Source organism: Streptomyces sp. NPDC031365 (genome assembly GCF_055569765.1).
Genome location: NZ_JBVIIM010000039.1, coordinates 1 through 57671 on the forward strand (window position 1 = coordinate 1; position 57671 = coordinate 57671).

A 57671-nucleotide genomic window follows, 5' to 3' on the forward strand; every position below is an offset into this window, starting at 1 on the left:
CGGGTGGCTGTCATGGGCTGTGTGGTGAACGGCCCCGGCGAGGCCCGCGAGGCCGACCTCGGTGTCGCCTCCGGCAACGGCAAGGGCCAGATCTTTGTGAAGGGCGAGGTCATCAAGACCGTCCCCGAGTCGAAGATCGTGGAGACGCTGATCGAGGAGGCGATGAAGATCGCCGAGGAGATGGAGAAGGCCGGCGTGACATCGGGCGAGCCGTCGGTGGCGGTGGCCGGCTGATCCCGTAGCGCCGACCGAGGACGGTCGGGCCGGGAGGACGCCTGGCGCTCTCCCGGCCGTCGTTCGACGCCACCCGCTCACCGCCGGCGGACCCTGCGCACCCGGCGAGCCGTCAGCGCCGCGGAGCAGGTGGTGAACAGCGAGGGCAACCGCCCCCATCGACGCCAACGGAGTGTCGGTCGTCGCCGTCCAGGCGCTGTACCGGATGGTGTGTGGCCTGCGGGACGAGGTGGGCGAGCTCAGAAAGCGCCTCGACGGCTGATCGCACCAGGTCGGCGGGCCCGCTGCCGGTCAGAGAACCGACGGGCGGGCGGCGCTGCTCAGCCACCGCGGGTACAGTGCGGACATCAGGCAGACCCCTTTGTGTGAGGCCCCCGCACTTGTTGACGCAGACCACTTCACGGGTCCTCGAACCGAGCGACCTGGATGCCGCACTCGCCGTACTCGACCGTGAGCCGGTCGCGAACGCCTTCGTGGCGGCCCGGGTCCGGATCGCCGGCCTGGACCCGTGGCGGCTCGGTGGCGAGATGTGGGGCTGGTACGAGGGGGGAGTCCTGACGTCCCTGTGCTACGCCGGCGCCAACCTGGTGCCCATATGTGCCACCCCACGGGCCGTCCGCGCCTTCGCCGACCGCGCCCGCCGGGCCGGACGCCGCTGCTCCTCCATCGTCGGCCCGGCCGGTCCCACCGCCGGACTGTGGCGGCTGCTCGAACCCCAGTGGGGCCCGGCCCGCGAGGTCCGCACCCACCAGCCGCTCATGGTCACCGACCGACTGCCCGCCGCCATCGCACCGGACCCGTACGTCCGCCGCGTCCGCAAGGACGAACTGGAGACGATCATGCCGGCGTGCGTGGCGATGTTCACCGAGGAGGTCGGCGTCTCACCGCTGGCCGGCGACGGCGGACTGCTCTATCAGTCCCGGGTCGCCGAACTCGTCGGCGCGGGTCGCTCCTTCGCCCGCTTCGACGCCGACGGCAAGGTCGTCTTCAAGGCCGAGATCGGCGCCGCGACCGACCGTGCCTGCCAGATCCAGGGCGTCTGGGTGGCCCCCGAGCACCGGGGCAGGGGCGTCGCCGCCCCCGGCATGGCAGCCGTCCTGCGCTACGCCCTCGCCGACATCGCCCCCGTGGCGAGCCTCTACGTCAACGACTTCAACACCCCCGCCCGCAGGACGTACGAGAGGGTCGGCTTCCGGGAGGCCGGCGCCTTCATGAGCGTGCTGTTCTGACGGGTCGGGGGGGTGTCGTCCTGATCCGGTCACCGGGCATCGGCGGTGCCGCGTCGACGCCGGTGAGCGGGGTCTGGCGCGGGCAGCCGCGAGGCGGGGACGGAGTCGACGCGACGCGGTACCTCCCTCGCGGGCGACGCCGGGCAGGTGGGGAGCCGGCGAGGGACGACACCGCGGCCCACGCCTCCCAGACATCGGGGGAGTGGGTGCGGGCCACGCGTCTGCGTCGCGATCCGAACGGCATCCACGGCCCTGTAGTCTCCCCGGCATGCTGAGCTTTCCCGGTCACGGCCGCTCCCAGCCCGACGACATCGTGATCGGCCCCCTCGACCTCCCCGGCCACGTCGACGAGGTGCTGGCGGTGCAGGCGGTGGCGTTCGGGCTCGGTCCCGACGAGGTGGCCGTCCGCCGGCAGATCGTGCTCCGTCATATGACCCTCCCAGGTGCCAGGGCCTTCGGCGCCACCGTCAACGGCCGCCTGACCGGCTTCGTCTACGGCATGCCCAACGACCGCACCCACTGGTGGTCCACCGTCGTCGAGCCCTATCTGCGTGCCCGGGGCCACGCCGACTGGCTCGAGGACTCCTTCGTCATCACCGAGCTGCATGTCCACCCCCGGCACCAGAAGCACGGCATCGGCCGCGCCCTGATCACCACGATCACCGACGGAGCCGAGCAGCCCCGCTCGATCCTCTCCGCGATCGACATCGAAAGCCCCGCCCGCCACCTGTACCGCTCCCTCGGCTACCAGGACCTCGCCCGGCAGGTCCACTTCCCCAGCGCCCCCATGCCGTACGCCGTCATGGGCGCCCCGCTGCCACTGCCTCGCGGGTAGCGGACGACCGCCGACGTCGGACAATCGATTTCCGCCGTCGCGTCCTGCCCGGCTAACCTCCTGTCATCACCCTCCCCCACTCTCGGCTGCGCTCGAGCGGGGGGACCCCCAGCAGCAGGAGTACGAGAGCCATGGCGAACGCACCGGTCCAGCGCATGTCCCAGTTGATGGCGAAGACGCTGCGCGACGACCCGGCGGACGCCGAGGTACTCAGCCACAAGCTGCTGGTCCGCGCGGGCTATGTGCGCCGTACCGCCGCCGGCATCTGGACGTGGCTGCCCCTCGGCAAGAAGGTCCTCGCCAACGTCGAGCGCATCGTCCGCGAGGAGATGGACGCCATGGGCGCCCAGGAGGTCCTGCTGCCCGCCCTGCTGCCGCGTGAGCCCTACGACGCCACGGGCCGCTGGGACGAGTACGGCCCCGAACTGTTCCGTCTCCAGGACCGCAAGGGCGGCGACTACCTCCTCGGTCCCACCCACGAGGAGATCTTCACGCTGATGGTGAAGGACCAGGCGTCCTCCTACAAGGACCTGCCGGTGATCCTCTACCAGATCCAGACCAAGTTCCGCGACGAGGCCCGCCCCCGCGCGGGCATCCTGCGCGGCCGCGAGTTCCTGATGAAGGACTCCTACTCCTTCGACCTGGAGGACGAGGGTCTCGCCCGGTCGTACGCCCTGCACCGCACGGCGTACCAGAAGATCTTCGAGCGCCTCGGCCTCGACTACCGCATCTGCGCGGCCACCGCGGGCGCCATGGGCGGTTCCAAGTCCGAGGAGTTCCTCGCCCCCGCCGAGGCCGGCGAGGACACCTTCGCGGACTGCCCCCAGTGCGACTTCGCCGCCAACACCGAGGCGATCGCCTACGAGCTGAAGCCGGTCGACGCCTCTGGCGTCCCGGCCGCCGAGGACATCCCCACCCCCGACACCCCGACCATCGAGACCCTCGCCGCGTCGCTCGGCGTGCCGGCCTCGGCGACGCTGAAGAACCTGCTGGTCAAGGTCGACGGCGAGATCGTCGCCGTGGGCGTGCCCGGCGACCGCGAGGTCGACATGGGCAAGGTCGAGGCGCACTTCGCCCCGGCCGCGGTGGAGATGGTCACCGAGGCCGACTTCATCGCCCGCCCCGACCTGGTGCGCGGCTATGTCGGCCCGCAGGGCCTGGACAAGGTGACGTACATCGCCGACCCGCGTGTCGCGCCCGGCACCGCCTGGATCACGGGCGCCAACAAGGCCGACACACACGCCAAGAACGTGGTCGCGGGCCGCGACTTCGAGGTCGACTCGTACGTGGACGTCGTGGTCGTACAGGAGGGCGACCCCTGCCCCGCGTGCGGCACGGGGCTGCGGCTGGACCGCGCCATCGAGATCGGCCACATCTTCCAGCTGGGCCGCAAGTACGCCGACGCCCTCAAGCTCGACGTGCTCGGCCAGAACGGCAAGCCCGTCCGCGTCACCATGGGCTCCTACGGTGTCGGTGTCTCCCGCGCGGTGGCCGCCCTCGCCGAGCAGACCGCCGACGACAAGGGCCTGTGCTGGCCCGTGGAGGTCGCCCCGGCCGACGTGCACGTGGTCGCCGCCGGCAAGGCGCTCCAGACGGAACTCGCCCTCGACGTCTCCGAGAAGCTGTCCGCCGCCGGCGTCCGTGTCCTGGTCGACGACCGCGCGGGTGTCTCCCCGGGCGTGAAGTTCACCGACTCGGAGCTGATCGGCGTCCCGCAGATCCTGGTCGCGGGCCGCCGCGCCGCCGAGGGCATCGTCGAACTCAAGGACCGCCGCACGGGCGAGCGCGAGGAACTGACCGTCGAAGAGGCAGTGACCCGCCTGACGGCCTGACGGCCTGACGGCCTGCCCAGGCAGTCTGCGGCGCCCGGCACAGCTGCGGGCAGTCGTGCTGCTGGGGCGGCACGGGTGGGCGCGGCGGCACCCCGCGAGCGCCGGGCTGCGCCACCCGTGCCGCCTCCACCTACGCCCTGCCGCCACCCCTGCCCCACGTCGGCAGGGGCCGGCCCTCCCGGACTGCGCGTCCGCGCTTCACCGCCGTACGGCGAGCACGTGGAACCGGCGGTCGACGAAACAACGGCCAGTGCCTGAGCGGCCCCGGGGCCCGAGTGCGCCCCGGACCAGTGCATTGGTCACCCGTGCCGCCCCAGCGGCACGGACTGCCGCAGCCGGGGAGACTGCCCGCGTCCCGGTGGCGTCCGCGCGCCTCACAGCCAGCCGGCGAACTCCAGCAGCAGTTCCGCGTCCCGCTCGCGCCCCACACGTCGGGCCCGTACGCCCGACTCCACCGCCCGGAACAGTGTCCAGCCCCGCAGCCGTTCCCGGTCGACCTCCAGCGACTCCGCGAGCCGCTTCACCCGCCGCCGCGTCGTCCCCGGGCCCGACGACTGGGCGATGAGGTCCTCCACGCGGTCGCGCACCAGCCGCGCCAGATCGAACGCGCATTCGCCGACCACCGGGTCGGGCCCCACCGCCAGCCACGGCATCCGCTCCCCGGCGAGCACCTTGCTCTGCCGGAACGTCCCGTGCAGCAGACGATGCTCGGGCGGCGCGGCCAGCAACTCCTCGCGGGCCGTCAGCGCCGCCTCCACCAGCGGGGCCACCTCCGGGTCGGCCGAAGCGCTCGCCCGCATCGCCCGCGCCTGCCGTCCCGTCCGCTCGGCCACCGTCTCGAAACCGTGTTCCTCCGGCGGGTCCACCCAGAGCCGGCGCAGTGTCCCCGCGGCCTCCAGCAGTGCCTTCGCCTCCGGCAGCGTCCGCACCGACACATCCGGTCGCAGCCGCTCCAGCAGCAGCGCCCCCTCGGTCCCGGACGACGAGGAGGACGGCTCCAGCAGCAGGACCGCTCCCAGCCCGTCCCAGTGCGCCAGCGCGGCGCGCTCGCTCTCCGGGCGTGCCCGGCGCGGCGCCAGCTTCAGTACGGCCGGCACGCCGCCGGCCGTACGCACCAGCACCACCAGGCTGCTGCGCCCGCCCGGCACCTGCACCCGTTCCACGGTCAACCCGCGCTGTGCGACGGACTCGTGCGCCACCTCCGGCAGCTTCTCCAGCCAGTCGTCGCCCTCGGGCGCGGTCTCACCGAGCGCCCTCACCAGACGCTGCGGCGGTTCGAAAACCATGCGCGAGCCGTTCCCTTCCTGCTGTACGCGGTGCCCGCCGCCCCGTCACGTCACGCGGTCGGCGCCGGTGTCACCGAAGCCGTACCACCCCGCTCGGCGAGCCCAGGGAAGGCTACGCTCCCCCCGCTCCAGCGCACCGACCGCACCGCCGCCTCCCGCATCGCCTCGGCGGCCCCACGGCGCCGCTCACCGGTGCTCGCACGCACCAGATCGGCGTACACCCCGGCCACCCGGTCCTCCAGTTCCGTCGCCAGCCGGACCGCCGCGGGTGCGTCCGGCACCGGGAACGGCAGGGCGTACCCCGCGGCGGCGGCGACGGGCGTGGCGCCCACGTCCTTCACCACCCGCACCAGAGCGTCCCTGCGCGCCCGGTGCGCGTCGTACGCCGTCCGTGCCTCGGCGCGCCGCTCCTCGCCGATCCGCCCGCCGACGATTCCGTAGCCGTACACCGCCGCGTGCTCCGCGGCCAGGGCCGCCTGGAGGGCCCGCAGTTCGTTGTCCTCCGCCTTGCGGTCCTCCGCCTTGCGGCCCTCCGCCTTGCGGCCCTCCGCCTTGCGGCCCTCCGCATCGCGCGCCTCGGTCACCGTCCGGCCTCCGTCAGCAGGTACACATGTGCCGCACCGGCCGCCGCCACCGAGGCCAGCAGCCGGGCCAGCTCGCCCGGCACGTTCAGCAGCGCCTTCGTCCGCCGGTCGGCGATCTCCCGCTCGGCGGCGGCGAGTCCGGCGAGGGCGTCCTTCTCCTTCGCGGGCACGGCAGGCGGGGAAGGCGCCGGGGACACCGTGGTGGAGCCGGACGGGGACGGTGACGCGGACGGCGGTGACGAGACCTTCGCCTCACCCCCGAGCGCCTCCGCGTGCCGGAGCACCTCCGCCCGCAGCGGACGCAGCCGCTCCGCCAGCTTCGGGTGCGCGGCGACGACCGCGTCGTACCGCTCCGCCAGCGCCGCACTGTCCCGGGCCGCACGCACGCGTGCCCGGTCGGCGGCCGAGGGACGGCTGCCGCCGCTGTCGGACGTGTCGGACTCGGCGGAACAGCCCGCCACCAGCAGGGTCGCCGGGGCGGCGGCGAGCAGGGTCCTTCGGCGCGGCCCCGAACGGGCCTGCGCAGACGAGGGGAACGGCACGGCAGACGTCCTCGGGGCTCGTACGAACGTGGCGGCGGAAGGGAGGCGGATCACTGGCCCGCGATCACGGTACCCGGGCGGCCACCCCGAGGCGGTCAGCGGCACCCCTCGTGACCGGGGTGGACGGCAACACCCCCCGCGACCGGATACCCTTTGACGCAGACACGCGCACCGTCCCACAACAGCACACGCGGCCGAGGAGTCACCCGGATGAGCACCACCCAGAGCGAGAGGCTTCGAGAACTTCTGGCACCGCTCGTCAGCTCCCAGGGCCTGGATCTCGAGGAGATCGCCGTGGACTCGGTCGGCCGCAAGCGTGTGCTGCGCGTCGTCGTCGACTCCGACACCGGTGCGGACCTCGACCGGATCGCCGATGTGAGCCGCGTGCTCTCGGCGAAGCTGGATGAGACGGACGCGATGGGCAGCGCGGAGTACACCCTCGAGGTCGGAACCCCGGGTGCGGAGCGCCTCCTCACCGAGCACCGGCACTACGTGCGCGCCACCGGCCGCCTCGTGCGGTTCCAGCCGGCCGAGGGCGGCGAACTGGTCGCCAGGATCATCGCGGTCGACGACGACGGCCTCGACCTCGAGGTGCCCGGAGTCAAGGGCCGCAAGCCCACCGCGCGCAGACTCGCCTTCGACGACATCGCCAGGGCACGCGTCCAGGTCGAGTTCAACCGCAAGGACGACGCGTCCGACAACAAGAACGACAAGAAGGAAGAGGAGGCGTAATCGTGGACATCGACATGAGTGCTCTTCGGCTGTTGGTACGGGAGAAGGAGATCTCTCTCGACCTGCTGGTCGAGGCGATCGAGTCGGCCCTCCTCATCGCCTACCACCGCACCGGGGGAAGCCGCCGGCACGCACGCGTGGAGCTCAGCCGGGAGACCGGACATGTGACCGTGTGGGCGAAGGAGGACCCGGAGGACCTCGAGGAGGGCCAGGAGGCCCGCGAGTTCGACGACACCCCGTCCGGCTTCGGCCGTATCGCCGCCACCACGGCCAAGCAGGTCATCCTGCAGCGCCTGCGCGACGCCGAGGACGACGCGACGCTCGGCGAGTACGCCGGCCGCGAGGGCGACATCGTCACCGGAGTGGTCCAGCAGGGCCGCGACCCCAAGAACGTGCTGGTCGACATCGGCAGGCTGGAGGCCATCCTGCCGGTGCAGGAGCAGGTCCCCGGCGAGACCTACCCGCACGGCCTGCGGCTGCGGTCGTACGTCGTCCGGGTGGCCAAGGGTGTGCGCGGCCCGTCCGTCACCCTTTCGCGCACACATCCCAATCTGGTGAAGAAGCTGTTCGCCCTGGAGGTGCCGGAGATCGCCGACGGCTCCGTGGAGATCGCCGCGATCGCCCGTGAGGCCGGTCACCGCACCAAGATCGCCGTCCGGTCCACCCGGTCGGGTCTGAACGCCAAGGGCGCCTGCATCGGCCCCATGGGCGGCCGGGTGCGCAGTGTCATGGGCGAGCTGAACGGCGAGAAGATCGACATCGTCGACTGGTCCGACGACCCGGCCGACATGGTGGCGAACGCGCTGTCGCCGGCCCGGGTCTCCAAGGTGGAGGTCGTCGACCTGGCCGCCCGGTCCGCACGGGTCACCGTGCCGGACTACCAACTGTCCCTGGCGATCGGCAAGGAGGGGCAGAACGCCCGTCTCGCCGCCCGTCTGACCGGCTGGCGGATCGACATCCGGCCGGACACGGAACAAGCCGGGGAGCGGTCCGGCGAATAGCCGGGGGAATGGATCCAAGCCGCGGTGCGCTGAGATCACGACAGCTTTTGCCGCGGCAGGCGTTCGATTCTTGCCCCAAAGGGGTGAGGTCGGTCCGGGGAGGTAGACTGAGGGATGTCTGGCCGGACACGTGCTGGCGTATGCCCTGAGCGCACCTGCGTGGGGTGCCGGGAGCGAGCGGTCAAGAGCGAGCTGCTGCGGATCGTGGTGATCGAGGACGCGTGCGTCCCGGATCCTCGCGGTACGCTGCCCGGCCGGGGTGCGTACGTGCATCCCGCCCCGGTCTGTCTCGACCAGGCAGTGCGCCGCAGGGCGTTTCCCAGGGCGCTGCGCGTCCCGGGACCGCTCGACGTAAAGGCGTTGCGCCACTACGTCGAGCAGGCACAAGGTTGCCGGTCAGCGGCTTCCACGCCGGCTGAACAGGCAACACGGTAAGAACATGCCGTACGGAGACCCCCGTGCGGTCTGGTACCTCGCGAGTCGAAAGCAGGTCGAGATTGCGATGAGCACTCGATGAGTACGCGATGAGTACGCCCATGAACTAGCGACGGTCCGGACGCAACCCGGACCTCAGAGGAGCGAAGTGGCTAAGGTCCGGGTCTACGAACTCGCCAAGGAGTTCGGTGTGGAGAGCAAGGTCGTCATGGCCAAGCTCCAGGAACTCGGTGAGTTCGTCCGTTCGGCGTCTTCGACCATCGAAGCGCCCGTAGTACGCAAGCTGACAGACGCCTTCCAGCAGGGCGGGGGCAACGGCAAGTCCGCCGCGAAGCCCGGCGCCCCCCGGAAGGCGGCTCCCAGGCCTCCCGCGCCGTCTCCGGCGCAGGGGGCCCGTCCGGCTGCGCCCAAGCCGCCGTCGGCGCCCAAGCCCGCCGCGGCCCAGCCGCCGGTGACCCCGTCGGCTCCCGAGCCGGCGGCCTCCGGTCCGCGCCCGACGCCGGGCCCGCGGCCCGCACCGCGTCCGGCTCCGGCGGCCCCGGAATTCCAGGCCCCGCCCGCGGCGGCGGCTCCGGCTCCGGCCCCGGCTCCGGCTTCGTCCGGTCCCAGGCCCGGCGGCGCGCGTCCCGGTGCCCCCAAGCCCGCCGGCCGTCCGGCCGGTCCGGGTCAGGGTCAGGGCGGCCAGGGCCGTCCGTCCGGCCAGGGGCAGCGTCCCGGTGGCGGCGCCCCGCGTCCGGGCGGTCGCCCGGCCGGTCCGCGTCCCGGTAACAACCCGTTCACCTCCGGTGGCTCCACCGGCATGGCCCGTCCGCAGGCGCCGCGCCCGCAGGGCCAGCGTCCCGGCGGTCCCGGTGCCCCCGGTGCGGGTCCCCGTCCCCAGGCCCCAGGTGGCCAGGGCGGCGGTCCCCGTCCGCAGGCTCCGGGCGGGCAGCGCCCGACTCCGGGTGGGATGCCGCGTCCGCAGGGCGGTCCCCGTCCCGGCGGCGGCCCCGGTGGTCCGCGTCCCAACCCCGGCATGATGCCGCAGCGTCCCGCTGCGGGTCCGCGTCCCGGTGGCGGCCCCGGTGGCCGCGGTCCGGGCGGTGCGGGCCGTCCCGGCGGTGGCGGTGGCGGTCGTCCCGGCGGCGGTGGCGGTTTCGCCGGTCGTCCCGGTGGCGGCGGCGGTGCCGGTCGTCCCGGCGGCGGTGGCGGTTTCGCCGGTCGTCCCGGTGGCGGCGGCTTCGGTGGCGGCGGTGGCCGTCCCGGCTTCGGTGGCCGTCCCGGCGGTCCCGGTGGCCGTGGTGGCACGCAGGGCGCCTTCGGCCGTCCCGGCGGTCCCGCGCGTCGTGGCCGCAAGTCGAAGCGGCAGAGGCGCCAGGAGTACGAGGCCATGCAGGCCCCGTCGGTCGGCGGTGTGATGCTGCCTCGCGGCAACGGCGAAGCCATTCGCCTGTCGCGCGGTGCCTCGCTCACCGACTTCGCGGAGAAGATCAACGCCAACCCGGCGTCGCTCGTCGCGGTCATGATGAACCTCGGCGAGATGGTCACCGCGACCCAGTCCGTCTCCGACGAGACGCTCCAGCTCCTCGCGGGCGAGATGAACTACACCGTTCAGATCGTCAGCCCGGAGGAGGAGGACCGCGAGCTGCTCGAGTCCTTCGACCTGGAGTTCGGCGAGGACGAGGGCGACGAGGAGGACCTGGTGGTCCGTCCGCCGGTCGTCACCGTCATGGGTCACGTCGACCACGGCAAGACCCGCCTCCTCGACGCCATCCGCAAGACGAACGTCATCGCGGGCGAGGCAGGCGGCATCACCCAGCACATCGGTGCCTACCAGGTGGCGACCGAGGTCAACGAGGAAGAGCGCAGGATCACCTTCATCGACACCCCGGGTCACGAGGCGTTCACCGCCATGCGTGCCCGTGGTGCGCGGTCGACGGACATCGCGATCCTGGTCGTCGCGGCCAACGACGGCGTCATGCCGCAGACGGTCGAGGCGCTCAACCACGCCAAGGCGGCCGAGGTCCCGATCGTCGTCGCGGTCAACAAGATCGACGTCGAGGGTGCCGACCCGACCAAGGTGCGCGGTCAGCTGACCGAGTACGGCCTGGTGGCCGAGGAGTTCGGCGGCGACACCATGTTCGTCGACATCTCCGCCAAGCAGGGCCTGCACATCGACAGCCTCCTGGAGGCCGTCATCCTCACCGCGGACGCCTCGCTCGACCTGCGGGCCAACCCCACGCAGGACGCGCAGGGCATCTCGATCGAGTCCCGGCTCGACCGCGGCCGTGGTGCCGTGGCAACGGTCCTCGTCCAGCGAGGCACGCTGCGGGTCGGCGACACGATGGTGGTGGGCGACGCCTACGGCCGTGTGCGCGCCATGCTCGACGACAACGGCAACAACGTCGCCGAGGCGGGCCCGTCGACGCCGGTCCAGGTCCTGGGCCTGACCAACGTCCCGGGTGCGGGCGACAACTTCATCGTCGTCGACGAGGACCGTACGGCCCGTCAGATCGCCGAGAAGCGCGCCGCCCGTGAGCGCAACGCCGCGTTCGCCAAGCGCACGCGCCGCGTGTCGCTGGAGGACCTGGACAAGGTGCTCAAGGCCGGCGAGGTCCAGCAGCTGAACCTGATCATCAAGGGTGACGCGTCCGGATCGGTCGAGGCCCTCGAGTCCTCGCTGCTCCAGCTGGACGTCGGCGAAGAGGTCGACATCCGCGTCCTGCACCGCGGCGTCGGTGCGGTCACGGAGTCCGACATCGACCTGGCGATGGGTTCCGACGCCATCGTGATCGGCTTCAACGTGCGCGCCGCCGGGCGTGCCGCGCAGATGGCCGAGCGCGAGGGTGTGGACGTCCGGTACTACTCGGTCATCTACCAGGCGATCGAGGAGATCGAGGCGGCCCTCAAGGGCATGCTCAAGCCGGAGTACGAGGAAGTCGAGCTCGGTACGGCGGAGATCCGCGAGATCTTCCGCTCCTCCAAGCTGGGCAACATCGCGGGTGTTCTCATCCGCTCCGGCGAGGTCAAGCGCAACACCAAGGCGCGCTTGCTCCGTGACGGCAAGGTCATCGCGGAGAACCTCAACATCGTGGGCCTGCGTCGCTTCAAGGACGACGTCACCGAGATCCGCGAAGGCTTCGAGGGCGGTATCAACCTCGGAAACTTCAACGACATCAAGGTCGACGACGTCATCGCGACGTACGAGATGCGCGAGAAGCCGCGGGTGTAACACCCCACGGTGAACACCGGCCGGCGGGACCACGGTCCCGCCGGCCGGCTCGTGTGTGCGGGGGCGGGCCTGCCAGGCGCTCCCGGGGGTGGTCCGGGCAGGTCCGGGGAACCCCGAGGGGCACCGGTGGGCGCAATATCCGTCGATCACCGTGCCCCCTTCGATGTACGGTTCTGAAGTCCCCGCCCACCACCGACGGCGGGGTCACCGATCCCGTACCGGCGGGTGAACCGGTTGCACACATGTATGTGGGGACGCTGTCCTTCGACCTCCTCCTCGGCGACGTACGGTCGCTGAAGGAGAAGCGCTCCGTCGTCCGCCCGATCGTCGCCGAGCTCCAGCGCAAGTACGCGGTGAGCGCGGCCGAGGTGGATCACATGGATCTCCATCGCAGGGTGGTCATCGGCCTGGCGATGGTGTCCGGCGACGCGGGGCACCTGAGTGACGTACTGGACCGGTGCGAGCGGCTGGTCGCCGGGCGCCCCGAGGTGGAGCTGCTGTCCGTCAGGCGGCGCTTCCACGGTGAAGACGACTGACGACCACAGCCCAGAGACACGCAGACAGGAAAGAACGGGAGACGGACCAGTGGCCGACAACGCGCGGGCGAAAAGGCTGGCGGACCTCATCCGAGAGGTGGTGGCCCAGAAGCTGCAGCGCGGGATCAAGGACCCGCGGCTCGGCTCGCACGTCACCATCACGGACACCCGGGTCACGGGTGACCTCAGGGAGGCGACCGTCTTCTACACCGTGTACGGGGACGACGAGGAGCGCAAGGCCGCCGCGGCGGGCCTGGAGAGCGCCAAGGGCATCCTGCGCTCCGAGGTGGGCCGGGCGGCCGGCGTGAAGTTCACGCCGACCCTGGCCTTCGTCATGGACGCCCTGCCGGACACGGCACGCAACATCGAGGACCTCCTCGACCGGGCGCGCCAGTCCGACGAGAAGGTGCGCGAGGCGTCCGCGGGCGCCGCGTACGCCGGCGACGCCGACCCGTACCGCAAGCCGGAAGACGACGAGACGGACGACACCGCCGAATGACCCAGAAGCACACCACGCCCGACGGCCTTGTCATCGTCGACAAGCCGTCGGGCTTCACTTCGCACGACGTGGTCGCCAAGATGCGCGGCATCGCCCGCACCCGGCGCGTCGGCCACGCCGGCACCCTCGACCCGATGGCGACGGGAGTCCTCGTCCTCGGGATCGAGCGGGCGACCAAGCTCCTCGGCCACCTGGCGCTGACCGAGAAGGAGTACGTGGGCACCGTCCGGCTCGGGCAGAACACACTCACCGACGACGCCGAGGGGGACATCACCTCCTCCACCGACGCCTCCGGGATCACCCGGGAGGCCGTCGACGCCGGTGTCGCCAAGCTGACCGGCGACATCATGCAGGTGCCGTCCAAGGTCAGCGCCATCAAGATCAACGGGGTGCGTTCCTACAAGCGCGCGCGGGAGGGCGAGGAGTTCGACATCCCCGCCCGTCCGGTCACCGTCTCCTCGTTCTCCGTGTACGACGTCCGGGACACCGTCGCCGAGGACGGCACCCCGGTGCTCGACCTGCTGGTCTCGGTCGTCTGCTCCTCCGGCACCTACATCCGCGCCCTCGCCCGGGACCTGGGCGCGGGCCTGGGCGTCGGCGGCCACCTCACCGCGCTGCGCCGCACCCGCGTCGGCCCGTACAAGCTGGACTCCGCCAAGACGCTGGAGCAGCTCCAGCAGGACCTGACGGTGATGCCGATCGCCGACGCCGCCACGGCCGCGTTCCCGCGCTGGGCGGTCGACGAGCGGCGGGCCCGGCTGCTCATCAACGGGGTGCGGCTGGACATGCCCGAGGAGTACGCCGGCTCCGGAACCGTGGCCGTCTTCGGTCCCGGGGACCGGTTCCTGGCGCTCGTCGAGGAACATCGGGGGAAGGCGAAGAGCCTCGCCGTCTTCGGCTGAGGGGCCGCCGGACCGAGGGCCCGCCCGTGGAGCGGCGTCACGGGGATGGACATGCCGCCGCCCCACGGTCCCCCTCGGTTCCCCCACCCCTAGGGTGTATCCATCCACGCCCGCCTGTTCACCCGTAAGTGCGGGCGCTCGGAGTGAACCGGGGGAGCGGAAGGGGGCGCTTTCGCCGACCGACGTGTCCAGCTGATCATTTCGGGCCTAATGTCGCAGAACAGGGCACGACATGCACGGCGGGAGGCTCGAGGATGCCGTCACGAAGCGGATCCCGCGAAGGGCGGGACGTCCAGGGTGTTCCCTCGGTTCCCACCGGGGCCCCCGGCACCTGCGGCTTCCCGCGCCCCCGGGACCGCGCGGACTCCTCCGGCGGAGAGGAGCACCCGGGGCGCGTGGAGCCGTCCGGGCGCCCCCGTCCCGCGTGGGCGTGGGAGCCGTCCGACGGTGAGCACCCGAGCCTCCGGTACGCCTCAGGGGCCTCCGCCTCTCCCCGCGGCCCGGACGCCCTCCCTCCCTGCCGCCCGGACATCCTTCCTCCCGACCGCCGGGATTCCCTCGAGGGTCCGGCAGGCCCTCGCCGGCTCCCCGTCGGCACCGTGCCGGACGCGCCCGACCAGCCCGTCGACGACGGCCTGGTCCGCCTGCACGATCTCGCCGGCCGTCCGCGCGGTACCGGGTTCGTCGCCGACCGTCGCGGCACCGTGATCACCAGTCACGAGGCGGTCGACGGTCTGCCCCGGCTCGTGCTGTACGCGGCCGGGAACCGCCACTGTGTGGTGACCGCCGACGCCGTCACCCCGCTGCCCTCGCTCGATCTCGCTCTCGTGCGCACCGAAGGGCTGGGTTTGGCCCCGCTTCCCGTCTCCGCGCGGAAGGGCGTCGAGAGCGGCACATACGTGCGGATCTTCGCCGGGGGCTGGCGCGAGGCGCGGGTACTGGGCACCACCGCCGTCACCTACACCGCCACCGACCGCCCGCACCCCGTCGCCGACGCCCTGGAACTGGCGGTGGGCACCGCCGGCCGGGACGCGCTGCGCCTCGGCGGCGGAGCCGCCGGCGGCCCGGTGCTCGACGCCCGCACCGGCACCGTGCTCGGGGTCCTCGGCACCGCCCTCCGCTCGGCCGACAGCGATGTGGGCTTCGCCGTACCGCTTCCGTCGACGGCTCCGGCCCTCGCCGGGCTGCTCGCCGAGAACGCGGCCACGGTGCCCGCCCACGGGGATGACCTCAACCTCGCCGGGCTGGTGGAACTGACGGCCGCGTGGACCGCACTCACCGCCGGCACGGGAGGGTTCACGGCCGGCGTGGTGGGCGGTGCGCCTGCGACAGCGGGATGGACGACGGCCCCGGTGGGGGACGCGGCCGTCCCGGCCGGGTTCACCGCCGCGCCCATGCGGCCCGGGGCCGCCGTGGGGGGCGGCACGGCCGGCGCGGTGGAGGCCGGCTCCCCGGCCGCGGCAGCGGAGTGCAGCGACCTCTCAGAGGGAGACGCGGTCACCCCGTCCGACTCCGCCGCGGTCGGGTGCACACCGCCCCCGGGGGAACTCGCGGTCGCCCACACCCGGTTCACCTTCGGTGCGGTGGTTCCCGCCGCCGCTCCGGCGGGACCCGCAGTCACCCGCGCGCGACGGGAGGGAGCACCGGGAGCCACCCTGGAGCACGTCGAACGGCCCGCCGTCCTCACGGAGTTCGCCGCCTTCGAGCGGGGCGGGGCCACCGTACTGGGCCTCGTCGGGGTACCCGGCAGCGGCCGCAGTACGGAGCTCGCGGCGCTCGCCGCCCGCCGCCGGCGGGCCGGACGCCCCACCCTGGTGCTGCGCGGCGCCGATCTCCGCGAGGGCGACCGCTCGCTCGCGGACGCCGCCCGCCGCGCACTGGACCGCGCCGCCGCTGTCGTCGCCGCCTCCCGCGCCCCGTTCCCGGCCACCCCGGACGCGCTCGGCGATCTGGACCCGGAGCGTCTGGCCCGGCTCGCCCGCACCGCCGGCCACCCACTGATGCTGCTCCTCGACGACCCCGAGCAGATGCCGCCGGAACTGTTCCACCGCCTGTCCCAATGGGCCGCCGGCACCGCGCGGTGGCTCCGGGCCACAGGCGTGCGGCTGGTGGTGGCCTGCCGTGCGGAGTACTGGGAGGAGGCGAGGTTTCCCGAGGAACTGCTGCACCTCGGAGAACTCCGCTCCGACGGGCTCCCCCCGTGCGTGACCCTCGGCGACCTCACCCCCGAGGAGGCCCGCGAGGCCCGTGCCCGTCACGGCATCCCCGAAGGCGCGGTGACCGGCGCCGACGCCCGCCATCCGCTGACCCTGCGGCTGCTCGCCGAGGTCAGGTCCGACCTCGGCGACGACGCCCTCGACGTCCCCGTCCACCGCGAGGACGTGCTCTCGGCCCACCTGGACCTGCTGTGCCTGCGGATCGCCACCCGCCTCGCCGCGGAGCACGGGCTCCGCGGCACCGCCGTACGGCGGCTGGCGGCCCGGGTGGCCGGACGGGTGCACGAAGCCGCCCGCCGCGGCCTCGGCACCGTCCACGGGGGACTGGACCGGGAGGCGTTCGAGGCCGTGTTCCCGGCCGGGGACGCCCCCGACCGTCCCGGCGAGCACGGCACCGGCTGGGCCGCCGCCGTACTCGCCGAGGGACTCCTGGTCCCCGCCGGGACCGGTTACCGGTTCGCCCACGAGGAGCTCGCCGACTGGCTCCAGGGCCTGCACCTCGACCTGGACGGTGCCCTGCGCGCCCTGGTCCACGACGACCATGGCACCCCGCCGCACACCGACCCCGTCCCGCACCACCGCATCGGGCCCGTCGTCGAGGCCCTGCTGCTCCTCGCCCGCCGGCACGGCACCGGCCGCCTCGCCTCGCGCCTGGCGGACCTCACCCACGCCCTCGACGCCGACCCCGGCTCGTGGTGGGCCGCCCGCCTGCTCACCACGACCTTCGTGCGCATGCCCGACGCGGCCCCGTACACGGACGTGCTGCGCCTGCTCAGCGACCGGACCGTGGCGTGGCGGGAGCAGTGCCGGACGGTCCCGCCGGAGCTCGGCCCCGCCTTCTGGACCGCGCTCCGGCTACCGCCGGAGGCGCGCTTCGCCCTGCTGCGCCGCCTGGTCCACGCCGACGGCCCCCCGTGCGAGAGTGGACCCCGCTTCCTGGACGCCGCAGCCCGGCTGCTCACCGCCGACCCTGTCGCCGTACCGCCCTACCTGGTGCGCTGGTTCGAGGACGAGCGGCCGTTGCCCGCCACCCCCCACGCGACCGTCGCGACGGCCGCGCAGGCCCTGCTGCACACCCACCGCCACGAGGCCCTGGACGCGCTGATCGACGCCCTCGCCGACAGCGCCCACCGGCGCGCCGACCAACTGCTCACCGTACTGGCGGAGGAGGAGCCCGCGGCGATGTGCCGGGCCGCCGATCGCTGGGCGCGCGACGAACGCCCCGCACGCCGGGCCGCGGCGATCACCTACGGCCTGCGGGCCGCGCCGTGCGCGCGCGACGCGGTCGACCGCACCCTGCTCAGATACGCGGCCCTCGCCGTACTGGTCCGCGCCTCCGACCGGGAACTCCACGGCGGGGCGCTCGCCCTCCTCGTCCGCGACCCCGACAGCAGGGACCGGCACCTCACCCGGGCCCTGGCCCACTTCGCGGACGGCGACCCCCACCTCCCGCCCAGCGCACTGACCGACGCCCTCGAGACCCACCCCGGGCCCGTCCTCGACGCCTTCCGGACGAGGCTGGCACGGGCGGCGGACCCGACCGGCACCTTCCACGCCCTCGCCGACGCCACCACCCCCGCCCTCGCCCGACCGGTCGCCGCTCTCCTGCGGGAGAGCACGGAACGGCGGCCCGAGCTCGCCGGGCCGGTGGCAGCGTACGCCGACCGGAAACTGGACCACGGAGGCCCGGCCGACCGCGCGGTACTCCGGACGCTGTTCGCCGGTCTGCTCGACGACGGCCCACAACCGCTCCGGCTGGTCCTCGCCGGCGTCCTCGCCGCCCCCGGCACACAGGCCTCCCGCCCGCTGCGCCGCGAACTGCTGGACGCCCTGCTCGCCCGGGAGTCCGACCCCGCCGTCCTGGAGGCGGTGCTGCGGGCCGCCGCCCGCATCCCCGGCCCCGAGGCGCGCGTCCTCGTCCACCGCACCGGGCTGCTCCTCGGCCGTGTTCCCCAGGGCGCCGCCCGCTTCGAACGCTGCCTGACCGACCTGGGCCGCCACGTCCCCGGGTTCGCCGCCACCGTGGCCGGCTGGCTCGCGGACGCCCCGCGTGAGTGGTCCGCGCTCGTGGGCCCGGACAGCCGACGGACGATCGAGGACCTGGCGGGCGCGGGCGTCCCCGCCTGACCCACGCCCGCACGTGCACCCCGTCACACAGCCACCATGCCGATGCGGGCGGACAGCATGCGGCATGGCACCCTTAGACCTGCGCAGAGAAGTCCGCGGACCCGGTCCGTCCGGCAAGGTTTCGACAAGGAGCAGGCACAGTGCAGCGCTGGCGTGGCTTGGAGGACATCCCCGAGGACTGGGGGCGCAGCGTCGTCACCATCGGCTCCTACGACGGAGTGCACCGCGGACACCAGCTGATCATCCGGCATGCCGTGGACCGGGCCCGCGAGCTGGGTGTCCCGGCCGTCGTCGTCACCTTCGACCCGCACCCCAGCGAGGTCGTCCGCCCCGGCAGTCACCCCCCGCTGCTCGCCCCGCACCACCGGCGTGCCGAGCTGATGGCCGGTCTCGGGGTGGACGCGGTCCTGATCCTTCCCTTCACCACCGAGTTCTCGAAGCTGTCCGCGGCCGACTTCGTGGTCAAGGTCCTGGTCGACAAACTGCACGCCAAGGCGGTCGTCGAGGGCCCCAACTTCCGCTTCGGCCACAAGGCCGCGGGCACCGTGGACTTCCTCGCCGAGCAGGGTGAGGTCTACGACTTCGACGTCGAGGTCGTCGACCTGTACGTGAGCGGTGAGGCGGGCGGTGGCGAGCCGTTCTCCTCCACGCTCACCCGCCGTCTGGTCGCCGAGGGCGAGGTCGAGGGCGCCGCCGAGATCCTGGGCCGCCCGCACCGCGTGGAGGGCGTCGTCGTCCGGGGCGCCCAGCGCGGCCGCGACCTGGGCTTCCCCACGGCCAACGTCGAGACCCTCCCGCACACCGCGATCCCCGCCGACGGCGTCTACGCCGGCTGGCTGCACGCCCAGGGCGAGGCCATGCCGGCCGCGATCTCCGTCGGCACCAATCCGCAGTTCGACGGCACCGAGCGCACGGTCGAGGCGTACGCCATCGACCGCGTCGGCCTCGAACTGTACGGCCTCCACGTGGCCGTCGACTTCCTGGTCTTCGTCCGCGGGCAGGCGAAGTTCGACACGATCGACGCGCTGCTGGAGCAGATGGCCGAGGACGTCCAGCGCTGCAAGGAACTCGTGGCCGCGGCCGAGGAAGCGTAGGGGGAGCGGACCGTGTACCTCCAGGGCAGACGGTGCGGCGACGACGTCCCGCCGGTGACCGGGCCCGGGAGGACGTGCTCGTCCCCGGGGCCGGAGCCGGTGGGTGCTCCCAGGTCGGTCGGGGATGCTCGTGCGGGCGGCCACACCGCCGGAACGGGCTGAGCGGGTCCACCCTCCGCAATGCGCGGGTGAGCGGGCAAGAGCGGTAACAGCGGTGGTCACGTCAGGGAACGCGTGTGGCCCGCGGAGACAACGACGTGACGCGTCCGACTCGCTCACGGGTGGAGGTCACGGACGCGCCGCCGGCCAGGGCGGGAAGGCGCCACCGCCGAGGAGCAACGGCACGGTGGAGTGACCGTGCGCGGCGTGCGGGGTGCGACGGCCGGAGACGGCCGGGATGCGGGTGACAGGCCTGTCGAGTGAGGTGGGCGGGCAGGTGACGGCGGGGCTCAGGCCAGGTCCTCGGGCCGCGTCCGCAGTTTCTCGGCGATGCGGGCGAGGGCGCGCTGATCCGTCGCGCTCAGTGGATCGAGCACCAGCCTGCGGACCGCCCGCACATGCGTCGGCGCGGCGGCGACGACGACCTCGTAACCGGTGTCCGTCAGGGCGGCGATGGTGAAGCGGCCGTCCTCGGGGTCGGGGTAGCGCTCCACCCACCCCCGCGCCTCGAACCGCTTGACGACGTTGGACAGCCGGGAGAGCGAGCCGTTGGCCAGGTAGGCCAACTCGCTCATGCGCAAGCGGTGTTCGGGTGTCTCCGAGATGTGGCTGAGGGCCAGGTACTCGAAGAGCGTCAGACCGGCCTCACGCTGCAACGGGGCCTCGAGCCGCCCCGGCAGCAGCAGCACGAGCGAGGCCAGGCCGGTCCAGGCCTCCTTCTCGTCGGGGGTGAGCCACCGGGGCTCGCCGGAGGCGTCCTCACCGGCGTCCAGGGACGCGGAACTGGTCACCCCGACACATTATCAAGCGGTCCATCACTTCATGCTTGAAGTGAGGCATGGTAGGTTCACTTCAAGAATGAAGTTATTGGAGAGGATCTGGTCATGTCTGCCGTCCGCATCGAACAGCCCTGCACCCCGCAGTTCTTCCTCACTCCCGGCTACGGCGAGAAACACCTGGCCCTGTTGCACTACAGCCAGGCCGTACGCGTGGGCGACCGCGTCGAGATCTCGGGTCAGGGCGGCTGGGACGACGACACGAACTTCCCGGAGGCGCTGGAGGACGAGATCGTCCGGGCGTTCGACAACGTCGAGAAGACACTCGCCGAGACAGGCGCCACCTGGGGCGACGTCATCGCTGTGGACTCCTTCCACGTGCCCAGTGCCGCCGACTCCATCGGTGACGCCCACAACCGGGTCATGGTCGAGCAGTTTCGCCGGCGCATGGGTGGGCGCGCGCCCATCTGGACGCAGATCGGGGTGGCGGCGCTGGGTGCCCCGGGCATGAGGGTCGAGATCCGGGTCACGGCCGTCGTCGGCCGGAACGGCTGACCAGTGCGTGGCGGAGACGGTGGCCCCGCGTCGGGTCACCGTCTCCGCCGCGCCGTGGACGGCCCTACTGCTGCGGGGGCGGCTGCTGCCCCTGACCCGCCTGCGGGTAGCCGTAGCCGGCCGGCTGCTGCCCGGGCTGGGCCGGGTGGGGCTGCCCCGGAACCTGGGGATACGGCTGGGCGGGGGGCTGGTGCGGTGGGGCGTACGGCTGCCCGCCCTGGGCCGGGGGCTGCACCGGCTGGCCGTACGGCTGTCCGGGCTGCGGCTGCTGCGGATACGCGCCGGGCTGACCCGGGACGGGCTGGCCCGGCAGTGGCGGGGCGGCGACGGGCGGCGGGTTGCCGTCCGAGGTCCACAGACCGTGCGACTGCTGGTGCCGGACGAAGTCCTCGGCGACCAGCGCCGCGAGGTTGAAGTACGCCTCCCGCACCTTCGGCCGCATCATGTCGAGGTCGACCTCCGCACCCGCGGCCAGATGCTCGTCGAACGGTACGACGAGTACGCCCCGGCACCTGGTCCGGAAGTGCGCCACGATGTCGTCGACCTTGATCATCTTTCCGGTCTCGCGCACCCCCGAGATGACGGTGAGGGAGCGTGAGACGAGGTCCGCGTACCCGTGCGCGGAGAGCCAGTCCAGGGTCGTACTGGCACTGCTCGCACCGTCCACCGACGGCGTGGAGATGATGATGAGCTGGTCGGCGAGGTCCAGCACGCCGCGCATGGCGCTGTAGAGCAGACCCGTGCCGGAGTCGGTGAGGATGATCGGGTACTGCCTGCCGAGCACGTCGATCGCGCGCCGGTAGTCCTCGTCGTTGAACGTCGTGGACACGGCCGGGTCGACGTCGTTGGCGATGATCTCCAGACCGGAGGACGCCTGGGAGGTGAACCGCCGGATGTCCATGTAGGAGTTGAGGTACGGGATCGCCTGGACGAGGTCACGGATGGTGGCCCCGGTCTCGCGCCGCACACGTCGGCCGAGCGTACCGGCGTCCGGGTTGGCGTCGATCGCGAGGATCTTGTCCTGTCGCTCGGTGGCGAGGGTGGAGCCGAGCGCGGTCGTCGTGGTCGTCTTGCCGACGCCGCCCTTGAGGCTGATGACGGCGATCCGGTAGCAGGACAGCACCGGCGTGCGGATCAGCTCCAGCTTCCGCTGGCGCTCGGCCTCTTCCTTCTTCCCGCCCAGCTTGAAACGCGATCCGCCGGACGCGGGGCGGCTGCTCTTCGCCTTCTGCTTCCTGCTGTTGAGCAGCCGGTCCGACGACAGCTCCACGGCCGCGGTGTAACCGAGCGGCGCAGCACCGGGGTTGGTCGGCTGCCGCTGGTCGTGCTGGACGGGCTGCGGCCAGGCGGCCCCGGCTCGGGGGTCGATGGGCTGCTGCGGGGGGTGACCCTGCGGGGGCACGCCGGGGGCGGCGGGCTGCTGGGGGTGTGCTGGTGCGCCGGGGTGCTGTGAGGGCTCGCCGGGTACGCCGGGCTGCGCGGGGGTGCCGGGCTGCTGCGGGAAGCCGTAAGCGGCGGGCTGGGCAGGGGAAGTCGGGGCCGCGCTGGGCGGGAAGTTGTAGCCGGCCTGCGGGTTGGGCGCGGGCGGGGTCCCCGGCTGGGGCTGCGGGGCCCCCGGAACGGGCTGGTGCGGGAAGCCGTAGCCCGCGGGTGGAGCCGACGGCTGAGGAGCGGGGGCGGGAGCGCCCTGCTGCGGGAAGCCGTACCCGGCCTGCGGGTTGGGGGTGGGCGGGGTCCCCGGCTGGGGCTGCGCGCCGGACTGCGGGTACGCGGGGCCGGGGGCGTCGGCGGGCGACGTCTCGGGCTGGGCGGCCGCTGCGGCGGGCGGCTGCGGGAAGCCGTATCCGGCGGGCTGGCCGGGAGTGGGCTGTGCCGGGGCCTGAGGAGCCACACCGGACTGCGGGTCCGGGGCCGGCGGGGTCACCGGCGGGGATTGAGGGTTCGCCGGGTCGGGCGTGGCGGTGGGCGGGAAGCCGTATCCGGCGGGCGGGGCCGGGGGAGTCGGGGCGGCGCCCGGCTGCGGCAGAGAGAAGCTGGTCTCGGCGCCGGCGGCCGGCGTGGGCGGGGTCTCGGGCTGCGGTGCCGGGGCGCCGGGCGGGAAGCCGTGGCCGGACGGCGGGGCCGGGTTCCAGGCGGCGGGCGCGGGCTGCGGCGCCTGGGGCTGGAACGGCGGCTGCTGGGGCTGCACGTCCGCCGGCGGGGCGGTGGCCTGTGGCGGCTGCGGCGGCCACTGACCGGCAGGCGCCGGGGCTGCGGGGTACACGGGCGGGGCGTCGGGCGCGGCAGGGATGGCGTCCTGGGGCGCGCCGTCCTCGGGGGCCTCGGCGGGCACCGCGTCGTTCACCGGCTCGGCGTCCTCGGGCTCACCGGCCTGCGGCTCGTCCTGCGGCTCGTCCTCCGGCTCCACTGCCGCCGTGTCGTCCGCCACGTCGGTCACCGGGGACTCGGCGTCGTCGGTCTCCCCGTCCTCGGGGTCGGTGACGCCGGCCTCGTCGAACCCCGCGGAAGGCTCCTCGGAGTCGGAGTCGGAGTCGGAGTCGGAGTCATCCGTGTCCTTCTTCTCCTCGGCGACCGGCTCCAGTGCTGCCTCGTCCTCCCGGCTCTCCTCGGCGGCCTCGGGCACAGGCTGCTCCGTCTCACCCTCCGTCTCACCCTCCGTCTCACCCTCCGCCTCGCGTTCCGCGATCTCCCGCTTCAACGCGGAGGCGGAGAAGCGGATCGTCGCACCGCTCTCCAGATCACCGCTGTCGCTCTCGGACCCACCGACCGGAACGTCCGGCACGGCGGAAGACGAAGCAGGGGCAGCACCGGAATCCGTGGGCTCCGCCGCCGCTTCCGGCCGCTGCGGCTCGAACCCGCTGCCCAGCGGGAGCCTCGGCACGGAGACGGGCGCCCCCGACGGCGGCGCGGGCGGTGTGAACGGCGCGGCAGGAGCCGGAGGCGTGAATGGGGCGCTCGGTGCAGACGGCGGCGCGGGCGGTGTGAAGGGCGCCCCCGGCGCGGGCGAGGGCGCGGGCGACGGCGGCGTCGGCAGCGACGACGGCCCCATGGCCCTGACGGCGTGCGGCGGCGGAGTCAGCCCCGGCAACGGCGGAATCGGCCCGCCGGAAGAAGGCGCGGGAGCCGGAGGGGAAGGCGAGGAGGACGACGTGTCCTGGGAACCGGAGGAAGTGGACGAATTCCCCGACTCCTCACTCCCCGAAGCGTTCTGCGTGTACCAGGCCGGCGGCGCGTAGTCGATGGTGAACTCGCCCGTCGTCTCGATGGCGGACTCCGCGTCGGGCTGGTCATCGCCGGGTGTCGCCCAGCCCCCGCGCGTCCCGTCCCGATCGCTGCTCACAGTTCCTCCTGATTGGTCGTGCACCCTCATGCCACGCTGGGGCGACCGTGTTTGTCGTCCGTTGTGCTTCGCAGTGGTCCGAAGCCGCTCGAGGTCGTGCGAGGTCCTCCGATGTCATCGGTTTCCCCCGCTCTCACCCGGGACGCCGCCGCCCGGTTCACGGGTTCCGACGTCACGCCCACACCCAGCCTAATCACCACCCACCCCACTACGGCAGGCCCGCCCGCCCCCCTCCACAGGGCGCAACGGGCAGCGACCGGTGGGCAGTCGCCCGACAATCACCCGCAAACAGGGCATCAACGGCATTCATAGGGGTCCGAAGTGAAAGCCGGGGGGTGAAACGGTGCCCCCGCCGTCCCGTCCCGCTCAGTCCATCCGTCGGGGCATGCCCAGCAGTCCGGTCTCCGCGTCCGTGGGCCGGGTCGTCACGTACTGCCGGTCGCCGTCGGCGCACCAGAGCGTCACCCCGTCGGCGAGGGCCGGCAGCGACTCCACCTCCGCCCGGGAGAGCCCCATCGTCCGGCCGAGCTCCGCCGCCTCGTCGGGGGAGACCCGCTGGATGCCCGCCAGCCTGGCCCGCCGGAGCAGCCCCGGCGCGACCGGGCTCAGATACGGCAGCAGCGTCAGCAGCGACTGCCAAGGCCCCGAGACGACCCGCCCCCGCGGCGGCCGCATGCCGCAGTCCCGCACCACCAGCACGGGCGTCCCAGCCGACGCGCCCTGCGGCGGCACGCGCCCCACGTCGTACACCGTCAGCCCGTTCTGCCCGCCTCCCATGGCGTGCAGCATCCGCTGCCAGGCCTGCGGGCGTCCCGTCTCCACCGCGACCCGCGCCCCCGTCGCCGCCGCCCGCAACGCGAGCACCTGCGCCGTCCACAGGCCGCCGATCAGGACGACGTCGTACGGTGTGGGCCGGTTCAGCCCGAGCACCGCGGGCCGGCCGTCGGCGTCGACACCGGCGATGACCCCGTCGTCGCCGATCGGCAGCGCGAGCGCGTCCACCTGGTCCACGGACAGCGTGTGCCGCCCGTGCCGGGGCCCGGTCGGTCCGAAGCCGCTGAGCAGCCGCCGGACCGGCCCCCGAGCACCCGATCCCGCGCCGCCCCCGCCGGGCGCCGGCGTCGTGGACGTCGTCATCGCGCGCCTCCCAGCGGCAGCGTGGCCAGCACGGCGGGCAGCTGCTCGCGATCCAGCCGGGCCAGATCCGCCCCCGCCCGCCGTGCGGAATCCTCCAACGCACGGCGCGCCGCCACCAGTTCGTCGTCGCCGCGCCCGGTCACCCGCAGATGCCCGGACAGGGACACCTCCTGCCCCTCCGCGCGCGCCAGCGTGAGACTGAAGGTGGTGGCGAGCGCCGGAACGGCCGTGACCCGGGCGACGAACTGGGGCAGCGAGGGCCCGCCGCTCCCACCGGTTCCGGGCCAGCGCCGTATCCAGTACGTCGTGTGCCTGCGGTTGTCGCAGCGCCAGCTGCGGCCGGACTCCTCGGTCCGCCGCTCCCTCGTCCCGGTCCGCCCGGCCTCCGCCGTGACCAGCGGATTGGCGCACGCCGACGTGGCGAGCGCGGCGATCAGCTCCTCCTCATCCAGCACCGTCGTGCGGAAACCGGCACCCGTCAACCGGCTGGCGAGATGATGAGCCGCGCGGGCGACACACTTCTGCGCCCCGACCAGTCCGCCGCCGCGTGCGGCCACGGCCTCGGGACACAGTTCGGGGTCCAGCTTCAGCGCGATCCACGTGATGCGCACCGCCGGGGCCTCCGTCTGCTCCTGCAGCGGCGCGTAGTTGGCGACCGCCACCGACTGCGGCGGCAGATGCAGCGCGGGAGCGGGCTGGGTGTGCAGCACGATCTGCGCCGACTCCAGCCGGATCCCGTCCACTTCGAGCGCGTCCCGCACCAGGGCGAGCGGCAGCGGCCGCCGGCTCCGCTCCGCGCGCAGCGCGGTGAAATCGGCCTCCACGTGCACCACCGCCGTGACGAAGGTGCCGTCCCCGATGATCCCCACCGGCCGCCGGTCCCGTACACCGTGGGAGTACGTCCGCAGCGCCGGGGCGCATTCGAGCACCGGCGCCAGCCCCGGCTCGGTCCCCGGCGGCACCTCGGCCGCCGCGGCCCGCCGCTGCCGCGCCCGCAACGCCCGTGCCGTCGCCAGCCATTCGGGCAGCGAGCGCCCGCGCCGGCGGACGACGGCCAGCACCACCAGCACCGCGGCGACGACCACGGCGGGCACCAGGACGACCGGACCGGCCACCCAGCCGACCAGCAGCACGGCCGCGGCGATCTCCAGCAGCACGAGTCGTTGCAACCGGAACGAATTGCCCCGGCCCGGGCGTGTGCCGAGCCGCAGCGCCCCCAGCACAGGCGGATCGCCCGCCGCCGGCCGGCCCGCGCCTCCCGGACCGCCCGCAGCACTGCCCGGCGCCCCCGCCGGGCCGCGCACCCGCGTCCCCGAAGCCCTCACTCCATCCCCCGCTCTGCTCACCGCCCGGCCAACTGCACCGCCACGGCCCGGAAAAGCCCGTACCCTACCTGCTCCACACGCACCGACGATCACCAGGCATAGTAGGGGGCCGGTCCGACAACGGGCGGCCCGGGATTCGGTCCCCGGGGGCGGTAAGCGGGGGAGCTGCACTCACTCATGGCATCACGGCGGGACGAACTCAACGCCTACACGTTTGCGAAGCGGCGCATGCTGGCCGCCTTCCTCCAGCCCTCACCGTCGGGTACGGAGGAGGGAGCACCCCGGCCGCTGCGGGCCGTCGTCCCCAGTCTGGTGGTCGGCGCGCTGGTGCTGGGCGTGTTCGGGGCCTGGGGCATGTTCAAGCCCACGGCCCCTCCCGGCTGGGACGAACCCGGCGCGCGGGTGATCGTCGGCAAGCAGTCGACGACCCGGTACGTCGTCCTGGACACCGACGGCGTCACCCGCCTGCACCCCGTGCTCAACCTCGCGTCCGCGCGGCTGCTGATGAAGGACGCGGGATACAAGGTCGTCCAGGTCGAGGACAAGATCCTCGACTCCGGCGAGCTGCCGCGCGGACCCATCCTGGGCATCCCCTACGCACCCGACCGGCTGCCCTCCGCGGACGAGGCGGGCCGCGCCAAGCGCTGGGCCGTCTGCGCGCAGCCCGGCGGCAAGGACGGCAACGGCACCGTCCAGCAGGCGACGTTCGTGCTCGCCGGCGCCGACCGGGAGAAGACCGACGGCACAGGCCGTCTCTCCGGCGGGGACACGCTCTACGTGAAGACCCGCACCGGTGAGCGCCACCTCGTCGATGCCCGCGGCACCTCGTACATGGTCACCGGCGCGGAGACCGACCCGCTGACCATCGCCCTCGTCGGCTCCCGCAAGCCCCAAGTCGTCAGCGAGGAATGGCTGGCCACCCTCCACGAGGGCGACCCCGTCGGCTTCCCCCGGCTGCCGTCCGGCGTCGGCGACCCCGCGGGCGTGCCGGGGCAGCTGTCGGCGGACGAGAACAGGGTCGGCACGGTCCTGCGGACCGAGACCGGCGAAGGCACCCGGTACTACGTCGTCCTGCCCGGCAAGGTGCAGCCGGTCAGCGAGTTCACCGCCTGGCTGCTGATCTCCTCGCCGCAGACGGCCCCCCTCGACATGAACGGCAAGGCCCGCACCGTCGGCCTCCAGGACTTCACCGCCGACCCCGAACCGTTCGCCGGCCAGCCCGCCGACTGGCCGGACCGCAGGGCCCGCCAGGTCAACTCCCCCGAAAGCGGCCGCGACACGGTGTGCAGCGTGCTGCGCGACGTGGGCCAGGACAACTCGACCGACCTCAGCACCTGGGCGGGCAGCGGCTACCCGGTCGAGATCACGGCCGGCGGCACCAGCACCTACGTCACCCCCGGAACCGGCCAGCTCTACACCCAGATCCAGGGCACCGCCTCCGACGCCGGATCCCTCTTCCTGGTGACCGACACCGGACTGCGGTACGCCGTTCAGGCGAACGGCGACAGCGACAGCGAGGCTTCCGACATCGGCGCCGCGGACCCCGGCGAGGGCGCGGACGACGCACCGGAACCCAGCGAGGCCCAGGTCAAACTCGGCTACCAGAACGTCCGTCCGGCACGGATCCCGCTGGCCTGGTCCGAGTTCCTCGCCAGGGGACCGCGCCTCGACACCAACGGCGCACGCCAGCCCCAGGGTTCGTGACCGCCCCGCAGACGTACAACAGGAAGGGACCGCACCGGTGTCGCCGACCAAGGCCGCCCTGCTGGCCGCCGCCGTACTCCTGACCGCGCTCGGCCCGGCGCAGGACGCGCCGCAGCGTCTGCGCCTCGACGGCAGCGGTGAGTGCACCTATCCCAGCAAGCAGCAGTTCAAGGCCCGTCCCTGGCCGCTGCAGCGGGTTCTGCTGGACGAGCTGTGGGAGGGCACGGACGAGGGCAAGGGCGTACGCGTGGCCGTCATCGACACCGGCGTCGACGACCGGAACCCCCAACTCGTCGGCGCCGTCGACAAGTCGGCCGGACTGGACCTGCTCACCAAGGGCAAGGGCGGCGACCCCACCGCCGACGAGGTGGGCCACGGCACCAAGGTCGCCGGCATCATCGCCGCCAGGCCCCGCGAAGGCACCGGATTCGTCGGCCTGGCCCCGAACGCCACCGTCATCCCCATCCGGCAGAACGACGCCGACAGCAGCGGCGACTCCGACTCCATGGCGCGGGCCATCGACCACGCCGTGGCCCGGGGCGCCGACGTCATCAACATCTCGCAGGACACCACCAAGCCGCTGTCCGCAGGCTCCGCCCTCGCCGAGGCCGTGCGCGAGGCGATCGCGGCGGACGTCGTCGTGGTCGCCTCCGCGGGCAACGACGGCCTGGACGGCAAGGTCAAGAACACCTATCCCGCGGCCTTCGACGGAGTGCTGGCCGTCGCCTCCTCCGACCGGAACAACGAACGTGCCGCCTTCTCGCAGGCCGGGGACTTCGTGGGAGTGGCCGCGCCCGGCGTCGACATCGTCTCCACCGTCCCCGGCGGCGGCCAGTGCACCGACAGCGGCACCAGCTTCTCGGCCCCCTTCGTGGCCGGCGTGGCGGCCCTGCTCAAGGAGAAGCACCCGGACTGGACCACGGCCCAGATCGTCACCCGGATCGAGCAGACGGCGGAACGCCCGGTCAACGGCCACGACGACTTCGTCGGCTGGGGCGTGGTCGACCCGGTCCGCGCCGTCCAGGAGTCCGACCTCGCGGACCCTCCGTCGTCGCCCACGCCCGATCCCGGGGTGACCAGGGCCGAGGCCCCGGACGTGGCCCCGTTCTCCCTGGCGGAGACCCCGGCGGAACGCGACGAACGCCGCGCGGCCTACGCCCTGGGCATCACGGCGGTGCTGATCACCGTCATCGCCGGTACGGCGGTGACCCTGCGCGATCTGCGCCGGCGCCGTGGGGGAGCACGGAGGGCCTGACGTCCCCGGGGCACCTGGCAGCCTGCGCGTTCCCCGGTCTCACTCCGCGGGCGCGCCGCCTCCCGGGGCACTCGGCAGCCGGCGCGCCGGGCCCCGCCTCACTCTGCGGGCGCGCCGTTCCCCGGCGACGGCTCCAGGTCGAACTCCCCGTCCCGTGCGCCGAGTACGAAGGCGCGCCACTCCGCCTCCGTGTAGCGCAGCACCGTCGCCGGGTCGAGCGAGGACCGCATGGCCACGGCGCCGTCGGGCAGATAGGCGATCTCCACCCGCTCCTCGTGCTCCTCCGTGCCCGGAGCGGAATGCCACTCGACACCCGAGATGTCCAGTGCGTACAGCTCGTCCCGCTCACGCTCCTTGCGCGCCTTGATCTCCTCGGGCGTCTCACGCTCCTGGTCCGGCAGTTCAGCCATGGCGCAGCGATGTCCTTTCGTGACGTACGAACGATCCTCGGTCACAGTATTGGGCACCCCGCGGGGGGTGCCCGCGCGCCCCGCGGGGGTGCCCGCGCGGTGACCGGATCTCGCGGTTCCGGCGGAGATTACCCGCCGTGAACTGGCCCGTAGCCGCTTTGCAGTTGGAACACCCACACCAAGTGACTAAAGTGGCCCCGGGTGCCACGTATGTGGTATCGCACGGGGGCGGTGCGGCGCTGCGACCACGCGTCGCGCAGGGAGGCAGCGGTTCTTGCCCGCCAGGACGCCTGGACACCCGTCCAGCACTTCATGAGGAGGGCACGAGACCATGAGCGTCGACTACAGCGACTCGGATCTCACGGACCTCGCGGACAAGATCCGTGACTTCCACACGGACGTCAGCAGCAAGGTGACGTCCCTCAACACCGTCGTCGACATGATCCAGGCGGGCTGGCAGGGCGCCGCGGGCAAGGAGTTCGACACCGTCCAGCGCGGGGTCAACCAGCACCTGAAGAAGCTCCAGGACGACCTGGTCGACCTGGAGGAGGTCATGCGGATGAGCGTCAAGGGCTTCAGCTCGCACGAGCAGGAACGCGTCTCGGAGATCCGCAAGGTGGACAACTCCTACCAGGTCACCAGCCGCATCACCGACCTCGCCTGACCGACACCGCCGCCACCCAGGAGACAGCAGTGACCGTCAACTACGACCGCACCGCGGTCAACTTCGACACCGTCACCCAGGCCGCGCAGGACGTGCGCAAGACGGCCAAGGAGATGAGCGAGCAACTCGAGATCCTCATGCGCAAGGTCAAGGCCGTCGCCGAGACCTGGGAGGGCGAGGCGAAGACCGCCTACGCCGAGATCCAGCGCAGCAGCAGCGCGGAGATGGACCAGATGGTCCAGAAGCTGGCCCGCATCGCCCAGCTCCTCGACGAGTCGGTCATCGGCTACAAGGACACCGACCACGGCAACGCGGCCCGGTTCCGCATGTTGATGGGCTGAGGCAGGCAGAGTGGAGAACGGAGGCGGCCCGATGACGGGCCGCCTCTCCGCATGTGCGCCTCGCCACATGTCGGTTGGCAAAGGTGCACATGGCGCTCCGCGCGTGTGATCGTTGAGTACATGCGTGCGAACGGGGGCGGCGCCGGCATGACAGCGACCAGTGACGTCGACTTGGTGGAGACGGTACGACGGGCCAAGCGCGGTGAGGCATCGCCGCAGGAGGTGTTCGACACGTTCCTCCGGTCCCGCGTGTATGGCGAACGGCCCGAAGAGCCGGGCTTCTTGACGGTGATCGCACCGACTTCCCCGCCGGCCGACGCCTCGCCGCGGTCCCGCATCCTCGACCTGGCCACCGTCACCGCCCCTGAACCGGCCCCGGCCCGGCTGGTGCCGGTGTTCACGTCGCTGGAACAGTTCGAGCTGTTCACGGGTGGAGGAGCCTGGTTCTCGACGACGGGCACCGACCTCCTCGGCCTGCTGCCACCGGGACTCGACGTCTGGCTGGACCCGGCCGCCGAGCACGCCGTACGACTCGCGTCGGCCGCCACCGCCGTAGAGCCGGTGCTGCACGTCTCGTACCGTCCCCGGGGCGGTGCGGCATGAGCGACGTACAGGGCTGGCTCATCCCACTGGGAGCGGACGGCGGCGAGTTCAAGTGGGAGGTGCAGTTCCTCCAGTCGATCGCGCGCCCCCTCGAAGAGTCCACGGCCGCCGCCCGGAAGATCGCCGGTGAACGTGCGGAGCAGATGTTCGACGACCCCTTCCAGGTCACCGAGGACACGACCGGAGCCGCCGAAGTCACCGAGTCGGTCGGTGACTTCCTCGACAAGTGGTGCCACGGCCTGGGCTGCATCGCCGACGACGCCGACGTGATCGTCTCCGCGCTGAGCGCCACCATCAACGACTTCCTGGTCACCGAGACCAAGACCCGGTACAAGGCCATGATGCTCGAACGGCAGCAGCAGTTCGAGGACGACCACCCCGTCACCGGCTTCCTGGAGGACCACGGCATCGCCGAGGAACGCAAGGAGTTCCGCGCCCGTATGGAGCCGGTGGACCCGGGCAAGAAGTAGAGGCAGGAGCAGGAACACCCAGCATGACGGACAAACGGTTCCTCTTCCGCCGTATCTGGATATCCCCCGCGGACACCGTCCAGGACTGGGTACCGGGCAAACCCGCCGAGCTCGACCGGCTGATCAAGAAGCTCGGCGGTGCGGCCGCACACTTCGGCGAGGGCGCGGAGCAACTGCGCAAACTCAACACCGAACCCTGGCAGGGCGAGGCCGCCGAGGAGTTCCGCAAGACGGTCAAGAAGCTCCCCGAGGAACTCGACGGCGCGATGGACGCGTTCGTCGAAGCGGGCGCCGCCGTACTCGCCTACCGCGAGATCCTCGACGGAGCCCAGCGCCTCACCCAGCAGATCCTCGACCACGAGGCACCCACGGCCCGCGACCTCTCCCGCCAGTACGCCAAGGCCGTGGACGGCTACAACGCGGCGATCAAGGCCGGCGACACGACCCTGCCGACCCGGCCCCCCGAGACCGACCCGGGCCGCACCGCGATGGCGGAACTGGTCGAGCGGATCAACACCGCGCAGGGCGAGGTGACGGAGGCGGCAGGCGCCGCGAAGCGCACGCTGCACAAGGCGGCCGAGAAGGCGCCGAAACGCCCGAGCGGCTGGCAGCGCCTGACCGACGGCGCCAAGGAGGGCTGGAACGACCTCGTCGAATTCGGGCTCGCCGTCAACCCCGGCCGCCTGCTGACCGAACCGAAGGCCTACCTCCACGACGGGGCGATGGTCATCGACGGCGGCGTCGGCGCGGTCCGGGACCCGGTCGGCTTCTCGAAGGACGTCTACACGGGGGTGTCCAACACCTGGGACGAGTTCCAGAAGGACCCGGTCCGCATGCTCGGCTACATGGCCCCGAGCCTGGCCGGCGGCGCGGCCTTCAAGGGCGCGGGAAGCCTGGCGCGCCACATGGACGGCCGTAACGCGCTCGGCAGCCCGACCGGCCTCGGCACGGCCGGCTCCCACCTCGACGACAGCGAGCCGAACGCCCACAGCGACAACAGCTCACCCGCTCACCACGACCCCACCGACCCCGTCAACCTGGCCACCGGCAAGATGTACCTGCCGCAGACGGACGTGGCCCTGCCCGGTGCACTGCCTTTGCTCTTCCGGCGCCGCGCGGAGTCCGGCTTCCGCGCGGGCCGCTGGTTCGGCCCGTCCTGGTCCTCCACGGTGGACCAGCGTCTGGAGATCGAGCCGGAGCGCATCGTCCTGGTCGACGAGGACGGACTCCTCCTCGCCTACCCCCACCCCGGCCCGGGCGAGACCGTCCTCCCGACGGAGGGCCCGCGCTGGCCCCTGCGCACCACGGACGACGGCTACACCGTCACCGACCCGCACACCGGCACCGTCCGCCACTTCACCACCCAGGCGGACGACCACGCCCTCATACGACAGCTCGAGGACCGCAACGGCAACAGCATCACCGTCGAATACGACGCCACCGGCACCCCCACCGCGCTGTCCCACAGCGCGGGCCACGACATCCGCATCACGACACAAGACCACCGCATCACGGCCCTGCACCTGACCGGCGCGGACCAGGAACTGATCCGCTACGGCTACTCGGAGACCGGCGACCTCACGGAGGTCGTCAACTCCTCCGGCCGCCCACTGCGCTTCACCTACGACACGGCCGGCCGCATCACCTCCTGGACCGACACCAACGACCGCGGCTACACGTACGAATACGACGACCACGACCGCTGCATCGCCGAGGGCGGCACCAACGGCCACATGAGCCTGCGCCTCCACTACAGCGAACGCGACCCGGAAACCGGACTGCGCACCACCACGGCCACCACCGGTACGGGCCACGTCCGCCGCTACTTCATCAACCACCGCTGCCAGGTGGTGGCGGAAACCGACCCACTCGGCGCGGTCACCCGCTTCGAACGGGACCGCTTCAACCGCCTGCTCTCCCGCACCGACCCCCTGGGCCACACCACCCGCTTCACCTACGACGAGGCAGGAGACCTCACCTCGGTCGTACGCCCCGACGGCCGCGAGTCCCAAGCGGACTACAACGCCCTCCACCTCCCCACCACGGTCCGGCACCCGGACGGCACCACCGTCCACCAGACGTACGACGCCCGGGGCAACAGAACCTCCCTCACAGCGCCGACGGGCCACACGACCCACTTCGAGCACGACGAGCGGGGCCACCTGACGGCCGTGGTGGACCCCCTCGGCCACACGACCACAGTCCACTGCGACGACGCGGGCCTCCCCGTGCGCATCACGGACCGCCTCGGCGCGACGACGTCATACGACCGCGACGCCTTCGGCCGCCCCGTCACGATCACGGACCCCACAGGCGTGGTGACCCGCCTGGAGTGGACGGTGGAGGGCCGCCTGGCCCGCCGCACCGCCGCCGACGGCACGACCGAGTCCTGGACCTACGACGGCGAGGGCAACTGCACCACCCACACCGACCGACTCGGCGGCACCACACACTTCGAATACACGCACTTCGACCTGCTGACGGCCCGCACGGGCCCGGACGGAGTGCGCTACGAGTTCGAGCACGACACAGAGCTGAACCTCACCAAGGTCACCAACCCGCAGGGCCTGACCTGGAGGTACGGATACGACCCAGCGGGGCGTCTGGTCACGGAGACGGACTTCGACGACCGCACATTGACGTACGCGTACGACGCGGCAGGCCGTCTGACGTCCCGCGAGAACGCACTGGCCCACACCCTGTCGTACGAACGCGACGCCATGGGCCGGGTGACCACCAAGCGCACGCCCGACGGAGCCACCACCTACGCGTACGACACCACCGGCCGACTGATCGCGGCCACCGCCCCCGACGGCACCACCCTGACGATCGACCGGGACGCGTACGGCCGAGCCCTCGCCGAAACGGTCGACGACCGCACGCTGTCCCACACCTATGACGCCCTCGGCCGCCGCACGTCGCGTACGACCCCCACCGGCGCGATCACCACCTGGGCCTACGACGCGACGGGCCGCAGCGCCGCCATGACGGCGTCGGGCCACACCATTGACTTCACCTACGACCCGGCAGGCCGGGAACTGACCCGCCGCATGGGCGAAACGGTCACCCTGGACCACACGTTCGACCCCTTGGGCCGCCTGGCCACCCAGTCGGTGACGGGCACAGACGGCCGTTCCGTGCAGCACCGCGCGTACACCTACCGCGCCGACGGCCACCTGATCGGCATCGACGACCAGCTTTCCGGCCCGCGCCGCTTCGACCTGGACGCGACGGGCCGCGTGACGGCCGTACATGCCGCGAACTGGACGGAGCGCTACGCCTACGACGAGGCCGGCAACCAGACCTCCGCGTCGTGGCCGACGTCGCATCCGGGCGGCGAAGCAACCGGTTCCCGCACCTACGCGGGCACCCGCATCACCCGAGCCGGCCAGGTCCGCTACGAACACGACGCCCTGGGCCGCACCACCCTCCGTCAGAAACCCCGCCTCTCCCGCAAGCCCGACACCTGGCACTACACCTGGGACGCGGAAGACCGCCTGACCGCGGTCACCACCCCCGACGGCACCCGCTGGCGCTACACCTACGACCCCCTGGGCCGCAGAACGGCCAAACTCCGCCTGGCGGCCGACGGCGAATCAGTCACTGAGCAGACCCTGTTCACCTGGGACGGCACCACCCTCTGCGAACAAACCACAACATCCCCGACCCTCCCCAACCCCGTCACCCTCACCTGGAACCACCGGGGCCTCCACCCCATCACCCAGTCGGAACGCATCACCGCAGCGGACGCCCCCCAGCACGAAATCGACTCCCGCTTCTTCGCCATCGTCACCGACCTGGTCGGCACCCCCACCGAACTCATCGACGAACAGGGCGACATAGCCTGGCGCACCCGCACCACCCTCTGGGGCACGACAACCTGGCCCACCTCCAGCACCGCCTACACCCCCCTCCGCTTCCCCGGCCAGTACCACGACCCGGAAACAGGCCTCCACTACAACTACTTCCGCCACTACGACCCGGAAACGGCGCGGTATCTCACGGCGGACCCACTGGGTCTGGCACCCGCACCCAACCCGGCGGAGTATGTAAGAAATCCGCTGGGTGGCGCTGACACTCTTGGGCTTGCACCGTCATATAAGAATCAGATGCCGGGAGAACTCGAAAGTGAGCTGGCCGCTGCCGAAAGTCTGGCTGTCGGCCCGCTAAGGGTAGGCGACAGCGGGTTTGATGAAGCAATCAATTCTGGGAGCATAAAATGGGTGGTTGATCAGAATGGTGACCTTCTCGTCATGCCCAAGTATGTTGCTGGAATTGAGCTCAAGCATCCCGTCCTGACCCGCGGAGAGTCAGTTCAGACGGCTGGAGAGGCCGATATAGCCGGGAGTGATGGAACCTACATCGGCCTGGAAATCAACAATAACAGCGGCCACTACAAGCCATCACGAGATAGCCTTGCAATAGGAAGGGAGGCATTCGAACGTGCGGGAATCATATTCGTCGAATGAGTCGCCTGGCGGGAACTCGACACCAGTCGAAAGTGAAGGGATCGCAAGAGCTTCACTTGACGAACTAGAGGCCTGGGTAAACCGATCGGACAGTTCGAATGACGACTGGCAAACCTGGGAAATGGTCCGCGACTTGTCCGTTGGTAGGATGCAAAATACCGGCCTGGGTGTGGAGACTCAGCTCCGTTGGGTTCGGCTGGCCCTGGCGGCACTTTGTCGGAAACGAGATAGTGCAGAGTTTGATACAGCGAGCATTCTTGCCGACGAAATTTATGTACGCGCTTTTGCTGTCCAGCGATTTGGTGCCGTGCAGGGCGACCCGATTCGAGATCCTATCGAGGCGTGTCGTGCCGTGTTTAGAGAGATTCATGAATCCCGAGATGAAGTGGCCGCTACCACGGTTGAATGGAGGTCGCTTTCGAAGCAGGAGATTCTGCGACTGCGGCGCATCAAGAATCTTCTGAAACTCCTTCAGCCGATCATCGACTTTATCCCCCGGGACGCACCGGAGTTCCATCAGCTAGCAGAGTGGCTACAAACTGTTCCTCGATTGCCGTAAGGTCTGGAATCGGAAGTTCAGAGAGTTTTTGGGCCTGGCCAAGTTAAGTGCTGGATATTTTCCACGAAGGGGCGACGTATGGGTGAATGTACGGGTGAGATGAAAGCCCAAGTAGTCCCGTCGTTCGCGGTCGAAGATCGCTTGCTTTTCGCTTGATGTGTCAAGTGTCTGATCGAAGTATCCGTGCGATGTGCGCTCTCAGTAGATTCGGTGAGATTGAATGGTTTGGAATTTCCACGGAGTCGAATCTTGTTTACGGCTACCTTCAGGTGCCACGCATGAAATGGCGCTTCAAGAATCGTAGCGAGCATACGGCGCGGCTCATCGAGGACGCGGTGCGGGCTACCCCCACACAAGTCGAGTGGACGCTTGACCGCACAAGGAGGAACTGGGTGCTACTGCCCAGTCGAATTATTATTGAAGCTCAAGGGCTCATGAACCCCGCCTTCGCAGATGTGGTCAATCGCATCAACGCGCAAGAGCAAGATTTCTGCAGGCGGGCTCTTTCGGATTTCGATCTCATTATTTCTCGCCTGCGTGAAGTGCCGATTCCGTGAAGCTGACCTCGAGTTCGCGAAACCAGTGGATGAATGGGACCGCTTCAACTGGGTAACTCGGACGCGTGAATGAATATCGATTGCCTGCCAGCGTGGCTGGTAAATCTTGAACTGCTGCCGCAGGAATAGAATTCTCGCTCCTCGTGCTCAGTAGGCATTACTGAGATCTGGGGGGAGTGACTTGGCCTCCTGGCACTTACCTACTTTGTATGCGTGCTTCGTAATGGCATACGCGAAATCAGTGACGACTTGGCGTAGCTCATCATTTTTCGCGCGAGTTTCCCCGACTGTCCTTGCTTCGGTTATGAGGGCGTAAGATTGAATGGCTGTATCAGGATTGATGTCGGGAGGTGTGCAGGGAACATAGACGCTTGCCAACCCGCCGGACACGGAGAGTACTTTTACGGAGCCCTTGTCTGTCCGCACCAGCTCTCCATCGCGTTTACCTGTGTAGAAACGGACCCAGTTGGCGACTGAAGAATCGGCGGTCTTGGACTCACCAGACAGAATGGAGTCACCGTTGGTGGAGACGTGGCAAGTGAAGAAAAAATGTTGGCCGGGGGTGCCTGTGTCGTCGCCTTCTTCGGCGCTGCGAGATGGAGGGAGGGCCTTAAGAGCGATCTCCCTGTCCACAGAGCCGGAGCAAACCTTCTGCGGGAGGTGCTCAAGCCCACTGGTGAAAAGATATTGGTAGCTGAAAATCCCTCCGAAGACGAGAATACATCCCACGCCGCTTGCCAGTAGTGTCCTGACATTCTTTTTCATGGCTACAGCCACCGATACAGGTCAGGCGCTGGGGCGCGCGTGTGTGTCCTCAAGAGCGTTGTCGCTCAGACGCCATCCTTGGTTGACCGAGTTTCGGATCAAATCCTTGGTAGCGTCCTCTGGGAGTTGGGAACCGTGGACTGCGATAGCATCCACGGCAGACCACTGTGTTTGTTGTACCACTGAATCCTGCGTCCTGTTGAGGTCCTGGCCAGTGCGATACAACGATTCATCCAGAGCACCGTCAAGCTGCTTGCCGTCGTAGAACCGGTCCACTGCCATGCCTGATACTCCAGAGAAGAACCCTCCGGCAGTGGCGGCCACCAGGGCTCCTGATGCCGTGGCAGGGACGAGAGCGACTGAGCCGACACCGATACCCGTGGCGGCCATGGTTTTGATGAAATCTCCCTGCTTCTTAATTGCCTCGTTGTAATCTTTTTCAGTACCGATCGAGCGGCCGATTTCAGCATCTGCAGTCGAATGTCCCACGATTCCTTGGACCATTCCCGCACTATGTGCAACCGTTGCGATAGCATTGTCCGTGCTGCCGTCGTACAGAGAAGAATCCGCTACATGCGCCTCAAGAAGACTGGCAGTGTAGGCAGTCTCTCCGTACTGAATTGCTACTTTCCCGTCCAGATCTCGGGAGACTTCGTACAAGAAGCGGGTAACATCCGTGCGCTCGAGCCCTTGGGGTGCAGCGCTGTTCGTCAATAGGGCAGGCTCGGAGCCGGGTCCGGCCAGTGAAATGCTGATTTCTGGCATGTACGCTGAGGCCATATGGCCAAAGCTCTCACCAAGGCCCGTTTTGTTGACCAGATCGGCGCCACCGCCCGACTGCGCAACCGCGTGCATGACATTTTGCATGATTTCTACTTGTTCCTTGCTGTGCGGTGGCACCCTGTCGGTCGGCAGGTCAGGCGCGATACCGGTTACTGCTGCTTCCAGTGCCGGCCCCAAGGAACTTCCACGGTCGGTGTACGTGCTGCTCTCCAGCAGGTGATTAAGGTCTGACTTGCCGGAAAGCATTTGTGTGGCAGCTTCCGGGTTGTGGGACAGGGCATCCAGGTAACCGTTCAGGGGATCGCGACCGGTTTCTTTCCCGAAGACCAGGTCGGCTCCTCTTTGCCAGACCTCATCGGTGTACTTTCCCTCACCCTCCGGTGCCATGTCGACCTTCAGGAGAGCTTTTCCGTAATCGTCGAGGAACGCCGTATCGTAGTGCCCTGTACTCATGAGGCTGCTCATCACCTGGAAGCCGACGGCCCCCGTAGGGGGGCGTAGAGGGTCGGCGGGATCCGATCGGAAGCTGGTATTGCCCGCGGTGATTACCGCTTGCTTCCACTGGTCCATAGCGCGCGAATCGGAGTGGGTGGCTTTGGCCAGATTAGTGCTGAGCTGATTCTGGAACGTTTGTAGCTCCCTCAACTCTGAGCCTTGCGCACCGGCATGCGCATCGGACAGGTCCACCCAGAACTGCAGAGTTCCCTCAGCGCCGAGACCTGTCGCGAATTTTTCGTTGAACAGCGGATCACCCTCATGCTTGGTGAGGACGCTTCGCATGTGCTTGACGTCGTCGACACTCAACTCGCCGCCTTTTCGGGCGAGCGTGGCCATCGCGTTCGCGTCTTGAATCGCTTCGCGTCTTCTCCGCTCTGCCTCCTTGACAGTGCTGGCGCTTTCGGTATTGAACCCCCGTGCGTCGCTGTTCGGATCCGACGTCAAGGCGTACTGCAGGGCGAGATCCGCGTCGTCTGCGTTCTTGAGCGCGGCATCGATCCTGGTGTTGTAGTCCTGCACCGCACCGGAGTAGCCCTTGTTCAGAGAGCCCTGGTGCTCCGGTGGCGCGGAGGAGGTGTCACAGTACACCTGTCCTTCAGGGGTGATCTTCAGATACTTGTCTTCTGCTACGTACTTTTCGATCTTTTTGAGCTCATCTTTGGCGTCCTGGAAGGCTTCGAGTGAACTCCGTAAGAGGGTGTGGACGTCGTGAGCCTCGTCAGAGGCTGCTTTCATCTGCTTTTCGATCAGGTCGAACTTGGAGAGCGCCTCTGTTGCTGTTTCCCCCTTCCAGTCCGAATCCCTGAGTCCCTTCGTGACCGTACTCCCGAACGATCGAGCGACCGTGTCAATTTGCTCAGGCAGGTGGCTCCAGGCGTCGACGGCGGCGGACAGTGATGCGAGATTCGAAGTCCGTAGCTGTTGGTAAGTGATGGACACGTCAGCTCTTCCCTCCGCCGCCGAGGTGATTCACCTTACTGAGTCGCCGGGCTTCTTCGGCTTTGAAGCCGGCTGCGGAGGAGCGCAGGTTTCCCCTCACACCGTTCTCCAACAGGTCGTTTATATACCGCATTTGAGAGCGCCAACGCTCCTGGAATGTATCGACAGCCGAGTCGGACTTGAAGCCCTTGAGACTGATCTCGCTCGTAGCGCTCATCACTTTGTTGTCAGCGTCTGCGAAGTTCTTGCGCAGGGTTTCAGCGTTCTTCGCTCTTTCCTCAAGTACGGAGGCGTCCACATGCAGTTGGGGCTGTGTTGGGCCGCCCCCGACCGGAGCGAGTTGGTTCAGCCGCGTGCTGCTCTGCTGCCGCGTGAGTGCCTCGTCGCGGGCCTGGCCCCACATCTCCTCGAATGACATGTCGGTTCCTTCGCGATGTTGCTGACGGCTGGTCGCGCGGCGATGGCCGGCTTCAGTGCTGTCGGCCCTGACCGGGCCCCGTCCCGGGCGGGGGGCCGTAGCTCGGTGGGTAGGGCGGGGCCGCCGGAACCGGGGTCGAGCATCGGCGGCGGGCGCGGAGGGCTACGAGTAGGGCGACGGCCCCGGCGAGGAGCGCGGCGGCTGCAGTACCCAGAGCCAGCCACGGAGGCTTGCCGCCCTCATCGTCGGACAGGTCCGCGACCGCGGGTTTCGTCTCGTCGGCGCCGGCGGACGGTGACGTCTCTGCTGACGGAGCCGCTGAGGCTGCCGCAGTCAGGTCGGGCAGGGGGTGCTCGTTGGCAGGCCCCGGGGCGCCCGGGTCGGTGAGAGCGACGCGGGGACGAACGATGCCGTAACCGAACTCGTCATTACGGGTCCAACTCTTACTTTCGGCTTCTTTGAGTGCGTCCCCGAATTCCTTGGCGGTCTTCCTCACGAAGGGCAGGGTGACGCCGGCGTTCTCGCCTTCCCAGTCCGCCTTGCCAGCCTTCTTCAGCATGCCCTTGGTTGCTTGCTCCTCGAGCTTCTCAAGCTTCTTGACTGTCTCGGTCCAGTCGTCCACAGCGTCGCTGAGGCTGCCCAGTCGGGCGTTGAGAAGGTTCTCGAAGGTCGGCACAGCGCAGCCCCACTACTTGAAGTGCTTGTTGATCTGTTCGACGGACAGGTTGGTGACCAGGACCTCTTCGCGCTTGGTGTGCGTCGAGACCGTGTCCTCGAGGTGATTGTGGATGTGGGCGCAGGCACTCAGCAGTGCCTCTGCCTGAGAGCGCCAGGCGTCCCAGGCGGTCCACATGGCCGAGCCGGTCCTGAAGCCGTCCTCATCGAGGCTGTTCCCCGCTGTGCTGGTGTTGGCTCCGGCATGGAACGCGTCCTTCTCGAAGCCGTGGTAGAGCTCTTGCGCCTCGTTCCCGACGGCCTTCAGGTCGGGGGACGTCACCGTGTAGTCGCTGCTGCCGGTTCCGCCGCCTCCGGATGCCGGCAGCTGGTTCAGGCGCGTGTTGCTCTGCTGCTGTGCGAGAGCGTTGTCTCGGGCGTGGCCCCACATTTCGTCGAATGACATGTCCGTTCCTTCGTGCTGGGAATCGGTGGCCTCAGCGTTGTGGGTCCTGCTCGGGACCGGGCCCCGGTGGTGGTCCGTAGGCCGGGGGTTGCTGTGGCTGGGCGTACGGGGAGTAGGGCGGCGGAAAGGGCGGGGCCGCAGGTACCGGGGTCGAGCGTCGGCGGCGGGCGCGGAGGATGGGTACGGCGACAACTGCCGCGAGAAGCGCAGTGGCTGCCACGCCCATGGCCACCCAGGAACCGGCGATGCCGTCATCGTCGGCCGAGGCAGCAGTTGCGGGCTTCGACTCGTTGACTGCAGCGTTGTCTTCCGTGCCTGCGGATGGTGACGTCTCGGCCGACGGAGGCGCCGAGGCAGCTGCCAGGTCGGGCAGCGGGTTTTCGTCCGCGGGACCCGGGTTGCCTGGTTCCTTCAAGGCGATCCGGGGACGGACGATGCCGTAGCCGATGGAGTCTGTGCGCTCTGCGCCACTCCTGGCTTTTCCTGCGGTGTTCAACATGACACGGAGCACCTGGTGGTTGGTCCAGTCCGGGTGCGCGGCCCAGATGAGCGCAGCAGATGCTGAGGCGAGTGCCGTGGCTGCACTGGTACCGCCTCCCGTACAGACCTCAGTCCCACCGGGGCAGGCGTTGACGATGTCGCCACCTGGGGCTGCGAGGTCGACCTGAGGACCGCTCTGGGACCCCTTCAATGCCACAGCGTTCCTGTCGGTTGCTGCCACGCCCACGACGCCAGGCGTGGCTGCCGGATACAGAGGTAAGTTCGATGTGTCTCCGCTATTTCCGACTGCAGCGAAGATCAGCTTGCCCTTCTCGATGGCGTAGCGAACCGCTGACGCGAGCTCCGGTGTTCCGACGTTCTGCCTACCGGGTGCATTATCGCTGCCCATTGAGATGCTAATGATCTGAGCCTTGGTGTCTGCTGCGTAGCGAATCGCCTTGGTCAGTACGCGTGAGTACTCCGCTTTATTGTCGACCTGACCGTACTTTTCCGTGGCATAGCGCATCCGGACAGGGAGGATCTTGGCTTCCGGTGCGAGACCGTAGGAGCCGTGTTGTGCTCCTCGCGCTCCAGTGGCGGCGATGAGTGCTGCCATGCCTGTTCCGTGGCCCTCAAGATCGGTGTGTTCGTCGCCGCGTTGTTCGGAGTAGTCCTTACCGTCGAGGACCTGACCTTTCAAGTCGGCGAGAGAGCGATCGACGCCGGAATCGATGACCGCCACTGTGATACCGCGGCCCTTGCTGACCTTCCACATCTCGTCCGCCTGCATGGCATCGAGATGCCATTGCATCGCACGAACAGACTCGGCGTGGGCCGGTGCGGCGGCAACACCGACCAGCAGCAGGCTGAGAGCAGCCGAAGCCATCGAGAGGGGCCGCCATGTTCGCTTGCTGCTGTTACGCATGTGCCTTCCTGAGTATGGGCGTCCGACGAGCTCAGTCGACCACTGGGGGAACTACACGATGGTTCCGACGAGCCCAGGTCTCTTCCTCTTCTGAGACGTAGTCCGGTCTTTAGGTCCCATCTTGTTGGTTGTCCCGGCGGGAGACCGACGGATGGGCTGTGTGTGTGGTGCTTCCCGTGCGAGCGACCGTAGAGCCGTGTGCCGATTCACCCGCGTTGGCCTGGCGTAGCAGACCCGCGCCGCCAGGCGTGAAGGGTTGCGGGTTGGTGCGGCTCGGCTGGGCCGGGCGGTTGCCGATCATTCCATGGGTCTCCGACGCGGGGCGTCGGGGGCCAGATGTGGTGCTCTGCCCTGGGACGGGGCTTCTGTTCACGGGAATCCCGGGAGAGGAAGTGCGCCCGACGGGCATGCGTCCCTGGCCGCTTTCGCCACCGATGACCGTCCCCCGCGGAAGGCCCGTGGAACGACCCGCGCCGGGGGCCACCGGGCGGCCTCCGATGATGCCGGTCTCGCGAGGCGGACGAGGGACGCCTCCTCCACTGGTTCCCTGACCTGGTAGCAGAGGTGGGCGAGTGGTCGGTGGTACCGGCGGAGGGTTGATGGGACCCGGCCTGCCACGGTTGCCCGTAGCAGGCGGGACGACAACGGGTTGTACCGGGTAGGAGACGTCGGGACGTGACCCGTTGCCGATGTGAGGTACCACTGTGTGAGGGTTTGCCGAAACCCGAGGCTCCGGCAATGTGACCACGCTGTCGATCTCCATGGCAGTGGGACGTGAATAAGCGGCCGCGTCTCCGCCGGACGCAGGCGTGAACGTTGGAGGCGTGACGAGCGCGTCTGGGCGAACCATGGCTGTCATCTCCGCTCCGCTTCCATTGGCAGTGTGCACAGGAGTCGTGTGCTTTGCCGTGGAATTCTCGGGGCTGAGGGAGACGTACCTCCCTTGTTCCTCTTTCTGCCATTCCTCCGACCCCAGGTGCCGTGCCGGCGGCGCAAACGTAGGCGGTGGCACGCTGTTCACCTGCTGGGCCGAGTACTCGTACGTCTGCGCCAGCTTCTGCAACTGCTGGATCGCTTCCCCCCGCGCTGCCTCCATCCGCTGCTGCGCCGCCGTCGCGTCGGACTGGGCCGTCTGTGTCAGTTTGCGGGCGTCGGGGTCGTTGTGAGCACCCGGGTCCTGTGCCGCTGCGAGGGTCTTTCGTGCGTCGGCGAGGTCCGCCTTGGCTTGGGTCGTTTCGGACGTGGCCGGCATCGCTGCCTTGGCTTCGGCGACCGCCTGGGCGACCGTGGCCATCCAGCGGGACGCCACCTCGGCGTACTGGCCGAGGCGGAGCGTTGCGGCGGCGCTCTGCCCACCCCAGTTACGGAAGGCGTCGCCGCCCTCGCCCTGCCACTCGAGCCCTTTGACGTACGTCATGAGGTCGTCGCCGATGCCGGTGATCGTCGACGAGGCCTTGGAGAGCTTCATGGCGAGGTGGGAAGCGCCTTCCGAACTCGCCGAGTCGAGGAGGGCGGCCAACTGCTCGTGCGTCATGGACTCGAAGTCCGTGCGGGCGAGTTTCGGCGTTCCGCGGCCTGACTGCTCGGCCATCAGTAGTTCCCCTGCTCATCGGTGGAGTTGGATTCCTCGGCCGTAACGACCGGTCGCTCTACATACGGATCCCGCTCCACGACGTAATACCTCTCCGCCTCCGCGTTGACCGCCTTCATCCGCGCCTTGATGTCCGCGTCCAGGTTCTCGTAGCCCACCCGCGACGCCTGGACCGCGAGCCCCATGCCCTCGATCTGCGCGCCGAGCGCCTTGGAGAGCTGTTCCAGTTCGTCGTGGACGACGGCGTACGAGTCGTAGAGGTACTGCGCCTCCCTGAACTCCGCCGAGCCCAACTGGGCGCGGGACAGCCGGTCCTGGCCGACCTTGGTTGGCGCGGCCTCGGACTCGTCCAGTTCCCGCAGCAGTTCGTCGACGCGCTTCTTGAAGCCCTTCATGGTGTTGTGCTGGATGTCCAGCGCCATCGCCGGGTTCACACCCGACAACGTGTCGAACGCCTTCCCCGTGTCCGGCGCGCCGCCCCCGTTCGCACTCACCTCAACTGCCTCCCCGTTGAGTCCCCATTCCAGCCGATCACCCTAGTGGCGTTGCGGAAGCAAGCCCACTTGAATCAGCGGCGTACCGCGCTTGCGCGAGACGAACACGCCACGTCCGGGCGGCATGGGCCGAGCCCGTACATTGCCGAGGATGTCGCCCTCGCTCGGGTCGCCGGACAGGACCACGCCCTGGGCGCCGAGTTCCTTCATGCGCTGCATGAACGACTCGAACATCGCCCGGGACGCGCCGGCCGAGCTGCGTGCGATGACGAACTTCACGCCGACGTCCCGCGCGAAGGGCAGGTGCTCCACCAGCTGGGAGAGCGGGTTGCCGGAGCCGGCGGCGACCAGTTCGTGGTCGTCGACGATGACGAACAGCTGCGGGCCGCTCCACCAGCTGCGGTCGCGCAGCTGCTGCGGTGTGATGTCCGGCTTGGGCGCCCGCTTCTCCATGAACTGCCGTACGGCGTCCATGTGCACCTGCATCGCCGACGCCATGGGGGCGTACTCCAGCAGGTGGCTCTCCGGCACCGCCTCCAGCATGGTGCGCCGGTAGTCGCCGACCACGATCCGGGCCTCGGCCGGGGTGTAGCGCTCCGCGATCTGTTTGGCGACCAGGCGCAGCAGATTGGTCTTGCCGGACTCGCTCTCGCCGAAGACGAGGAAGAAGGGGTCGGTGTCGAAGTCGATGAACACCGGCTCCAGATCGGCCTCGTCGATGCCGATCGCGATGCCGTGCTGCGGGAACTCGAAGCCCTTGGGCAACTGGTCGGCGGGCAGCCTGCGGGGGAGCAGGCGGACCGTGGGGGCCGGCGGGCCCTGCCAGTTCTCCTTGACCGACCGGACCAGCCGGGCCGTGGCGTCGGACAGGTCGTCCGGGCTGGAGGAGGCGTCGATCCGGGGCATCGCCGCCATGAAGTGCAACTTGGCGGGAACCTGACCCCGGCCCGGCACCCCCGTCGGCACGTTCAGGGCGACCTTGCGGTCGAACTCGGAGTCCATGGCGTCACCGAGGCGCAGCTCCAGCCGGCCCAGGATCTGGTCCTTGAGGACGGCCCGCACCTCCATGTAGCGCGAGGCGGAGATGACCACATGGATGCCGTGTCCCAGGCCGCGGGCGGCGATGTCGTTGACGACGCCCTCGAGGCCCTCGTAGTCGTTGCGGAAGTTGCCCCAGCCGTCGATGACGAGGAAGACGTCACCCCACGGCTCGCCCGGCAGATCGCCCGCCGCGCGGCGCCGGCGGTAGGTGGTGACCGAGTCGACGCCGTGCGCGCGGAAGAACTGCTCGCGGCGGTTGAGGATGCCGGCGACCTCGGCGACCGTACGCCGTACGCGCTCGGGGTCGAGACGGGAGGCCACACCGCCCACGTGCGGCAGGTCGGCCACCGCGGACAGGCCGCCACCGCCGAAGTCCAAGCCGTAGAACTGCACTTCGTGCGGTGTGTGGGTGAGCGCGAACGAGGCGATCAGGGTACGCAGCAGGGTCGACTTGCCCGACTGGGGCCCACCGACCACCAGCGTGTGGCCGGCCGCGGCGGAGAAGTCCTGGTAGAGGATCTCCCGCTTCTGCTCGAAGGGTTTGTCGACCAGTCCGAGCGGCACCGTCAGCCCGCCCGGCACGGGGTACTCCACCGGGTGGACGCCACGCTCGGCGGAGACCGACAGCGTGGGCAGCAGTTCGTCCAGCGACGGCGCCCGGTCCAGCGGCGGCAGCCACACCTGGTGCGCGGGCACGCCCTGCCCCTCGAGGCGCTGTACGACCACGTCCAGGACGGTGTCGGCCAGCGCGTCGTCCTCCTGCCGCCGGTCGGGGCCTGGCGTCCGGACCGGATCCGGCGCCGCGTACGTCACCGGCACCGGGACCGCGGTGAACAGGGCGGGCCGGCGCTCGACGGGCAGCCCCGTCCCGCGGCCGGTGTCCGGGCCGCCCGCGCGGTACGTCCCCGACACGTACGCCGCCTTGAAGCGCACCATCTCGTCCGTGCCGCTCTTCAGATAACCCGAACCCGGCACGGAGGGCAGGTGGTAGGCGTCCGGCACACCGATCGCGGCGCGGGACTCGGCGGCCGAGAACGTCCGCAGACCGATCCGGTACGACAGATAGGTGTCCAGTCCGCGCAGCCGGCCCTCCTCGAGTCGCTGCGATGCCAGCAGCAGATGCACGCCCAACGAACGGCCGATGCGCCCGATCTGGATGAACATGTCGATGAAGTCGGGCTTGGCGGTGAGGAGTTCGCTGAACTCGTCGATCACGATCACCAGCGAGGCCAGCGGCTCCAGCGGAGCGCCGGCCGCGCGCGCCTTCTCGTAGTCGTGGATGCCCGCGTAGTTGCCGGCGGCGCGCAGCAGCTCCTGGCGGCGCTGCAGTTCACCGCGGATCGCGTCGCCCATGCGGTCGACCAGGGTGAGATCGTCGGCGAGGTTGGTGATGACGGCCGCCACGTGCGGCATCCGGGACATGCCCGCGAAGGTGGCACCGCCCTTGAAGTCGGCCAGGACGAAGTTCAGCGTCTCGGAGGAGTGGGTGACCGCCAGCCCCAGCACCAGGGTGCGCAGCAGCTCGGACTTGCCGGAGCCGGTCGCGCCCACACAGAGACCGTGCGGGCCCATGCCGTCCTGCGCGGCCTCCTTGAGGTCCAGCATCACGGGCCGGCCGTCCTCGCCGACGCCGATCGGCACTCGCAGACGCTCCGGGGTCGACCTCGGCCGCCAGGTCCGCGCGACGTCCACCGCCGCCGCGTCCCCCAGGCCGAGCAGCTCGGTGAAGTCAAGGCTGGCCAGGAGGGGTTCGTCGTCGTCCCCGCCGCCCAGCCGCAGCGGCGCCAGCTGCCGCGCGAGCGCCTCGGCGGCGGGCAGGGACAGCGCGTCGGGCTCGCCCTCGTAGGCGATCCCGGATCCCGAGTCGAGCCACAGCCGGTCCGGTCGTACGACGACCGAGAGGTCACCGCGGGGCTGGTCCAGCTCACCGGGGACGACCTCGACGATCGTCACCCCCTGCAGGCCCTCTGCGGCGGCGAAGGCCGAGGTCGGCGGGACCATGCCGCCGTCGAGGACGATCAGCAGGTGCGGCTGGTCCAGGTGCGGCCTGCCGTCCGGGCTGAACCGGGGGCGGCCGTCGAGCCGGTCCGCCAGCAGCTGTTCCACCTCGCCGAGGTCGTCCCCGAAGAGACGGCGGGTGCCGGCCCCGTCGTACGACCCCGGGAGCTGGCCGTGCGGAAGCCACTTAGTCCAGTCCCACCGGTCCACGGCGCCCGGCGCGGTCACCACGGCAAGCACCAGGTCGTCGGGGGAGTGCAGTGTGACGGCCTGGGCGACCAGCGCGCGGGCGGCGGCCCGGGCGCTGTCCGGCTCGCCGGAGACCGTCATGTGGTAGAAGGCGCGCAGGGACACGGCGACCGGGAGGCCGTCCAACTGGCCGTGCACGGCGAGGAAACGCTGCATGGCGCCCGCGGACAACGGCTCCAGCTCGTCGACCGGCGCGGTCTGCGGGGCGGACAGCGGTGTCGCCAGCCGCTGTGGGCCCAGGCCCAGACGCACCTGCCCGAAGTCGGCGTCCCCCACACGCCGTTCCCACACCCGGGTGCCCTCGGCGACCACCGCCCACAGCTGATCGGGCGAGGGGTGCAGATACAGCTGGGCGTCGCGCTGGAGGTGCGCGGTGCCGCGGACCTTGCGGCGGGTCTGCGCGAGATAACGCAGGTAGTCGCGGCGCACATCGGCCATTTGCCCCTGTGTACCGCGGCGGTAGCGCACGATCTGGGCGATCACCATCGCCGCCGTCGACACCAGCATGACCACGCCCATGATCCGCATGAACGGGTGGGCGTTGGGGGAGGCGAAGTAGAACACCACCGACGAGCCCATGCCCAGCGTCGGCAGCACCTGCATCAGCATGCTTTCCTGCTGCCCGCGCGGCAGTTCGGGAGGATTTTCCAACTGCAGCTCGTCCGAGGGCACTCCGGGCGGCAGTGTGCGCGGCGGGCGCTTGATGTCGATCTGGCTCATGAGCATCAATCCCCCCGTGCGGACGATCGGTTGCACACCGCACCCCCGTGGTGACGGTCGTCCTCCACACTCCGGCGATCCTACGTGCCACCACCGACAGGACGTGTCGGTAGGGTTGCGCAGCGCAGCGTACGCATCCGCGAACAGGGGGTCGATAAAGGTGAGTACGACGACCGCGACGGGGTTCTGCCGGGTCACGGTGGTGGCGCCCGACAGCCGGATCGACGTGGCGCTCCCGGTGGACATCCCCGTCGCCGACGTCCATCCGGAGATCCTGCGGCTGACGGGCCAGACCCAGCCGGCCGGCGCCCCGACGGGGTACCACCTGGTACGGCGGGACGGCAGGGTCCTCGACGGCGCCCGCACGCTCGCCGACGAGCGGATCCTCGACGGGGACGTCCTCAGCCTGCGGCCGTTCGCCCAGTCGCTGCCGCCCGCCGTCCACGACGACGTGCCGGACGCCGTCGCCTCCGCGGTCGTCCGCGACCGGCACCTGTGGAGCGACGACCTGCTGCGCGCCGCCGGGCTGACCGCAGGCGCCCTGCTTCTGCTGCTGCTCGCGTTCCTCCTGTGGTTCGCCGACCCGGTACGGCACGACATGCACGGCCTGCCCGGTGTGATCGCGGGCGGTCTCGGGCTGCTGCTCCTCGCGTTCGCGGGAGTCCGCGCGCGGGTCTACGACGACCGCGTCCCGGCCGTCGCCCTCGGCCTGGGCGGCCTGCCGCTGCTGCTCGTCGCCGGGTCCGGGATCATCGCCGCCCCCGACGGACAGGGGCCGGGCAGGTTGCAGTTCATGCTGGGCTGTGCGGCCGTACTGGTGGCGTCGGTGACCCTTCTCGCGCTCGCCCCCGGATCGGACGCGCCCTTCGTGGCCGCCACGTTCGTCGCGGCGGTGGGCACCGTGGCCACCTTCCTCGTCATCGTCACCGAAGCCTCCGCGAGCGACGCCGCCGCGGTGTGCGCACCCTGCGCGATCGGCCTCGTCGCGTTCCTGCCGGGCCTGTCGGCGCGCTTCGCGCGGCTGCCCATCGGGTACACGGCCCCGCGGTCCGCCCTCGCCGACGAATTCGACCCCGACCCGTCCCAGGCCCCGGACGCCGAGGCGCTCGACGCCGACCGCATCGCCGCCCAGGCCCGGCGCGGCCACGAACTGCTGCTGGGCCTGGTGGGCGGCACCGCGGCGGTCGTCGTCGTGGCCGCCGCGGTGCTGGGCTTCTCGGACGACCTCTGGGGACAGCTGCTGGCGCTCGCCGCCGGACTGGCCATGCTGATCCGCGCCCGTCTGTTCCGCTACACCTCGCAGGTGGTCTGCGCCCTGGCCGCCGGCCTCGGCGCCGTCGCCGCCCTGCTGCTGGGACTCGTGCTGAACCCGCCGTCCGACGCCCTGACCGAGTTCGTCCTGCACGGTGACCGGGGAGCGCTCGATCTGCGTACGCTCTGGCTGTCGGCGGCCGTCGTCGCCGGGACCGTACTGGTCACCGCCATCGGCCTGGTCGTCCCCCGCAAGGGGCTCTCCCCGTTCTGGGGCCGTTTCCTCGACCTCGCCGAGTCGGCCGTCCTGCTCACGCTGGTGCCGCTGTGCCTGGCGGCGCTGGGCGTCCTCACCGCCGTACGGGCCCTGACCGGGTGAGCCGGGCGGTGGACGGACGGTAGCCGATGCCCTGGTACCCTGGCTGACGGCCGTATGTGTACGCACCCCCGGAGCGCATTCCCGCCCTGGAGGCCGCGCCCAGCGGATCCCCGCCTTCCGAGTCATGGAAGACCCCCCGAGACGTAGACCGGGGGCACTCGGTGGCCACTCACAGACTACGAGGAGTACGCGTGTCGCTCGACGCCGCAGTGAAGAAGCAGATCATCTCCGAGTTCGGTACCAAGGAGGGCGACACCGGGTCCCCCGAGGTCCAGGTCGCGCTGCTGTCCCGTCGGATCTCCGACCTGACGGAGCACCTCAAGACCCACAAGCACGACCACCACTCCCGTCGTGGTCTGCTGATCCTGGTCGGTCAGCGCCGCCGGCTGCTGCAGTACCTCGCCAAGAAGGACATCCAGCGCTTCCGTGCGCTGGTCGACCGCCTCGGCATCCGCCGCGGTGCGGCGGGCGCCAAGTAGGACGCCGTGAAGGGGGCGGTTCCCTGGGACAAGGGGGCCGCTCCCTTTGCTGTACGTGCGCGGTGTCACCGCACCTTTGTAGTGTGGTAGCACAACGCAAGAGATACGACTCAGTGTGATGCTCCGTACCGCATCGGGAATGCGGTCCACGGGCACCACCGACCGACGTCATCGGACGTCACGACGCACGGGGAGAAGTGCACCTCGCCGCCGCCGGTCCTCGGTAGTGGCCCCCGGGAGAGTGAACCCCGGGTGCTTCGATCGAAGACCGGCCCGCACCAGTGGAGCGCTTCTCCGCCACCGTCCCCCCGCCACACGGGCGGAGAGGGACAAAAGACGACAAGTAACGGAGAAACTGCTAGTGGAGAACGAGACCCACTACGCCGAGGCCGTCATTGACAACGGCTCCTTCGGCACCCGCACCATCCGCTTCGAGACGGGCCGCCTGGCCCGCCAGGCCGCCGGCTCCGCCGTGGCCTACCTGGACGACGACACCATGGTGCTGTCGGCCACCACCGCGTCCAAGAACCCCAAGGACCAGCTCGACTTCTTCCCCCTCACGGTGGACGTCGAGGAGCGGATGTACGCCGCCGGCAAGATCCCCGGCTCCTTCTTCCGCCGTGAGGGCCGGCCCTCCGAGGACGCCATCCTCACCTGCCGCCTCATCGACCGCCCGCTGCGCCCGTCCTTCAAGAAGGGCCTGCGCAACGAGATCCAGGTCGTCGCCACGATCATGGCGCTCAACCCCGACCACCTGTACGACGTCGTGGCGATCAACGCCGCCTCCGCGTCCACGCAGCTGGCCGGTCTGCCCTTCTCCGGCCCGATCGGCGGCGTCCGCGTCGCGCTGATCAGCGGCCAGTGGGTGGCCTTCCCGACGCACACCGAGCTCGAGGACGCCGTCTTCGACATGGTCGTCGCGGGCCGCGTCCTGGAGGACGGCGACGTCGCGATCATGATGGTGGAGGCCGAGGCCACCGAGCAGACCATCAAGCTGGTCGAGGGCGGCGCCGAGGCGCCGACCGAGGAGGTCGTCGCCGCCGGTCTGGACGCCGCCAAGCCCTTCATCAAGGTGCTCTGCAGGGCCCAGGCCGACCTCGCCGCCAAGGCCGCCAAGCCCACCGGGGAGTTCCCGGTCTTCCTGGACTACCAGGACGACGTCCTCGAGGCGCTGACCGGCGCCGTCAAGCCCGAGCTGACCCAGGCGCTCACCATCGCGGGCAAGCAGGAGCGCGAGGCCGAGCTGGACCGCGTCAAGGCGCTCGCCGCCGAGAAGCTCCTCCCGGAGTTCGAGGGCCGCGAGAAGGAGATCTCCGCCGCGTACCGCTCGCTGACCAAGTCCCTGGTCCGTGAGCGTGTCATCAAGGAGAAGAAGCGCATCGACGGCCGCGGTGTCACCGACATCCGCACCCTGGCCGCCGAGGTCGAGGCCATCCCGCGCGTGCACGGCTCGGCGCTGTTCGAGCGTGGGGAGACCCAGATCCTGGGCGTCACCACCCTCAACATGCTCCGTATGGAGCAGCAGCTGGACACCCTTTCCCCGGTGACCCGCAAGCGCTACATGCACAACTACAACTTCCCGCCGTACTCCGTCGGCGAGACCGGCCGCGTCGGCTCCCCCAAGCGCCGCGAGATCGGCCACGGAGCGCTCGCCGAGCGGGCCATCGTGCCGGTGCTGCCGGCCCGCGAGGACTTCCCCTACGCGATCCGCCAGGTGTCCGAGGCCCTCGGCTCCAACGGCTCGACCTCCATGGGCTCGGTCTGCGCCTCCACCATGTCGCTGCTGAACGCCGGTGTGCCGCTCAAGGCCCCGGTCGCCGGCATCGCCATGGGCCTGATCTCCCAGGAGATCAACGGCGAGACGCACTACGTCGCCCTCACCGACATCCTCGGTGCGGAGGACGCCTTCGGCGACATGGACTTCAAGGTCGCCGGCACCAAGGAGTTCGTGACCGCCCTCCAGCTCGACACCAAGCTGGACGGCATCCCGGCCTCCGTTCTGGCCGCGGCCCTCAAGCAGGCCCGTGACGCCCGCCTCCACATCCTCGACGTGATGATGGAAGCGATCGACACGCCGGACGAGATGTCCCCGAACGCGCCGCGGATCATCACCGTGAAGATCCCGGTCGACAAGATCGGCGAGGTCATCGGCCCCAAGGGCAAGATGATCAACCAGATCCAGGAGGACACGGGCGCCGACATCACGATCGAGGACGACGGCACCATCTACATCGGTGCCGCCCAGGGCTCGCAGGCCGAGGCCGCCCGCGCCACGATCAACGGCATCGCCAACCCGACCATGCCGGAGGTCGGCGAGCGCTACCTGGGAACCGTCGTGAAGACGACGACCTTCGGCGCGTTCGTCTCGCTGCTCCCGGGCAAGGACGGTCTGCTGCACATCTCGCAGATCCGCAAGCTGGCCGGCGGCAAGCGCGTGGAGAACGTCGAGGACGTCCTCGGTGTGGGCCATAAGGTCCAGGTCGAGATCGCCGAAATCGACTCCCGCGGCAAGCTCTCCCTGATCCCCGTGATCGAGGGCGAGGCCGACAGCGGCTCCGACGACAAGAAGGACGACACCGCCCAGTGACGTCTCGTAACGCCAAGGCGACGGCCCGCACCTCCTCGGAGGCGCGGGCCGTCGCCCGTACCCAAACCCTGATCAAGGGCGACAACGGCATCGGTACGGTCCGCAGGACCACCCTCCCCGGCGGCCTGCGCATCGTCACCGAGACCCTGCCCTCGGTGCGCTCCGCGACCTTCGGTATCTGGGCCCATGTCGGCTCCCGCGACGAGACCCCGGCCCTGAACGGCGCGACCCACTACCTCGAGCACCTGCTCTTCAAGGGCACGTCCCGCCGGTCCGCCCTGGACATCTCCGCCGCCCTCGACGCCGTCGGCGGCGAGATGAACGCGTTCACGGCCAAGGAGTACACGTGCTACTACGCGCGTGTGCTCGACAGCGACCTGCCGCTGGCCATCGACGTGGTGTGCGACATGCTCACCTCCTCGGTGATCCGCGAGGAGGACGTCGATGTCGAGCGCGGCGCCATCCTCGAAGAGATCGCCATGACCGAGGACGACCCGGGCGACTGTGTGCACGACCTGTTCGCGCACACCATGTTCGGTGACAACCCCCTCGGCCGCCCGGTCCTCGGCACGGTCGACACGGTCAACGCCCTCACCGCCGACCGCATCCGCCGCTTCTACAAGAAGCACTACGACCCGACGCACCTCGTGGTCGCCTGCGCCGGCAACGTGGACCACGACAAGGTCGTACGCCAGGTCCGCGCGGCCTTCGAGAAGGCCGGCGCCCTCGGGAATCCCGGCGCCGAGCCGGTCGACCCGCGCGGCGGCCGGCGCGCCCTGCGCACCGCCGGCCGGGTCGAGCTCATCGGCCGCAAGACGGAGCAGGCGCACATCGTCCTCGGCATGCCGGGCCTGGCCCGCACCGACGAGCGTCGCTGGGCCCTCGGCGTGCTCAACACCGCCCTCGGCGGAGGCATGTCGTCCCGCCTCTTCCAGGAGGTCCGCGAGAAGCGCGGCCTGGCCTACAGCGTGTACTCCTACACATCGGGCTTCGCCGATTGCGGCCTGTTCGGCGTGTACGCGGGCTGCAGGCCCTCCCAGGTGCACGACGTTCTCAAGATCTGCCGCGACGAACTCGACCAGGTCGCCGAGCACGCACTGCCCGACGACGAGATCGAGCGTGCCATCGGCCAGCTCCGGGGCTCCACCGTCCTCGGCCTGGAGGACACCGGCGCGCTGATGAACCGCATCGGCAAGAGCGAACTGTGCTGGGGCGAGCAGATGTCGGTCGACGACATGCTGGCCCGGATAGCCTCGGTCACCCCGGACGACGTCCGCTCGGTGGCCCGCGACGTCCTGGGACGGCGGCCCTCCCTGTCGGTCATCGGCCCGCTCAAGGACAAGCAGGCGGCCCGTCTGCACGACGCCGTCGCCTGACCCCTCCCGTAAGGAAGCAACGAACATGAGCAAGCTGCGCGTGGCGGTCCTCGGAGCCAAGGGCCGGATCGGTGCCGAGGCGGTCCGGGCCATCGAGACCGCCGACGACATGGAGCTGGTGGCCGCCCTCGGCCGGGGCGACAAGCTGGAGACCCTCGCCGAGCAGGGCGCCCAGGTCGCCGTGGAGCTGACCACGCCCGCCTCGGTCATGGGCAATCTCGACTTCTGCGTACGTCACGGCATCCACGCCGTCGTCGGCACCACCGGCTGGACCGACGACCGCCTCGCGCAGCTCAGGGGCTGGCTGGAGCAGTCCCCGGAGACAGGCGTGCTCATCGCGCCGAACTTCTCCATCGGCGCCGTGCTGACCATGAAGTTCGCGCAGATCGCCGCCCCGTACTTCGAGTCCGTCGAGGTCGTCGAGCTGCACCACCCGAACAAGGTCGACGCCCCCTCCGGCACCGCTACCCGCACCGCCCAGCTCATCGCCGAGGCCCGCCGCCGGGCCGGCAGCGCACCAGCCCCCGACGCCACGACCACCGCCCTCGACGGCGCTCGTGGCGCCGACGTCGACGGGGTCCCGGTGCACGCGATCCGGCTGCGCGGACTCCTGGCACACCAGGAAGTCCTGCTCGGCGGCGAGGGCGAGACCCTCACCGTCCGCCACGACTCCCTGCACCACAGCAGCTTCATGCCGGGCATCCTGCTCGGCGCCCGCCGCGTGGTGACCACTCCCGGCCTCACCTTCGGCCTGGAACACTTCCTCGACCTGAACTGAGTCCGGCGGACCCCATGCGCGCGAAGATCTCCTACGCCGTCACGGCCGCCGTCCTGGTCGTCTACTTCGTCCTGGTCGGCAGCCGTGGTGTGCTGCTCATCGAGGCCGGTACGCCCCTCACCGTCACCTTCGGCGCGGCGGTGCTGATCCTGCCGGTCATCGGTGTGTGGTTCCTGTGGAAGAACACCGAGTTCGTCCGTGACGCCAACCGGCTCGCCGCCCTGCTCGACGCCGAGGGCGGTCTGCCCGTGGACGAGCTGAAGCGCCTGCCCAGCGGCCGGATCGACCGCGACTCGGCCGACGAGGTCTTCGCCCGGCGCAAGGCCGAGACAGAGGATGCCCCCGGCGACTGGCGCAGCTGGTTCCGGCTCGCCGTCGCCTACCACGACGCCCGCGACACCCCGCGCGCCCGCAAGGCCATGCAGCGGGCGATCACGCTGCACAAGACCTCTTCCTGAGCGCGCGGGAAGGGGTCAGGCGCGCCGGTACTCGGCCGCCCAGGCCTCCACGGTGTCCGCCGCCCGGTCGAAAGCCAACTGGTCCCGCCCCAGGAAGTCCGCGTTGTGCGAGGTCAGCAGCGGCGGCAGCGGCTCCGCCGCACGACCCCGCCGCGCGAGAACCAGCGCCTGCCCCTGCACCGTCCGGGGCAGCCCCAGCCAGCGCACCGGCTGCTGCACCGTGCGCACGGCGACGACCTGGTCCCAGGCGGTCGTCCGGGTGCTGACGAAGGCCACGTGGCGCAGTCCCCGGGCGCTGACCCACACGCCCATGCGCAGCAGCCGCAGTGCGCAGGCGACACCGACCAGCGCGATGGCGAAGACCGTCCCGGCGGACGCCGGCGTCGCCGTCGCCGCGATGATCACCGCGGCGAACAGCACGAACGAGGCGAGCAGCAACAGGAGCGCCGCGGCCCCCACTCGCCAGGGACCGGGGCGGTACGGGCGTCGCCAGCGGTCCCGGTCGTCGTACGGCAGGGCGACTTCGTCCGCCGTGTCGAAAGCTCGGTCGGCCGTCAGGAAGGGCAGGGGCACGGCTGGTCCTCACTCGATCCATACGCGGGCAGTGCCCGGTGAGGCTACCGATCTGTGTCACCGGTCACCACCCTCGGGGGTCCGTATGCGCCGGTGCGGCAGGCCGGGGCGGCTCAGCGCCCCTCGGAAGCCTGTTGCTGCTCTGTGCCC

46 protein-coding genes and 1 pseudogene (1 of these 47 running past the window's edge) are annotated in these 57671 nt (G+C 70.5%); 29 read left to right on the forward strand and 18 right to left on the reverse strand.

What is annotated here, in order from left to right; all coding sequences use genetic code 11:
• The 4 genes and pseudogenes from ACZ5C2_RS35030 to ACZ5C2_RS35045 form a co-directional block, all read left to right on the forward strand.
• Positions 1-234 (forward strand): annotated as a pseudogene (locus ACZ5C2_RS35030) (flavodoxin-dependent (E)-4-hydroxy-3-methylbut-2-enyl-diphosphate synthase); the annotation flags it as partial.
• Positions 235-614: 380 nt separating this feature from the next.
• Positions 615-1463: a GNAT family N-acetyltransferase gene (locus ACZ5C2_RS35035; protein WP_468800369.1), complete on the forward strand. Its 849-nt coding sequence runs from the start codon at positions 615-617 to the stop codon at positions 1461-1463.
• 268 nt (positions 1464-1731) lie between these two features.
• A complete protein-coding gene (locus tag ACZ5C2_RS35040) occupies positions 1732-2298 on the forward strand; it encodes a GNAT family N-acetyltransferase (RefSeq protein ID WP_468800371.1) in 567 nt (188 codons plus the stop codon).
• A 131-nt stretch (positions 2299-2429) separates the two neighbouring features.
• On the forward strand, positions 2430-4130 hold the full coding sequence (locus ACZ5C2_RS35045; protein WP_468800373.1) for a proline--tRNA ligase: 1701 nt from the start codon (positions 2430-2432) through the stop codon (positions 4128-4130).
• Positions 4131-4504: 374 nt separating this feature from the next.
• On the opposite strand, the gene ACZ5C2_RS35050 is transcribed toward ACZ5C2_RS35045, so the two are convergent.
• The 3 genes from ACZ5C2_RS35050 to ACZ5C2_RS35060 form a co-directional block, all read right to left on the reverse strand.
• The gene (locus tag ACZ5C2_RS35050; RefSeq protein ID WP_468800375.1) at positions 4505-5416 is read right to left on the reverse strand and encodes an aminoglycoside phosphotransferase family protein; all 912 of its coding nucleotides are present in this window, start codon (positions 5414-5416) and stop codon (positions 4505-4507) included.
• A gap of 50 nt (positions 5417-5466) precedes the next feature.
• Positions 5467-5907, reverse strand: a complete 441-nt coding sequence (locus ACZ5C2_RS35055) for a ferritin-like domain-containing protein (protein ID WP_468800480.1) — start codon at positions 5905-5907, stop codon at positions 5467-5469.
• 89 nt (positions 5908-5996) lie between these two features.
• Positions 5997-6542 carry a hypothetical protein gene (locus ACZ5C2_RS35060; RefSeq protein ID WP_468800377.1) on the reverse strand — a complete coding sequence of 182 codons (546 nt, stop codon included), beginning with the start codon at positions 6540-6542 and terminating at the stop codon, positions 5997-5999.
• Between the two features lie 210 nt (positions 6543-6752).
• On the opposite strand from ACZ5C2_RS35060, the gene rimP reads away from it, so the two are divergent.
• From rimP to ACZ5C2_RS35105, 9 genes are all read left to right on the forward strand, one after another.
• Positions 6753-7274, forward strand: coding sequence for a ribosome maturation factor RimP (gene rimP / locus ACZ5C2_RS35065; RefSeq protein WP_468800379.1), 522 nt, complete (start codon positions 6753-6755; stop codon positions 7272-7274).
• A 2-nt stretch (positions 7275-7276) separates the two neighbouring features.
• Positions 7277-8275, forward strand: a complete 999-nt coding sequence (nusA, locus tag ACZ5C2_RS35070; RefSeq protein ID WP_468800381.1) for a transcription termination factor NusA — start codon at positions 7277-7279, stop codon at positions 8273-8275.
• Positions 8276-8389: 114 nt separating this feature from the next.
• Positions 8390-8710, forward strand: a complete 321-nt coding sequence (locus ACZ5C2_RS35075) for a YlxR family protein (RefSeq protein ID WP_468800383.1) — start codon at positions 8390-8392, stop codon at positions 8708-8710.
• Positions 8711-8858: 148 nt separating this feature from the next.
• Positions 8859-11921 (forward strand): translation initiation factor IF-2, encoded by a 3063-nt coding sequence (gene infB, locus ACZ5C2_RS35080; protein ID WP_468800385.1) that lies wholly within the window; start codon positions 8859-8861, stop codon positions 11919-11921.
• Between the two features lie 242 nt (positions 11922-12163).
• Positions 12164-12457 carry a DUF503 domain-containing protein gene (locus ACZ5C2_RS35085; RefSeq protein WP_468800387.1) on the forward strand — a complete coding sequence of 98 codons (294 nt, stop codon included), beginning with the start codon at positions 12164-12166 and terminating at the stop codon, positions 12455-12457.
• A 49-nt stretch (positions 12458-12506) separates the two neighbouring features.
• Positions 12507-12956: a 30S ribosome-binding factor RbfA gene (gene rbfA / locus ACZ5C2_RS35090; protein WP_468800389.1), complete on the forward strand. Its 450-nt coding sequence runs from the start codon at positions 12507-12509 to the stop codon at positions 12954-12956.
• A complete protein-coding gene (truB, locus tag ACZ5C2_RS35095; RefSeq protein WP_468800390.1) occupies positions 12953-13858 on the forward strand; it encodes a tRNA pseudouridine(55) synthase TruB in 906 nt (301 codons plus the stop codon). The genes rbfA and truB overlap by 4 nt, the downstream gene beginning before the upstream one ends.
• 599 nt (positions 13859-14457) lie before the next feature.
• Positions 14458-18201, forward strand: coding sequence for a trypsin-like peptidase domain-containing protein (locus ACZ5C2_RS35100; RefSeq protein WP_468800392.1), 3744 nt, complete (start codon positions 14458-14460; stop codon positions 18199-18201).
• Between the two features lie 140 nt (positions 18202-18341).
• Entirely contained in the window at positions 18342-19295 is a 954-nt protein-coding gene (locus ACZ5C2_RS35105; RefSeq protein ID WP_468800394.1) for a bifunctional riboflavin kinase/FAD synthetase, read from the forward strand.
• A 449-nt stretch (positions 19296-19744) separates the two neighbouring features.
• On the opposite strand, the gene ACZ5C2_RS35110 is transcribed toward ACZ5C2_RS35105, so the two are convergent.
• The gene (locus tag ACZ5C2_RS35110) at positions 19745-20245 is read right to left on the reverse strand and encodes a MarR family winged helix-turn-helix transcriptional regulator (RefSeq protein ID WP_468800396.1); all 501 of its coding nucleotides are present in this window, start codon (positions 20243-20245) and stop codon (positions 19745-19747) included.
• A gap of 93 nt (positions 20246-20338) precedes the next feature.
• On the opposite strand from ACZ5C2_RS35110, the gene ACZ5C2_RS35115 reads away from it, so the two are divergent.
• Positions 20339-20785: a Rid family hydrolase gene (locus tag ACZ5C2_RS35115; RefSeq protein ID WP_468800398.1), complete on the forward strand. Its 447-nt coding sequence runs from the start codon at positions 20339-20341 to the stop codon at positions 20783-20785.
• A 64-nt stretch (positions 20786-20849) separates the two neighbouring features.
• Here ACZ5C2_RS35115 and ACZ5C2_RS35120 read toward each other — a convergent pair whose 3' ends face one another.
• The 3 genes from ACZ5C2_RS35120 to eccE form a co-directional block, all read right to left on the reverse strand.
• A complete protein-coding gene (locus tag ACZ5C2_RS35120; RefSeq protein WP_468800400.1) occupies positions 20850-24125 on the reverse strand; it encodes an SCO5717 family growth-regulating ATPase in 3276 nt (1091 codons plus the stop codon).
• Positions 24126-24491: 366 nt separating this feature from the next.
• Positions 24492-25262, reverse strand: coding sequence for a hypothetical protein (locus ACZ5C2_RS35125; RefSeq protein WP_468800402.1), 771 nt, complete (start codon positions 25260-25262; stop codon positions 24492-24494).
• Positions 25259-26587, reverse strand: coding sequence for a type VII secretion protein EccE (gene eccE / locus ACZ5C2_RS35130; RefSeq protein ID WP_468800404.1), 1329 nt, complete (start codon positions 26585-26587; stop codon positions 25259-25261). Before eccE ends, ACZ5C2_RS35125 begins: the two co-directional genes overlap by 4 nt.
• Before the next feature lie 177 nt (positions 26588-26764).
• On the opposite strand from eccE, the gene eccB reads away from it, so the two are divergent.
• A complete protein-coding gene (eccB, locus tag ACZ5C2_RS35135) occupies positions 26765-28291 on the forward strand; it encodes a type VII secretion protein EccB (RefSeq protein WP_468800406.1) in 1527 nt (508 codons plus the stop codon).
• A 37-nt stretch (positions 28292-28328) separates the two neighbouring features.
• Complete coding sequence (gene mycP, locus ACZ5C2_RS35140; RefSeq protein WP_468800408.1) at positions 28329-29546, forward strand: type VII secretion-associated serine protease mycosin; 1218 nt, start codon at positions 28329-28331, stop codon at positions 29544-29546.
• A 98-nt stretch (positions 29547-29644) separates the two neighbouring features.
• On the opposite strand, the gene ACZ5C2_RS35145 is transcribed toward mycP (ACZ5C2_RS35140), so the two are convergent.
• Complete coding sequence (locus ACZ5C2_RS35145; RefSeq protein ID WP_468800410.1) at positions 29645-29956, reverse strand: DUF397 domain-containing protein; 312 nt, start codon at positions 29954-29956, stop codon at positions 29645-29647.
• Positions 29957-30287: 331 nt separating this feature from the next.
• Here ACZ5C2_RS35145 and ACZ5C2_RS35150 point away from each other — a divergent pair, with 331 nt between their 5' ends.
• The 7 genes from ACZ5C2_RS35150 to ACZ5C2_RS35180 all read left to right on the forward strand — a co-directional run bounded on the left by ACZ5C2_RS35150 (position 30288) and on the right by ACZ5C2_RS35180 (position 37619).
• A complete protein-coding gene (locus tag ACZ5C2_RS35150) occupies positions 30288-30620 on the forward strand; it encodes a WXG100 family type VII secretion target (RefSeq protein ID WP_468800412.1) in 333 nt (110 codons plus the stop codon).
• Between the two features lie 29 nt (positions 30621-30649).
• Positions 30650-30961 carry a WXG100 family type VII secretion target gene (locus ACZ5C2_RS35155; protein ID WP_468800414.1) on the forward strand — a complete coding sequence of 104 codons (312 nt, stop codon included), beginning with the start codon at positions 30650-30652 and terminating at the stop codon, positions 30959-30961.
• A 147-nt stretch (positions 30962-31108) separates the two neighbouring features.
• Entirely contained in the window at positions 31109-31564 is a 456-nt protein-coding gene (locus tag ACZ5C2_RS35160; protein ID WP_468800416.1) for an SseB family protein, read from the forward strand.
• Positions 31561-32034: a hypothetical protein gene (locus tag ACZ5C2_RS35165; protein WP_468800419.1), complete on the forward strand. Its 474-nt coding sequence runs from the start codon at positions 31561-31563 to the stop codon at positions 32032-32034. The genes ACZ5C2_RS35160 and ACZ5C2_RS35165 overlap by 4 nt, the downstream gene beginning before the upstream one ends.
• A gap of 23 nt (positions 32035-32057) precedes the next feature.
• Positions 32058-36503 carry a putative T7SS-secreted protein gene (locus tag ACZ5C2_RS35170; protein ID WP_468800422.1) on the forward strand — a complete coding sequence of 1482 codons (4446 nt, stop codon included), beginning with the start codon at positions 32058-32060 and terminating at the stop codon, positions 36501-36503.
• 169 nt (positions 36504-36672) lie between these two features.
• Complete coding sequence (locus tag ACZ5C2_RS35175; protein ID WP_468800425.1) at positions 36673-37062, forward strand: hypothetical protein; 390 nt, start codon at positions 36673-36675, stop codon at positions 37060-37062.
• 278 nt (positions 37063-37340) lie between these two features.
• Positions 37341-37619, forward strand: a complete 279-nt coding sequence (locus ACZ5C2_RS35180) for a hypothetical protein (protein WP_468800428.1) — start codon at positions 37341-37343, stop codon at positions 37617-37619.
• Between the two features lie 147 nt (positions 37620-37766).
• On the opposite strand, the gene ACZ5C2_RS35185 is transcribed toward ACZ5C2_RS35180, so the two are convergent.
• The 8 genes from ACZ5C2_RS35185 to eccCa all read right to left on the reverse strand — a co-directional run bounded on the left by ACZ5C2_RS35185 (position 37767) and on the right by eccCa (position 49640).
• On the reverse strand, positions 37767-38396 hold the full coding sequence (locus ACZ5C2_RS35185) for a hypothetical protein (RefSeq protein WP_468800431.1): 630 nt from the start codon (positions 38394-38396) through the stop codon (positions 37767-37769).
• Positions 38397-38405: 9 nt separating this feature from the next.
• Positions 38406-40604: a PPE domain-containing protein gene (locus ACZ5C2_RS35190; protein ID WP_468800434.1), complete on the reverse strand. Its 2199-nt coding sequence runs from the start codon at positions 40602-40604 to the stop codon at positions 38406-38408.
• 1 nt (position 40605) lies between these two features.
• The gene (locus tag ACZ5C2_RS35195) at positions 40606-41022 is read right to left on the reverse strand and encodes a hypothetical protein (protein WP_468800437.1); all 417 of its coding nucleotides are present in this window, start codon (positions 41020-41022) and stop codon (positions 40606-40608) included.
• Between the two features lie 52 nt (positions 41023-41074).
• Complete coding sequence (locus ACZ5C2_RS35200) at positions 41075-41698, reverse strand: hypothetical protein (protein ID WP_468800440.1); 624 nt, start codon at positions 41696-41698, stop codon at positions 41075-41077.
• 12 nt (positions 41699-41710) lie between these two features.
• On the reverse strand, positions 41711-42142 hold the full coding sequence (locus ACZ5C2_RS35205) for a hypothetical protein (protein WP_468800442.1): 432 nt from the start codon (positions 42140-42142) through the stop codon (positions 41711-41713).
• A 31-nt stretch (positions 42143-42173) separates the two neighbouring features.
• Positions 42174-43547, reverse strand: coding sequence for a type VII secretion-associated serine protease mycosin (gene mycP / locus ACZ5C2_RS35210; protein WP_468800446.1), 1374 nt, complete (start codon positions 43545-43547; stop codon positions 42174-42176).
• 1590 nt (positions 43548-45137) lie between these two features.
• Positions 45138-45632, reverse strand: coding sequence for a hypothetical protein (locus ACZ5C2_RS35215; protein WP_468800450.1), 495 nt, complete (start codon positions 45630-45632; stop codon positions 45138-45140).
• A 42-nt stretch (positions 45633-45674) separates the two neighbouring features.
• The gene (eccCa, locus tag ACZ5C2_RS35220) at positions 45675-49640 is read right to left on the reverse strand and encodes a type VII secretion protein EccCa (protein ID WP_468800453.1); all 3966 of its coding nucleotides are present in this window, start codon (positions 49638-49640) and stop codon (positions 45675-45677) included.
• A gap of 160 nt (positions 49641-49800) precedes the next feature.
• Here eccCa and eccD point away from each other — a divergent pair, with 160 nt between their 5' ends.
• From eccD to ACZ5C2_RS35250, 6 genes are all read left to right on the forward strand, one after another.
• Complete coding sequence (gene eccD / locus ACZ5C2_RS35225) at positions 49801-51270, forward strand: type VII secretion integral membrane protein EccD (protein WP_468800455.1); 1470 nt, start codon at positions 49801-49803, stop codon at positions 51268-51270.
• A gap of 191 nt (positions 51271-51461) precedes the next feature.
• A complete protein-coding gene (rpsO, locus tag ACZ5C2_RS35230; RefSeq protein ID WP_004924725.1) occupies positions 51462-51749 on the forward strand; it encodes a 30S ribosomal protein S15 in 288 nt (95 codons plus the stop codon).
• A gap of 361 nt (positions 51750-52110) precedes the next feature.
• Positions 52111-54336: a polyribonucleotide nucleotidyltransferase gene (locus tag ACZ5C2_RS35235; RefSeq protein WP_468800458.1), complete on the forward strand. Its 2226-nt coding sequence runs from the start codon at positions 52111-52113 to the stop codon at positions 54334-54336.
• Complete coding sequence (locus ACZ5C2_RS35240; protein WP_468800460.1) at positions 54333-55712, forward strand: M16 family metallopeptidase; 1380 nt, start codon at positions 54333-54335, stop codon at positions 55710-55712. Before ACZ5C2_RS35235 ends, ACZ5C2_RS35240 begins: the two co-directional genes overlap by 4 nt.
• A 25-nt stretch (positions 55713-55737) precedes the next feature.
• Entirely contained in the window at positions 55738-56490 is a 753-nt protein-coding gene (gene dapB / locus ACZ5C2_RS35245; protein WP_468800462.1) for a 4-hydroxy-tetrahydrodipicolinate reductase, read from the forward strand.
• 14 nt (positions 56491-56504) lie between these two features.
• Positions 56505-56948, forward strand: a complete 444-nt coding sequence (locus ACZ5C2_RS35250) for a hypothetical protein (protein ID WP_468800464.1) — start codon at positions 56505-56507, stop codon at positions 56946-56948.
• Positions 56949-56963: 15 nt separating this feature from the next.
• On the opposite strand, the gene ACZ5C2_RS35255 is transcribed toward ACZ5C2_RS35250, so the two are convergent.
• Positions 56964-57521 (reverse strand): hypothetical protein, encoded by a 558-nt coding sequence (locus ACZ5C2_RS35255; protein WP_468800467.1) that lies wholly within the window; start codon positions 57519-57521, stop codon positions 56964-56966.
• A 113-nt stretch (positions 57522-57634) separates the two neighbouring features.
• Positions 57635-57671: the 3' portion of a hypothetical protein gene (locus ACZ5C2_RS35260; RefSeq protein WP_468800470.1), read on the reverse strand. 203 nt of this gene lie beyond the right edge of the window; only the last 37 of its 240 coding nucleotides appear in the window; its start codon lies off the right edge, out of view; its stop codon occupies positions 57635-57637.

Bases quoted from the DNA above. Each gene is read 5' to 3' on its own strand.
- truB (WP_468800390.1), top strand. From the start codon at position 12,953: ATGACCCAGAAGCACACCACGCCCGACGGCCTTGTCATCGTCGACAAG.
- ACZ5C2_RS35085 (WP_468800387.1), top strand. From the start codon at position 12,164: ATGTATGTGGGGACGCTGTCCTTCGACCTCCTCCTCGGCGACGTACGG.
- ACZ5C2_RS35125 (WP_468800402.1), bottom strand. From the start codon at position 25,262: ATGACGACGTCCACGACGCCGGCGCCCGGCGGGGGCGGCGCGGGATCG.
- ACZ5C2_RS35180 (WP_468800428.1), top strand. From the start codon at position 37,341: ATGAAATGGCGCTTCAAGAATCGTAGCGAGCATACGGCGCGGCTCATC.
- eccB (WP_468800406.1), top strand. From the start codon at position 26,765: ATGGCATCACGGCGGGACGAACTCAACGCCTACACGTTTGCGAAGCGG.
- ACZ5C2_RS35115 (WP_468800398.1), top strand. From the start codon at position 20,339: ATGTCTGCCGTCCGCATCGAACAGCCCTGCACCCCGCAGTTCTTCCTC.
- ACZ5C2_RS35170 (WP_468800422.1), top strand. From the start codon at position 32,058: ATGACGGACAAACGGTTCCTCTTCCGCCGTATCTGGATATCCCCCGCG.
- ACZ5C2_RS35045 (WP_468800373.1), top strand. From the start codon at position 2,430: ATGGCGAACGCACCGGTCCAGCGCATGTCCCAGTTGATGGCGAAGACG.
- ACZ5C2_RS35150 (WP_468800412.1), top strand. From the start codon at position 30,288: ATGAGCGTCGACTACAGCGACTCGGATCTCACGGACCTCGCGGACAAG.
- ACZ5C2_RS35050 (WP_468800375.1), bottom strand. From the start codon at position 5,416: ATGGTTTTCGAACCGCCGCAGCGTCTGGTGAGGGCGCTCGGTGAGACC.
- ACZ5C2_RS35165 (WP_468800419.1), top strand. From the start codon at position 31,561: ATGAGCGACGTACAGGGCTGGCTCATCCCACTGGGAGCGGACGGCGGC.
- ACZ5C2_RS35195 (WP_468800437.1), bottom strand. From the start codon at position 41,022: ATGTCATTCGAGGAGATGTGGGGCCAGGCCCGCGACGAGGCACTCACG.
- ACZ5C2_RS35145 (WP_468800410.1), bottom strand. From the start codon at position 29,956: ATGGCTGAACTGCCGGACCAGGAGCGTGAGACGCCCGAGGAGATCAAG.
- ACZ5C2_RS35040 (WP_468800371.1), top strand. From the start codon at position 1,732: ATGCTGAGCTTTCCCGGTCACGGCCGCTCCCAGCCCGACGACATCGTG.
- ACZ5C2_RS35075 (WP_468800383.1), top strand. From the start codon at position 8,390: ATGTCTGGCCGGACACGTGCTGGCGTATGCCCTGAGCGCACCTGCGTG.
- eccCa (WP_468800453.1), bottom strand. From the start codon at position 49,640: ATGAGCCAGATCGACATCAAGCGCCCGCCGCGCACACTGCCGCCCGGA.
- ACZ5C2_RS35250 (WP_468800464.1), top strand. From the start codon at position 56,505: ATGCGCGCGAAGATCTCCTACGCCGTCACGGCCGCCGTCCTGGTCGTC.
- ACZ5C2_RS35160 (WP_468800416.1), top strand. From the start codon at position 31,109: ATGACAGCGACCAGTGACGTCGACTTGGTGGAGACGGTACGACGGGCC.
- mycP (WP_468800446.1), bottom strand. From the start codon at position 43,547: ATGCGTAACAGCAGCAAGCGAACATGGCGGCCCCTCTCGATGGCTTCG.
- ACZ5C2_RS35205 (WP_468800442.1), bottom strand. From the start codon at position 42,142: ATGTCATTCGACGAAATGTGGGGCCACGCCCGAGACAACGCTCTCGCA.
- rimP (WP_468800379.1), top strand. From the start codon at position 6,753: ATGAGCACCACCCAGAGCGAGAGGCTTCGAGAACTTCTGGCACCGCTC.
- dapB (WP_468800462.1), top strand. From the start codon at position 55,738: ATGAGCAAGCTGCGCGTGGCGGTCCTCGGAGCCAAGGGCCGGATCGGT.